Annotated in this window: 59 protein-coding genes and 1 pseudogene (1 of these 60 only partly in view); 33 read left to right on the top strand and 27 right to left on the bottom strand. The window is 58.8% G+C overall.

The window, feature by feature from the left end; genetic code table 11:
- Both betA and WNY39_RS03975 read left to right on the top strand, forming a co-directional pair.
- On the top strand, positions 1 to 736 hold the end of the coding sequence (betA, locus tag WNY39_RS03980; RefSeq protein WP_342844220.1) for a choline dehydrogenase. 923 nt of this gene lie to the left of the window's left edge; 736 of the gene's 1,659 nt are visible here — the last part of the coding sequence; the start codon falls outside the window, past its left edge; it ends in the stop codon at positions 734 to 736.
- A 79-nt stretch (positions 737 to 815) separates the two neighbouring features.
- A complete protein-coding gene (locus WNY39_RS03975; protein ID WP_342844218.1) occupies positions 816 to 1,514 on the top strand; it encodes a thermonuclease family protein in 699 nt (232 codons plus the stop codon).
- Here the strand turns inward: WNY39_RS03975 and WNY39_RS03970 are convergent, their stop codons facing one another.
- Positions 1,515 to 2,915 carry a short-chain fatty acyl-CoA regulator family protein gene (locus WNY39_RS03970; protein ID WP_341234908.1) on the bottom strand — a complete coding sequence of 467 codons (1,401 nt, stop codon included), beginning with the start codon at positions 2,913 to 2,915 and terminating at the stop codon, positions 1,515 to 1,517. It abuts the gene before it with no gap.
- 74 nt (positions 2,916 to 2,989) lie between these two features.
- Positions 2,990 to 4,207, bottom strand: a complete 1,218-nt coding sequence (locus WNY39_RS03965) for a multidrug effflux MFS transporter (protein ID WP_341234907.1) — start codon at positions 4,205 to 4,207, stop codon at positions 2,990 to 2,992.
- A gap of 167 nt (positions 4,208 to 4,374) precedes the next feature.
- Between WNY39_RS03965 and WNY39_RS03960 the strand changes: the two genes are divergently transcribed.
- From WNY39_RS03960 to WNY39_RS03935, 6 genes are all read left to right on the top strand, one after another.
- Positions 4,375 to 5,907 carry an acyl-CoA carboxylase subunit beta gene (locus tag WNY39_RS03960; protein WP_342844215.1) on the top strand — a complete coding sequence of 511 codons (1,533 nt, stop codon included), beginning with the start codon at positions 4,375 to 4,377 and terminating at the stop codon, positions 5,905 to 5,907.
- Between the two features lie 116 nt (positions 5,908 to 6,023).
- Positions 6,024 to 6,401, top strand: a complete 378-nt coding sequence (locus WNY39_RS03955; protein ID WP_342844213.1) for a DUF6497 family protein — start codon at positions 6,024 to 6,026, stop codon at positions 6,399 to 6,401.
- 214 nt (positions 6,402 to 6,615) lie between these two features.
- Positions 6,616 to 6,756: a hypothetical protein gene (locus WNY39_RS03950; protein ID WP_175498451.1), complete on the top strand. Its 141-nt coding sequence runs from the start codon at positions 6,616 to 6,618 to the stop codon at positions 6,754 to 6,756.
- 87 nt (positions 6,757 to 6,843) lie between these two features.
- Entirely contained in the window at positions 6,844 to 7,191 is a 348-nt protein-coding gene (locus tag WNY39_RS03945; RefSeq protein ID WP_341234904.1) for a hypothetical protein, read from the top strand.
- A gap of 174 nt (positions 7,192 to 7,365) precedes the next feature.
- Positions 7,366 to 7,572, top strand: coding sequence for a hypothetical protein (locus WNY39_RS03940; protein ID WP_219580814.1), 207 nt, complete (start codon positions 7,366 to 7,368; stop codon positions 7,570 to 7,572).
- A gap of 131 nt (positions 7,573 to 7,703) precedes the next feature.
- Entirely contained in the window at positions 7,704 to 9,749 is a 2,046-nt protein-coding gene (locus WNY39_RS03935; protein ID WP_342844209.1) for an acetyl/propionyl/methylcrotonyl-CoA carboxylase subunit alpha, read from the top strand.
- A 97-nt stretch (positions 9,750 to 9,846) separates the two neighbouring features.
- Here the strand turns inward: WNY39_RS03935 and WNY39_RS03930 are convergent, their stop codons facing one another.
- On the bottom strand, positions 9,847 to 10,308 hold the full coding sequence (locus WNY39_RS03930) for a DUF4174 domain-containing protein (protein ID WP_342844207.1): 462 nt from the start codon (positions 10,306 to 10,308) through the stop codon (positions 9,847 to 9,849).
- A 99-nt stretch (positions 10,309 to 10,407) separates the two neighbouring features.
- Between WNY39_RS03930 and WNY39_RS03925 the strand changes: the two genes are divergently transcribed.
- The 6 genes from WNY39_RS03925 (at position 10,408) to WNY39_RS03900 (ending at position 16,460) form a co-directional block, all read left to right on the top strand.
- Positions 10,408 to 11,412, top strand: coding sequence for a hypothetical protein (locus WNY39_RS03925; protein WP_342844206.1), 1,005 nt, complete (start codon positions 10,408 to 10,410; stop codon positions 11,410 to 11,412).
- On the top strand, positions 11,375 to 13,504 hold the full coding sequence (gene scpA, locus WNY39_RS03920) for a methylmalonyl-CoA mutase (protein ID WP_342844204.1): 2,130 nt from the start codon (positions 11,375 to 11,377) through the stop codon (positions 13,502 to 13,504). Before WNY39_RS03925 ends, scpA begins: the two co-directional genes overlap by 38 nt.
- Before the next feature lie 122 nt (positions 13,505 to 13,626).
- Positions 13,627 to 14,241 (top strand): VOC family protein, encoded by a 615-nt coding sequence (locus tag WNY39_RS03915; protein ID WP_342844366.1) that lies wholly within the window; start codon positions 13,627 to 13,629, stop codon positions 14,239 to 14,241.
- Entirely contained in the window at positions 14,238 to 14,723 is a 486-nt protein-coding gene (locus tag WNY39_RS03910; RefSeq protein WP_342844202.1) for an N-acetyltransferase family protein, read from the top strand. Before WNY39_RS03915 ends, WNY39_RS03910 begins: the two co-directional genes overlap by 4 nt.
- Positions 14,724 to 14,754: 31 nt before the next feature.
- Positions 14,755 to 15,435 carry a molecular chaperone DjiA gene (locus WNY39_RS03905; RefSeq protein ID WP_342844200.1) on the top strand — a complete coding sequence of 227 codons (681 nt, stop codon included), beginning with the start codon at positions 14,755 to 14,757 and terminating at the stop codon, positions 15,433 to 15,435.
- Complete coding sequence (locus tag WNY39_RS03900) at positions 15,435 to 16,460, top strand: endonuclease/exonuclease/phosphatase family protein (RefSeq protein WP_342844198.1); 1,026 nt, start codon at positions 15,435 to 15,437, stop codon at positions 16,458 to 16,460. The genes WNY39_RS03905 and WNY39_RS03900 overlap by 1 nt, the downstream gene beginning before the upstream one ends.
- 51 nt (positions 16,461 to 16,511) lie before the next feature.
- On the opposite strand, the gene ppx is transcribed toward WNY39_RS03900, so the two are convergent.
- The 4 genes from ppx to WNY39_RS03880 form a co-directional block, all read right to left on the bottom strand.
- Positions 16,512 to 18,086 carry an exopolyphosphatase gene (ppx, locus tag WNY39_RS03895; protein WP_342844196.1) on the bottom strand — a complete coding sequence of 525 codons (1,575 nt, stop codon included), beginning with the start codon at positions 18,084 to 18,086 and terminating at the stop codon, positions 16,512 to 16,514.
- Between the two features lie 221 nt (positions 18,087 to 18,307).
- On the bottom strand, positions 18,308 to 20,482 hold the full coding sequence (locus tag WNY39_RS03890) for an RNA degradosome polyphosphate kinase (protein WP_342844194.1): 2,175 nt from the start codon (positions 20,480 to 20,482) through the stop codon (positions 18,308 to 18,310).
- 66 nt (positions 20,483 to 20,548) lie between these two features.
- Positions 20,549 to 21,220 (bottom strand): chromosomal replication initiator DnaA, encoded by a 672-nt coding sequence (locus tag WNY39_RS03885; protein WP_342844192.1) that lies wholly within the window; start codon positions 21,218 to 21,220, stop codon positions 20,549 to 20,551.
- Position 21,221: 1 nt separating this feature from the next.
- The gene (locus WNY39_RS03880; protein WP_342844191.1) at positions 21,222 to 22,301 is read right to left on the bottom strand and encodes an AI-2E family transporter; all 1,080 of its coding nucleotides are present in this window, start codon (positions 22,299 to 22,301) and stop codon (positions 21,222 to 21,224) included.
- Between the two features lie 231 nt (positions 22,302 to 22,532).
- On the opposite strand from WNY39_RS03880, the gene pepT reads away from it, so the two are divergent.
- The 4 genes from pepT to WNY39_RS03860 all read left to right on the top strand — a co-directional run bounded on the left by pepT (position 22,533) and on the right by WNY39_RS03860 (position 27,362).
- Positions 22,533 to 23,774 carry a peptidase T gene (gene pepT, locus WNY39_RS03875; RefSeq protein ID WP_342844190.1) on the top strand — a complete coding sequence of 414 codons (1,242 nt, stop codon included), beginning with the start codon at positions 22,533 to 22,535 and terminating at the stop codon, positions 23,772 to 23,774.
- A gap of 155 nt (positions 23,775 to 23,929) precedes the next feature.
- Positions 23,930 to 25,270 (top strand): proline--tRNA ligase, encoded by a 1,341-nt coding sequence (gene proS / locus WNY39_RS03870; RefSeq protein ID WP_342844189.1) that lies wholly within the window; start codon positions 23,930 to 23,932, stop codon positions 25,268 to 25,270.
- A gap of 168 nt (positions 25,271 to 25,438) precedes the next feature.
- Complete coding sequence (locus tag WNY39_RS03865; RefSeq protein WP_342844365.1) at positions 25,439 to 26,686, top strand: lipoprotein-releasing ABC transporter permease subunit; 1,248 nt, start codon at positions 25,439 to 25,441, stop codon at positions 26,684 to 26,686.
- Positions 26,679 to 27,362 carry an ABC transporter ATP-binding protein gene (locus WNY39_RS03860; protein ID WP_342844187.1) on the top strand — a complete coding sequence of 228 codons (684 nt, stop codon included), beginning with the start codon at positions 26,679 to 26,681 and terminating at the stop codon, positions 27,360 to 27,362. Before WNY39_RS03865 ends, WNY39_RS03860 begins: the two co-directional genes overlap by 8 nt.
- Position 27,363: 1 nt before the next feature.
- On the opposite strand, the gene WNY39_RS03855 is transcribed toward WNY39_RS03860, so the two are convergent.
- A complete protein-coding gene (locus WNY39_RS03855) occupies positions 27,364 to 27,798 on the bottom strand; it encodes a DMT family transporter (RefSeq protein WP_342844185.1) in 435 nt (144 codons plus the stop codon).
- Positions 27,799 to 27,893: 95 nt separating this feature from the next.
- Between WNY39_RS03855 and WNY39_RS03850 the strand changes: the two genes are divergently transcribed.
- Complete coding sequence (locus WNY39_RS03850; RefSeq protein WP_245764144.1) at positions 27,894 to 28,298, top strand: cytochrome c; 405 nt, start codon at positions 27,894 to 27,896, stop codon at positions 28,296 to 28,298.
- On the opposite strand, the gene WNY39_RS03845 is transcribed toward WNY39_RS03850, so the two are convergent.
- The 6 genes from WNY39_RS03845 to WNY39_RS03820 all read right to left on the bottom strand — a co-directional run bounded on the left by WNY39_RS03845 (position 28,295) and on the right by WNY39_RS03820 (position 34,955).
- Entirely contained in the window at positions 28,295 to 28,975 is a 681-nt protein-coding gene (locus WNY39_RS03845) for a hypothetical protein (protein ID WP_342844183.1), read from the bottom strand. The genes WNY39_RS03850 and WNY39_RS03845 overlap by 4 nt on opposite strands.
- A gap of 273 nt (positions 28,976 to 29,248) precedes the next feature.
- Positions 29,249 to 29,881 (bottom strand): HEPN domain-containing protein, encoded by a 633-nt coding sequence (locus tag WNY39_RS03840; RefSeq protein WP_342844181.1) that lies wholly within the window; start codon positions 29,879 to 29,881, stop codon positions 29,249 to 29,251.
- Entirely contained in the window at positions 29,878 to 31,839 is a 1,962-nt protein-coding gene (locus WNY39_RS03835; RefSeq protein ID WP_341234886.1) for a DNA topoisomerase IV subunit B, read from the bottom strand. The genes WNY39_RS03840 and WNY39_RS03835 overlap by 4 nt, the downstream gene beginning before the upstream one ends.
- A gap of 156 nt (positions 31,840 to 31,995) precedes the next feature.
- Positions 31,996 to 32,868 carry an alpha/beta hydrolase gene (locus WNY39_RS03830; protein ID WP_342844180.1) on the bottom strand — a complete coding sequence of 291 codons (873 nt, stop codon included), beginning with the start codon at positions 32,866 to 32,868 and terminating at the stop codon, positions 31,996 to 31,998.
- Positions 32,865 to 34,013 (bottom strand): alpha/beta fold hydrolase, encoded by a 1,149-nt coding sequence (locus tag WNY39_RS03825; protein WP_342844179.1) that lies wholly within the window; start codon positions 34,011 to 34,013, stop codon positions 32,865 to 32,867. Before WNY39_RS03825 ends, WNY39_RS03830 begins: the two co-directional genes overlap by 4 nt.
- Before the next feature lie 81 nt (positions 34,014 to 34,094).
- Positions 34,095 to 34,955 carry a LysR family transcriptional regulator gene (locus tag WNY39_RS03820; protein WP_342844178.1) on the bottom strand — a complete coding sequence of 287 codons (861 nt, stop codon included), beginning with the start codon at positions 34,953 to 34,955 and terminating at the stop codon, positions 34,095 to 34,097.
- Between the two features lie 96 nt (positions 34,956 to 35,051).
- On the opposite strand from WNY39_RS03820, the gene WNY39_RS03815 reads away from it, so the two are divergent.
- Both WNY39_RS03815 and WNY39_RS03810 read left to right on the top strand, forming a co-directional pair.
- On the top strand, positions 35,052 to 35,426 hold the full coding sequence (locus WNY39_RS03815; protein ID WP_342844176.1) for a DUF4260 domain-containing protein: 375 nt from the start codon (positions 35,052 to 35,054) through the stop codon (positions 35,424 to 35,426).
- Positions 35,427 to 35,467: 41 nt separating this feature from the next.
- Entirely contained in the window at positions 35,468 to 36,844 is a 1,377-nt protein-coding gene (locus WNY39_RS03810) for an MATE family efflux transporter (RefSeq protein WP_342844174.1), read from the top strand.
- On the opposite strand, the gene WNY39_RS03805 is transcribed toward WNY39_RS03810, so the two are convergent.
- Both WNY39_RS03805 and WNY39_RS03800 read right to left on the bottom strand, forming a co-directional pair.
- The gene (locus tag WNY39_RS03805) at positions 36,841 to 37,236 is read right to left on the bottom strand and encodes a hypothetical protein (protein ID WP_342844173.1); all 396 of its coding nucleotides are present in this window, start codon (positions 37,234 to 37,236) and stop codon (positions 36,841 to 36,843) included. The two genes, WNY39_RS03810 and WNY39_RS03805, sit on opposite strands and share 4 nt — an antisense overlap.
- Before the next feature lie 91 nt (positions 37,237 to 37,327).
- The gene (locus WNY39_RS03800) at positions 37,328 to 38,530 is read right to left on the bottom strand and encodes a pyridoxal phosphate-dependent aminotransferase (RefSeq protein WP_342844363.1); all 1,203 of its coding nucleotides are present in this window, start codon (positions 38,528 to 38,530) and stop codon (positions 37,328 to 37,330) included.
- Positions 38,531 to 38,620: 90 nt separating this feature from the next.
- On the opposite strand from WNY39_RS03800, the gene WNY39_RS03795 reads away from it, so the two are divergent.
- From WNY39_RS03795 to WNY39_RS03780, 4 genes are all read left to right on the top strand, one after another.
- Positions 38,621 to 39,019: a helix-turn-helix domain-containing protein gene (locus WNY39_RS03795; RefSeq protein WP_341234879.1), complete on the top strand. Its 399-nt coding sequence runs from the start codon at positions 38,621 to 38,623 to the stop codon at positions 39,017 to 39,019.
- Positions 39,012 to 39,278 (top strand): succinate dehydrogenase assembly factor 2, encoded by a 267-nt coding sequence (locus WNY39_RS03790; protein WP_341234878.1) that lies wholly within the window; start codon positions 39,012 to 39,014, stop codon positions 39,276 to 39,278. The genes WNY39_RS03795 and WNY39_RS03790 overlap by 8 nt, the downstream gene beginning before the upstream one ends.
- 113 nt (positions 39,279 to 39,391) lie before the next feature.
- Positions 39,392 to 39,892: a winged helix DNA-binding protein gene (locus tag WNY39_RS03785; protein WP_341234877.1), complete on the top strand. Its 501-nt coding sequence runs from the start codon at positions 39,392 to 39,394 to the stop codon at positions 39,890 to 39,892.
- Between the two features lie 118 nt (positions 39,893 to 40,010).
- Positions 40,011 to 40,838 carry a PhzF family phenazine biosynthesis protein gene (locus WNY39_RS03780; RefSeq protein ID WP_342844170.1) on the top strand — a complete coding sequence of 276 codons (828 nt, stop codon included), beginning with the start codon at positions 40,011 to 40,013 and terminating at the stop codon, positions 40,836 to 40,838.
- Here the strand turns inward: WNY39_RS03780 and WNY39_RS03775 are convergent.
- From WNY39_RS03775 to WNY39_RS03765, 3 genes are read right to left on the bottom strand one after another with little or no spacing between them, the layout of a single operon-like run.
- Positions 40,835 to 41,530 carry a DUF1194 domain-containing protein gene (locus WNY39_RS03775; RefSeq protein WP_342844168.1) on the bottom strand — a complete coding sequence of 232 codons (696 nt, stop codon included), beginning with the start codon at positions 41,528 to 41,530 and terminating at the stop codon, positions 40,835 to 40,837. The genes WNY39_RS03780 and WNY39_RS03775 overlap by 4 nt on opposite strands.
- On the bottom strand, positions 41,527 to 42,240 hold the full coding sequence (locus tag WNY39_RS03770) for a DUF1194 domain-containing protein (RefSeq protein ID WP_342844166.1): 714 nt from the start codon (positions 42,238 to 42,240) through the stop codon (positions 41,527 to 41,529). Before WNY39_RS03770 ends, WNY39_RS03775 begins: the two co-directional genes overlap by 4 nt.
- Before the next feature lie 5 nt (positions 42,241 to 42,245).
- Positions 42,246 to 42,680 (bottom strand): VOC family protein, encoded by a 435-nt coding sequence (locus tag WNY39_RS03765; RefSeq protein WP_341234873.1) that lies wholly within the window; start codon positions 42,678 to 42,680, stop codon positions 42,246 to 42,248.
- Between the two features lie 316 nt (positions 42,681 to 42,996).
- Between WNY39_RS03765 and WNY39_RS03760 the strand changes: the two genes are divergently transcribed.
- The 3 genes from WNY39_RS03760 to WNY39_RS03750 all read left to right on the top strand — a co-directional run bounded on the left by WNY39_RS03760 (position 42,997) and on the right by WNY39_RS03750 (position 44,780).
- On the top strand, positions 42,997 to 43,830 hold the full coding sequence (locus WNY39_RS03760) for a thymidylate synthase (protein WP_342844361.1): 834 nt from the start codon (positions 42,997 to 42,999) through the stop codon (positions 43,828 to 43,830).
- A gap of 2 nt (positions 43,831 to 43,832) precedes the next feature.
- The gene (locus tag WNY39_RS03755) at positions 43,833 to 44,312 is read left to right on the top strand and encodes a dihydrofolate reductase (protein WP_342844165.1); all 480 of its coding nucleotides are present in this window, start codon (positions 43,833 to 43,835) and stop codon (positions 44,310 to 44,312) included.
- A 195-nt stretch (positions 44,313 to 44,507) separates the two neighbouring features.
- Positions 44,508 to 44,780, top strand: coding sequence for a hypothetical protein (locus WNY39_RS03750; RefSeq protein WP_342844163.1), 273 nt, complete (start codon positions 44,508 to 44,510; stop codon positions 44,778 to 44,780).
- Positions 44,781 to 44,835: 55 nt separating this feature from the next.
- On the opposite strand, the gene WNY39_RS03745 is transcribed toward WNY39_RS03750, so the two are convergent.
- On the bottom strand, positions 44,836 to 45,042 hold the full coding sequence (locus WNY39_RS03745) for a cold-shock protein (RefSeq protein WP_341234869.1): 207 nt from the start codon (positions 45,040 to 45,042) through the stop codon (positions 44,836 to 44,838).
- Positions 45,043 to 45,207: 165 nt separating this feature from the next.
- Here WNY39_RS03745 and WNY39_RS03740 point away from each other — a divergent pair, with 165 nt between their 5' ends.
- Complete coding sequence (locus tag WNY39_RS03740; protein ID WP_342844160.1) at positions 45,208 to 45,522, top strand: ArsC/Spx/MgsR family protein; 315 nt, start codon at positions 45,208 to 45,210, stop codon at positions 45,520 to 45,522.
- Here the strand turns inward: WNY39_RS03740 and WNY39_RS03735 are convergent.
- From WNY39_RS03735 to thrS, 5 genes are all read right to left on the bottom strand, one after another.
- On the bottom strand, positions 45,519 to 46,061 hold the full coding sequence (locus WNY39_RS03735; protein ID WP_342844158.1) for a DoxX family membrane protein: 543 nt from the start codon (positions 46,059 to 46,061) through the stop codon (positions 45,519 to 45,521). The genes WNY39_RS03740 and WNY39_RS03735 overlap by 4 nt on opposite strands.
- The gene (locus WNY39_RS03730; protein ID WP_342844157.1) at positions 46,045 to 46,812 is read right to left on the bottom strand and encodes a DNA-binding domain-containing protein; all 768 of its coding nucleotides are present in this window, start codon (positions 46,810 to 46,812) and stop codon (positions 46,045 to 46,047) included. Before WNY39_RS03730 ends, WNY39_RS03735 begins: the two co-directional genes overlap by 17 nt.
- Positions 46,809 to 47,657 carry a DUF692 domain-containing protein gene (locus WNY39_RS03725; protein ID WP_342844156.1) on the bottom strand — a complete coding sequence of 283 codons (849 nt, stop codon included), beginning with the start codon at positions 47,655 to 47,657 and terminating at the stop codon, positions 46,809 to 46,811. The genes WNY39_RS03730 and WNY39_RS03725 overlap by 4 nt, the downstream gene beginning before the upstream one ends.
- Before the next feature lie 71 nt (positions 47,658 to 47,728).
- Entirely contained in the window at positions 47,729 to 48,031 is a 303-nt protein-coding gene (locus tag WNY39_RS03720) for a DUF2282 domain-containing protein (protein WP_342844155.1), read from the bottom strand.
- Positions 48,032 to 48,262: 231 nt separating this feature from the next.
- Positions 48,263 to 50,209 (bottom strand): threonine--tRNA ligase, encoded by a 1,947-nt coding sequence (gene thrS, locus WNY39_RS03715; RefSeq protein ID WP_342844153.1) that lies wholly within the window; start codon positions 50,207 to 50,209, stop codon positions 48,263 to 48,265.
- Positions 50,210 to 50,388: 179 nt separating this feature from the next.
- Here thrS and WNY39_RS03710 point away from each other — a divergent pair, with 179 nt between their 5' ends.
- The 4 genes and pseudogenes from WNY39_RS03710 to WNY39_RS03695 all read left to right on the top strand — a co-directional run bounded on the left by WNY39_RS03710 (position 50,389) and on the right by WNY39_RS03695 (position 53,345).
- Positions 50,389 to 51,669: an MFS transporter gene (locus WNY39_RS03710; protein WP_342844151.1), complete on the top strand. Its 1,281-nt coding sequence runs from the start codon at positions 50,389 to 50,391 to the stop codon at positions 51,667 to 51,669.
- Between the two features lie 61 nt (positions 51,670 to 51,730).
- Positions 51,731 to 51,964, top strand: a complete 234-nt coding sequence (locus WNY39_RS03705) for a hypothetical protein (RefSeq protein ID WP_093915341.1) — start codon at positions 51,731 to 51,733, stop codon at positions 51,962 to 51,964.
- Between the two features lie 2 nt (positions 51,965 to 51,966).
- On the top strand, positions 51,967 to 52,719 hold the full coding sequence (locus WNY39_RS03700) for an alpha/beta hydrolase (protein ID WP_342844149.1): 753 nt from the start codon (positions 51,967 to 51,969) through the stop codon (positions 52,717 to 52,719).
- 10 nt (positions 52,720 to 52,729) lie between these two features.
- A pseudogene (locus tag WNY39_RS03695) lies at positions 52,730 to 53,345 on the top strand (hypothetical protein).
- Between the two features lie 24 nt (positions 53,346 to 53,369).
- Here WNY39_RS03695 and WNY39_RS03690 read toward each other — a convergent pair.
- Together WNY39_RS03690 and phaZ are read right to left on the bottom strand one after the other, a co-directional pair.
- Positions 53,370 to 53,954, bottom strand: a complete 585-nt coding sequence (locus tag WNY39_RS03690; protein WP_342844147.1) for a DUF6151 family protein — start codon at positions 53,952 to 53,954, stop codon at positions 53,370 to 53,372.
- Positions 53,954 to 55,243, bottom strand: a complete 1,290-nt coding sequence (phaZ, locus tag WNY39_RS03685) for a polyhydroxyalkanoate depolymerase (protein WP_342844146.1) — start codon at positions 55,241 to 55,243, stop codon at positions 53,954 to 53,956. Before phaZ ends, WNY39_RS03690 begins: the two co-directional genes overlap by 1 nt.
- Positions 55,244 to 55,258: the final 15 nt, after the last annotated feature.

Raw genomic sequence — 55,258 nt, 5'->3', positions numbered from 1 at the left:
CCTCTACAAACACTGGAACCTCGTTTCCAAAGCCGTCATCGGCGCGCAATGGCTGTTCACCAAAACCGGTCTGGGCGCGTCCAACCAGTTTGAATCGGCGGCGTTCATCCGGTCCAAGGCGGGGATCAAATACCCTGACATCCAGTATCACTTCCTCCCCATTGCCGTGCGCTATGATGGCAAGGCAGCGGCGGAAGGGCACGGGTTTCAGGCCCATGTCGGCCCGATGCGGTCGACCTCGCGTGGGTCCGTCTCGTTGCGTTCGGGCGACCCTGCCGATACGCCGAAAATCGTGTTCAACTATATGTCGCAGGACCGCGATTGGGAGGAGTTCCGCAATTGCATCCGCCTGACCCGCGAGATTTTCGCCCAAGACGCGTTCAAACCCTTCGTGAAAGGCGAGATTCAGCCCGGTGCCGATGTGCAAACGGATGACGAACTGGATGCCTTTATCCGTGAACACGCCGAAAGCGCCTATCACCCTTGTGGCACCTGTCGCATGGGGCGTGCGGATGATCCCGATGCGGTTGTCGATCCGCAAGGCCGGGTGATTGGTGTGGATGGCCTGCGCGTCGCGGACAGCTCAATCTTCCCGCGGATCACCAACGGCAATCTGAACGGGCCGTCGATCATGGTCGGTGAAAAGATGTCCGACCATATCTTGGGGATCGATCCATTGGCCGCTGCGAATGATGAACCTTGGATTAATCCGAATTGGGAAACATCGCAGCGCTAAGTCGCGCCGGGATATTAAAAGTTAACTCGAATTAACAAATGCCATTGATTGGGGCCGTCAAACGCTCCAGTCATGGCGCATGTTAAAGCTTTGTTCACTTTTGTGTATCGTGCTCAGCACGGCCATTGTCAGCGGACCCGCTCAGGCGGCGGGCAAACGCATCACTGGCACCATTCAGGTCATTGACGGCGACACATTTGATGTGGGCGGCACGCGTGTGCGCCTGTTCGGCATCGATGCGCCTGAGGGCGATCAAACCTGCACTGATGCGCGCGGCGATGAACTGCGCTGCGGCGCGTTCGTGACCACGCAGGTGCGCGATGCTTACCAAGGCAAGCAGACCGTGTGCCGACAGATTGATACAGATCGCTACGGGCGCAGTGTGGCGCGCTGCGTGGTGGGGAATGTCGATGTCGGGCAAAACCTTGTTGCTAGCGGGCTGGCCTTTGCCTTTGCCGAATACTCTCGCGATTATATCGCCGTGGAAAAATCCGCGATCCGGGCGGGGCGCGGCATTCACGCCTACACGATGATCCGCCCGTCAGCATTCCGCGCCCAAAAACGCGCGGCTCGGGTTGCGAGGGCCAAAACGCCGGCGCATGTCGGGCAAAATGGCTGCACGATCAAGGGCAATATCAGCACCAAAGGCGTGCGCATTTTCCATGTGGCGGGCCAACGCGACTATCAACGCACCGCGATCCGCACGGATAAGGGCGAACGTTGGTTCTGTTCCGCAAGTGAGGCGCGCGCGGCAGGCTGGCGTGCCGCACGGCGCTGATTATTCCACCTGATAGGGCAATACATCGCGCAAATCAGGATCGACAACCAACTGCCGTTCAAGCGGCGGAACAGACCGCTGGTGGCAGCCCTTACGCTCGCAAATTCGGCAGGAAATCCCGATAGGTTCAAAGGCGGATGCGCGGCTGGTGTCCATCCCGTCGGCATAGACCATGGCCGCCGCATGGCGCACCTCGCAGCCCAATGAAATCGCATAGCGCCGCACCGGCGCGCCGAACCGTCCGGCGGGTTTCGAGATGTCGCGCGCCAATGAAATATAGCGCACCCCATCGGGTGTTTCGGCAAGCTGTCGTAGGAACCGCCCCGGTGTTTCGAACGCGCTATGCACATTCCACAACGGGCACGCCCCGCCAAACCGGGCAAATTGCAACCGCGTGGCCGAATGGCGCTTGGTGATCGTACCCGCCTGATCGACGCGCACGAAAAAGAATGGAATACCCTTCGATCCGGGCCGTTGCAGCGTCGACAAGCGATGGGCGACCTGCTCAATCGACGCGCCAAATTGCCCTGCCAAGATCTCGAGGTCATGACGGCATTCTTGCGCCTTGGCCAAAAACGTCTGGTAGGGCATCAGCGCCGCGCCCGCGAAATAATTGGCCAGCCCGATTTTGGCGATGTCCCGCGCGGCACCGCTGTGAAACCGCGCCAGATCAAGCGTCGCCTCAAGCAGGCTGTTCTGCCGCGTCATGGCCGTCTGGAACAGCAGTTGAAACAGTTGCGTTTCTTGCGGGGCACGTGATGAGATGTGCAAAACCCCCGCGTTCGGATCATAGCGGCGCAAGGCCGCCATATCGTCAAAGCTGACCTTGATACCCACCGCCGTCAGCGCGGCTATCGCCGTGGCCTTCAGCGTTTTGCCATCGCTGTTGGCACGGGCGAAATGTTCGGCGGCGCGGTCAACCGCATCAATATAGTTATCACAGTAATGAAAGAAATCGCGCACTTCCTCCCATGGGCTGGGGGAGGCACGGGCATCTTCGCGGCCCAATGCCTCGTCCAGATAGGCAAGGCGTTCATGGGTCTGGCGATGGCTTTGGTGCAGCTTGATAAAGGCCCGCGCCAGCCCCGGCGCGTTTGATGCGGCAAGCTGAAGATCGGCCAGCGGCAGGGTGTCGCCTTCGAACAAGGGGTCTGCCAAAATCTCGCGCATATCGCTGACCAAGCGTTGGCTGTCACCGCTCGACAGTTCAGTCACGTCCATCCCAAACTCGGACGCAAGCGCCAGAACCACCGTCGTACTGACGGGACGGTTGTTATTCTCCATCTGGTTCAAATAGGGCAGGGACACGCCCAGCTTGGCGGCAAAATCCTTTTGCGTGCTGCCAATCTTGGTGCGCAATTCGCGCAGTTTCGCGCCAGCATAAAGCTTTTGTGTTGCCATCCGGATCAGGGCCTTTGCAAATTTGCAGATAGGCCCATGCTAGCTTTGCAAAGTAGCGCCGACAAGGTCTGTCGTCAGCGGATGCCCAGCATCTTTTCGCGGCGGATCACAACCAAGATCGACGCAACCCCGGCCACAGCCGTCCCCAGCATGATCCACAACAGCGGATAGGCTCCGGTTTCTTTGCTCAGCAATGATCCGGCCAGAATGCTAAGCCCGGCACCCCCGCCAATCATTACCGCGCCACCCAGACCCGATGCAGTCCCGGCCAGATGCGGACGCACGGACAGCAAGCCCGCCGTCGCATTGGGGATGCACAGCCCGTTACCAAGCCCGACCAGCGTCATCATGCCAAAGAAGGATATGGGGCTGCCGTAGCCCGCAAGAAAGATCAGCATCGACACGGCACCGCCCACAGCATTGGCCAGACAGCCACACAGCACCAGCGTGTTGACCCCCCATTTGGTGGCCGTGCGCGCGGTGATAAAGTTACCTATGAAATACCCGATGGCCGGTGCCCCGAAGTACAGGCCAAGCTCGGCGGGCTCCATCCCAAAGACTTCGCTGCCCACAAAGGGCGCGCCGCCCAGATAGGCAAAGAATGCGCCCGAACAGCAGGCCGCCGCCATCGAATATCCCCAAAACCGGGGCGATTTGAACAGCTCGGGGTATTCGCTGAATTGCTGGCGCATGGTTTTGCCCGACCGAACCGATGTTTCGCCCAAGTCGTACCATGTCTGTGCAAAGACGATCACGCCGACCAAGAACATGGCCCAAAAGGTCGCCTGCCAGCCGAATGCCTGATCCAACACGCCGCCGATTGCGGGCGTGATCATCGGCACCACGGCCATCCCCATGGTGACATATCCGATCATCGACGCGGCTTTGTCTTGGGTGAACATATCACGCACGACCGCGCGGCTTAGCACCATGCTGACGGCGATGATGGCCTGCGCACAGCGGCAAATCAGAAACACAAATGCCGTCGGTGCATAGATACAGCCAAGCGTGGCGATCATGTATATGACCAACCCCCACAGCAAGACGTTGCGCCGCCCCAGATTGTCGGACACGGGGCCAATGATCAGCTGCAAGCCTGCGCTGAACAGCAAATAGAGGGGCACAGACAGCTGCATAACGCTATAGTCTGTATCGAAATACACCGCCATTGATGGCAGGCTGGGCAGGAACATGTTCATCGCCAGCGCACCGATGCCTGACAATAGGATCAGCGTGGAAATATGCGGAGGGCTGGTCTTGTCCAAAAAGCGGACAGCGTTTTCACTCTTCATGCAAATCAGTTATGCCTGTGGTTTGTTATTGTCTATGACCTTCCTCACAGTTTGCGTATTTGCAGTTTGCACAAGTGTGGCTGAATATACTTTGCAAATTTGCTAAAAGACGCTTTGGTTGTTTAGCTGCACTGGCTAGTATGGCGAAAATCTAAAAGAGGTGCGTCATGAAAGATATCCTGGAACAGCTGGAAGACCGTCGCGAAGAGGCCCGCCTGGGTGGTGGGCAAAAACGCATTGATGCGCAGCACGCCCGTGGCAAGCTAACGGCTCGCGAACGGATTGATCTGCTGCTCGATGAGGGGTCTTTCGAGGAATTCGACATGTTCGTCACGCACCGCTGCACCGATTTCGGCATGCAGTCGCAAAAGCCTGCAGGCGACGGTGTTGTCACGGGGTGGGGCACCATCAATGGCCGTCTCGTCTATGTCTTCAGCCAAGACTTTACGGTTTTCGGTGGTTCCTTGTCCGAGGCCCACGCCCAGAAGATCTGCAAAATTCAGGACATGGCCATTCAAAATGGCGCGCCCGTGATCGGCATCAACGATTCCGGCGGTGCGCGTATTCAGGAAGGGGTGGCCAGCCTCGCGGGCTATGCCGAAGTGTTCCAGCGTAATATCGAAGCCTCAGGCGTGATCCCGCAGATCAGCGTGATTATGGGGCCATGTGCGGGCGGCGCGGTCTATTCCCCTGCGATGACCGACTTTATCTTTATGGTCAAAGACACGTCTTATATGTTCGTGACCGGCCCCGATGTGGTGAAAACCGTGACCAACGAACAGGTCACCGCCGAAGAGCTGGGCGGTGCCTCGACTCACACGCGCAAATCATCTGTCGCCGATGCGGCGTTTGAAAACGATGTTGAGGCTTTGGCCGAAGTGCGCCGCTTGGTGGATTTCCTGCCCGCTAACAACCGCGAAAAACCACCCGTCCGCCCGTTCTTTGATGATCCCAACCGGATTGAATCCTCACTCGACACGCTGGTGCCGGTGAACGCGAACACCCCCTACGATATGAAAGAGCTGATCCACAAGCTGGCAGACGAGGGCGATTTCTACGAGATTCAGGAAGATTTCGCCAAGAACATCCTGACCGGCTTTATCCGTATCGAAGGCCGAACTGTTGGCGTTGTGGCCAACCAGCCCATGGTGTTGGCCGGTTGTCTGGATATCGACAGCTCGCGCAAGGCGGCGCGCTTCGTGCGTTTCTGCGACGCGTTCGAAATCCCGATCCTGACCTTGGTCGACGTTCCCGGCTTTCTGCCCGGCACCAGCCAGGAATATGGCGGCGTGATCAAACACGGTGCCAAACTGCTCTTTGCTTATGGCGAGGCGACAGTGCCGATGGTGACCGTGATCACCCGCAAGGCTTACGGCGGTGCCTATGACGTGATGGCGTCCAAACACCTGCAATCCGACTTTAACTATGCATGGCCCACCGCTGAAATCGCGGTGATGGGGGCCAAGGGTGCGACGGAAATCATCCACCGCGCCGATCTGAATGACCCCGAAAAAATCGCCAGCCACACCGCCGACTACGAAGAGCGTTTCGCGAACCCGTTTGTGGCAGCCGAACGCGGTTTCATCGACGAGGTCATCCAGCCCAGCATGACACGCAAACGTATTGCCCGCGCCTTTGCGTCGCTACGCAACAAATCCAAAACGATGCCGTGGAAGAAACACGATAACATCCCGCTCTGACTTCTCTGGCTCTTAAATATCCTCGCCGAAGGCATAGAATCTTTGGCGGAACAGGAGAAACGCGTGAAACCGTTCGCTGATCATACATCAAACGCTCTGGCGGGGCAGGTGGCCAGATGAAACTGGTCGCTGCCCTTTTGCTCGCGGCGTCGCCGCTACAGGCGCTTGATGTCCCCTCGGGGCAGCAGGTCGACCTGCAAGAGGTTCTGGTCGATCAGATGGGCGATGAGACATGGCTGCGGTTTCGTTTCATAGCGCCTGCTATTGCCCGTGACGGGGGCACGATCACCTATAACGTGGCATCGCCTGATATGAAGGCGCTGTGCGACACGCTGGCCATCCCCTATGCCGCACAGTATGCGCTGACGGGCGACGTGATTGTGATTTCATTGGCGGACAGGGCGGTTGAATTTGGTGCCGTAGACCCAAGCGTAACACAGTTTTTCGAAGCATATCGCCCCGAAAAGGGCATCTGCATCTGGGAGGCATTATGATGCAACCACAATATCTTGCGCAGCCATCTGCACGTACTGGCAGAACTGCGGCTTTGGCGACACATTTTCGCCGATCGAAAACGGCCCCGTATGCAATGCGCGGCAACTGCGGTAATATCGCGCCAAGGAATACGCAGGTATCCCTTACCACAAAAGCGGGGTTTTATTGGCATGAGGCAGTGCCGGACCCTTTATGCAATCACAGGAGACTACGATGTCAAAGAGCATCACAATGTTGGCCGCATTCGGCCTTGTCGCAGCTGTTTCAGCATGCGCGCCCAAGCAGGAAGAATATGTTGTTGTCGCACCCGAGCCCATCTCGGTTGAGCCAGTATACACAGGCAAGTACAAGTAAAGCTTGCCGGGGGCAGGCCGCTGCGTCTGTCCCCACACCACCTGCTTTGATTTCACAGCGCATGGTCCCTGCAGTCTGGGGGGCATCATGCTGAAACATCGCGGTTTTCCGGGGCGTATGCCCGGTTCAGACTATCAATTCACCATTCGTCGCGCCAACCCCAAAGGGGTGACGCCGCTGACCCGTCGCGAACGGCGCTCGGATCGTAAGTCCGTGGACCGGCGTGCGGATACGGCGTTTATGGCGGCCCTGTGGGAGTCCTTTGGTACAGAGCCGTTCGAGCGTGGCAATCTGGATGCGGGCCGTTTGTCGTGGATGTTCGGCCGCGAAGTCGTCCCTGCCGAAGACCCCTTTGATCCCGCAGACTACGAGGCCTTGCTGGTGATCAATGAACCGCTTGCCCGTGCGGCTTTCCCCGACGCGTTCGAGGATTGAACAGATGCCCGCATGGATCACATCAGCGGATAACCGCCCCGTGGCCAGCGGGTTTTTGCCCTTTGCCGGGGCGGGGCTTGGTAAAGCTCTGGGTGCGACGGAACCATTGATCTATCATCGCGTTAAGCCACGTATTCAGAACGTTGCATTGAGCAGATCAAAAGGACGCCCCCTATGCCTATCAAGAACATCATTCTCGCCCTCACAGCCTGTGCAGGCCTTGCCGCTTGCGGCGACAACCTTGGCGAACAAGCCCTTGGCGGCGGTGTCGTCGGTGCCGGTGCTGCGGCGCTTACCGGCGGCGGTTTGCTGCAAGGTGCGGCCATCGGTGCAGGCGCAAACGTGCTTGCATGCCAATCCGGCGCGGTACGCTGCAACTGATCTAGACGATCACACTCAACTGGATGACGCGGCCCGCGTGGGCGGCGCATCCCTATACGATAATTCCGACCCCGCTCAGCCCATGCTGATGCGGGGTTTTTCCGTTTCCTCAAGACCCAAAGGGACAGCCCATGTTCAATAAGATCCTGATCGCCAACCGCGGCGAAATTGCCTGCCGTGTTATCAAGACCGCGAAAAAGATGGGCATCCAGACCGTCGCCATCTATTCCGACGCCGATGCCCAAGCGTTGCATGTGCAAATGGCGGACGAGGCGATCCACATCGGCCCACCCCCTGCGAACCAGTCCTATATCGTCATCGACAAAGTGATGGCCGCGATTAAGGAATCCGGCGCGCAGGCGGTGCACCCCGGCTATGGTTTTCTGTCCGAGAACTCGAAATTCGCCGAAGCGCTTGCCGCTGCGGGCGTGGCATTTGTAGGCCCCCCAGTTGGCGCGATCGAGAAAATGGGCGACAAGATCACCTCGAAAAAGATCGCGCAAGAAGCGGGGGTCTCCACCGTACCCGGCTACATGGGCCTGATCGCCGACGCGGACGAAGCCGTGAAAATCTCGAACGAAGTTGGCTATCCCGTCATGCTCAAGGCGTCTGCGGGCGGCGGCGGCAAGGGGATGCGCATTGCATGGAACGATGAAGAGGCCCGCGAAGGCTTCCAGTCCTCCAAGAACGAAGCTGCCAACAGCTTTGGCGACGACCGTATCTTTATCGAGAAATTCGTAACCCAGCCGCGCCACATCGAAATTCAGGTTCTGTGCGACAGCCACGGCAACGGCATTTACCTAGGCGAACGCGAATGTTCGATCCAGCGCCGCAACCAAAAAGTTGTCGAAGAAGCGCCTTCGCCGTTCCTCGACGAGGCCACGCGCAAAGCCATGGGTGAACAGTCCGTCGCACTGGCCCAAGCGGTTGGCTATGCCTCGGCCGGGACCGTCGAATTCATCGTGGATGGCGACAAGAATTTCTACTTCCTCGAGATGAACACACGTTTGCAGGTGGAACATCCCGTGACCGAACTGATCACCGGCGTCGATCTGGTTGAACAGATGATCCGCGTGGCCAATGGCGAAAAGCTGACCATCACCCAAGACGACGTGAAACTGACCGGTTGGGCCATCGAAAACCGCCTTTATGCCGAAGACCCGTACCGTGGCTTCTTGCCCTCCATCGGTCGTTTGACCCGTTACCGTCCGCCCATGGAAATCGCGGCTGGCCCGCTGCTGACCAATGACAAATGGCATGGCGATGCGCCAAGCGGCGACATGGCCGTGCGCAATGACACTGGCGTCTATGAGGGCGGCGAGATCAGCATGTATTACGATCCAATGATCGCCAAGCTGTGTACATGGGCCCCAACCCGTGCCGAAGCGATCGAGGCGATGCGTGTGGCCCTTGATAGTTTCGAGGTCGAAGGCATCGGTCACAATCTGCCGTTCTTGTCCGCCGTGATGGATCACCCGATCTTTACCGCAGGCGACATGACGACTGCCTTTATCGAAGAACAATACCCGGACGGCTTCCAAGGCGTTGAATTGCCAGAGGCTGAACTGCGCCGCATCGCTGCGGCAACATCGGCCATGCACCGGGTCAGCGAAATCCGCCGCACCCGCGTGTCGGGTCGGATGGACAATCACGAACGCAAGGTTGGTACCGCGTGGAATGTCGCCATTCAGGGGCAATCCTATGACGTGGATATTGCCGCTGACCATGAAGGCGCGACCGTCACATTCGAGGATGGGCATGAAATGCGCGTTGCGGGCGACTGGACGCCGGGCGATCATCTGGCGACGATGACGGTCGATAATGCACCGTTGATCTTTAAGGTCGGCAAAATCTCGGGCGGGTTCCGCATTCGTGCGCGTGGCGCTGACCTCAAGGTGCATGTGCGCAACCCGCGTCAGGCCGAACTGGCCCGCTTGATGCCCGAAAAACTGCCGCCGGATACGTCCAAGCTGCTGCTCTGTCCGATGCCCGGTTTGGTTGTTAAAATCGACGTCGAAGTCGGCGACGAAGTTCAAGAAGGCCAGAACCTATGCACCATCGAGGCGATGAAGATGGAAAACATCCTGCGCGCCGAGAAGAAGGGCACCGTGTCAAAAATCAACGCGAGCGCAGGCGACAGTCTGGCCGTTGACGACGTCATTATCGAGTTTGAATAAAGCCAATGATTGCCAGCCCATGCATCAGCCCCGCCATCGGATCGGTGTCTTGCACCGCCCCGATTGGCGTGGCGCTGCGTGGGTTCAGGCCCGGCGTTCAGTCAAACAATTGGCGCGGCTGTTCCTTGGCATCGCGGATTTCGCGCTGCCGGATCGTCATCTTGTCGATGCTGCGCGTAATCTCTCGGACATCCCACGGGCGCGGTTTACGCAGCTTGATGCCACCATCCTTGCCGACCAGCACCAACATAAACCCGCGCGGGCGCATCTTTAGCCGCATGGCACTGCGCGCGGCAGGGTCCGTATCGGTCAGCACGATGACATCGCGTGCCAGTAAATCCTCTTGCTGGGCCATCAGTAATTCCATCTGCGAGATGTACGCAGGGTCGTCCGGACTGTCGGCAAAGACCAAAACCGGCCTTTTTTTCCAGTGGAATTCACTCAAATCTGCCATATCTGCCGGTGCAAACAGCACTGGGGCGGGTGGTTCTGTGGCGGATTGTGCAACTGCAAAAGATGCAAACAATCCAACAAAAACAAGGGCTATCACTGATTTCATTTTCTCTCCTACTGCCTCTGATATAGGGGTTCTGCCCGAGATTGCGATGCGCAATTTATGGCAAACGGCTATTAAGCTTAACGAAACAGGTCATCGGACATGAATGGGGTGGTTTCCCTGAATGGATCGGTTGGGGCGGTTCCCTTGTTACGATTGGGCGAAAAGCTGATGGATATTATTTTGCATGTGGGCGCGCACAGAACGGCGACGACCAGCTTTCAACGGTATCTGCGGGACAATTCTGATGCGATTGCCGCATCCAAAACAGGTATTTGGGGGCCATTGCGCACCCGCAAGGGGCTGTTTTCAGGGATTTTTCCCGGCCCCAAGATGCAAGGCCGGTCACCTGAACGGGTAAAGGGCCGTGTCGCGTTGCAACTGGCCCGCGCCCGCGAAAACGGGGTCGCGCGTTTGCTGGTGTCCGAGGAAAACATGATCGGATCGTCGCGCCATTGCGTGCGCACAGGGGTGCTGTTCCCCGCTGCGGGTGACCGGATGGCGCGGTACTGCGCCGCTTTCGATGGCAACATTACGCGAATTATACTTAACATCCGGTCGCCTGAAACATGGTGGTCATCGGCGGCGGCTTACGCAATTTCGCGCGGTCACGGGGTGCCAAGCCCGTCAAAGCTGGACAAAATCGCGGCGTCACAGCGCAGTTGGCGTGATGTGATTACCGATCTGGCCTGCGCCGTACCTAACGCGGAAATCAAAGTCGCCACATTCGAGGAATACGCGGGCCGCCCGGATGCCTTGCTGGCCGAAGCGACGGGCGTCGCGGCCCCCGTTGACCGCGATCATCACTGGCTGAACCGCGCGCCTGATCTGCCCGCGCTGCGCGCCATGCTGGCCGAGCGCGGTCAAGACCCAGATCTGCTGCCCGACGAAACGGGCCGCTGGAACCCGTTTAACGATGCGCAAGCAGCCGCTTTGCGTGAAACCTATTCCGATGATCTGTTCTGGCTGACTGCCGGGGCGGATGGTCTGGCCCAACTGACAGAAAATAGCGTCCGAGAAAGAGCAGGCACAAGCCAGCCGTCGGGCAACCCTAAAAAAGGACATCCCCATGACAGCCGACAAAGATATCTGGCGCAATCTGGCTGAGGCCGAGTTGCGCGGACGCCCCGTTGACGATCTCACCTGGCACACGCTGGAAGGCATCGACGTCAAACCGCTGTACACCGCCGAGGATACCGCCGGTCTGGACCACATGGATGGCATCCCCGGGCAGGCCCCCTTTACCCGTGGTGTGAAGGCGACGATGTACGCAGGCCGCCCGTGGACGATCCGCCAATATGCGGGCTTTTCCACGGCCGAGGAATCCAACGCCTTTTATCGCCGCGCCTTGGCCGCCGGCCAGCAGGGCGTTTCCGTGGCCTTCGATCTGGCCACTCACCGTGGTTATGACAGCGACCACCCCCGTGTTGAGGGCGACGTTGGCAAGGCCGGCGTGGCCATCGACAGTGTCGAGGATATGAAAATCCTGTTCGATGGTATCCCGCTCGACAAGGTATCGGTGTCGATGACCATGAACGGCGCGGTGATCCCGATTTTGGCCAGTTTCATCGTCGCGGGCGAAGAGCAGGGGCACGATAAATCGGTCCTTTCCGGCACCATTCAGAATGATATTCTGAAAGAGTTTATGGTGCGCAACACCTATATCTATCCGCCAGAACCCTCGATGAAGATCATCGGCGACATCATCGAATATACCTCTGACCACATGCCGAAATTCAACTCGATCTCGATCTCGGGCTATCACATGCAAGAGGCCGGTGCGAACCTGGTGCAAGAACTGGCGTTCACCTTGGCCGATGGTCGGGAATACGTGCGCACCGCCATTGCCGCTGGTATGGACGTCGATAAATTCGCGCCGCGTCTCAGCTTTTTCTTTTGCATCGGTATGAACTTCTTCATGGAGGCCGCTAAGCTGCGCGCCGCCCGTCTGCTATGGTCGCGGATCATGGATGAATTCAAACCGCAAAACCCCAAATCCGCCATGCTGCGCACCCATTGCCAGACATCGGGCGTGTCGTTGCAGGAACAAGACCCCTATAACAACGTGATCCGCACCGCCTACGAGGCGATGTCGGCAGTGTTGGGCGGCACCCAATCGCTGCACACCAACGCGCTGGACGAAGCGATTGCCTTGCCGACCGAATTCTCGTCACGCATTGCACGCAACACCCAGTTGATCCTGCAAGAAGAAACTGGCGTGACCAATGTGGTCGATCCACTGGCTGGCAGCTATTACGTGGAAAAACTGACCAGCGATCTGGCCGAGGCAGCTTGGAAGCTGATCGAAGAGGTTGAAGAGCTGGGCGGGATGACCAAGGCCGTGGCATCGGGCATGCCGAAACTGCGCATCGAAGAAGCAGCCGCCACCCGGCAGGCCAAGATCGACCGGGGCACCGATGTGATCGTCGGCGTCAATAAATACCGCCGCGAGACTGAAGACGCGATTGATATCTTGGACGTCGATAACGTCGCGGTGCGCGACAGTCAGATCAAGCGCCTTGAAACGCTGCGCGCAAACCGGGACGAGGCCGCCTGCACAGCCGCGCTGACGGAATTGACCCGCCGCGCAAAAGAGGGCGGCAACCTGCTCGAGGGGGCCGTCGAAGCGGCCCGCGCCCGCGCCACAGTTGGAGAAATTAGCATGGCTATGGAAAGCGAATTCGGCCGCCACCGCGCCGAGGTGAAAACATTGGCTGGCGTCTATGGTGCCGCCTATGAGGGCGATAGCGGCTTTGCCGAAATTCAGAAATCCGTCGAAGACTTTGCCGAGGCCGAGGGCCGCCGCCCGCGCATGTTGGTCGTAAAAATGGGCCAAGACGGGCATGACCGTGGTGCCAAGGTTATCGCGACCGCCTTTGCCGATATCGGGTTTGACGTGGACGTAGGCCCCTTGTTCCAGACCCCTGCCGAGGCCGCCCAAGACGCCGTCGACAACGACGTGCATGTCATTGGCATCTCGTCGCAGGCGGCGGGCCACAAGACCCTAGCGCCGCAATTGATCAAGGCGCTGAAGGACGCGGGGGCCGAGGATATCTTGGTCATCTGCGGCGGCGTGATCCCGCAGCAGGATTATAAATTCTTGTATGACGCGGGCGTCAAAGCGATATTCGGGCCGGGCACAAACATCCCCAACGCGGCGCAGGATATTTTGAAGTTGATCCGCGAGGCGCGGTGTTAAGCCAACCTTTAAAGAATGAGGGGGCTGTCTGCCCCCTCAAACTCCATTACGTTAAAGAATGAGGGGGCTGTCTGCCCCCTCAAACTCCCCCGAGGATTTAGACCCATTTGGAAAATGAGAAGATGATGGAGTTGGATCACATTGCAATCGCGGGCGAGAGCCTCTCTGCGGCGGTTGCTTATGTTCAAGAAAGCTTGGGCGTCGCCATGCAGCCGGGTGGGGAGCACGCGGTGTTTCATACCCATAACCAGTTGTTGGGGCTGGAAGACGGGCTGTATCTTGAGGCGATTGCGGTGAACCCAGCGGCACCCGATCCGGACCGGGCGCGGTGGTTTGATCTGGACCGGTTCAGCGGGCTTGCGCGGCTGACCAACTGGATTTGCCGCTGCGATGATCTGGATGCGACCTTGCGGGCGCTGCCGGCGGGGTTCGGCGCGCCGGTTCAGTTGCAACGCGGTGATTTACGCTGGCGCATGGCGGTGCCGCAGTCTGGTATCCTACCCTTTGATAACTGCGCCCCTGCGTTGATTGAATGGCAGGGCGATGCGCATCCCGCGCCGCGGCTTGGATCGGGGGGCGGCCGTTTGGAGACGTTAGAGGTGCAGCATCCTGATGCCTTGGTATTGGCTGACCTGCTCGCGCCCTTGTTGCGCGACAATCGGGTTTTATTTGCAACGGGTGATCCAGGGCTGACGGCCGCATTCGATATCGCGGGTCGCAAGGCCGTGTTGACGTGATCATTCGGGCTGCAGGGACGCAAGACGCGGCCGAGATTGCCGCGATCTGGAACGACATGATCCGCGATACCTTGTTCACCTTTACCACTGAACAAAAGACCCAAGCCGGGATCGTTGCCATGATCGCTGACCGTCCCGGGGCCGTTTGGGTTGCGCAGACGGACCGGATCGTTGGTTTTGTCACCTACGCGCAGTTTCGAAGCGGGCCGGGGTACCGCACGAGTGTTGAGCATAGCATCGTGCTGGGCGATGGCGTGCGCGGGCAGGGTGTGGGCCGCGCCCTGATGGATCAGGCCTGTTTATCTGCAGCGCAGCAAGGCCGGCACATCATGGTTGCGGGCATCAGTTCGGCCAATACCGGCGGCGTGGCCTTTCATGCAGCCATGGGATTTCAACAGGTTGGCCGGATGCCGGAAATCGCGCGTAAAGACGGGCAATGGCTTGATTTGGTTTTGATGCAGAAAATGCTGACCGCCCCCTGACTTCCTTGCTGCGGCGCAGTAGGGTGGGGCCATGTCGATTTGGTCACGCATCACCGAAGCTTTGTCAGCGCTTACCGCAGGGGAGGGGCTGTCGACGGTTTTTGACCGTTTGCGCAGCCCGCCAGAGCGGTCGGTCGCCTTTACCATCGCGGTGATCGCCCTTGGTGCAAAGATGGCCAAGGCGGACGGGCAGGTCACCCGCGACGAGGTCACAGCATTTCGCGAAGTTTTCCAAATTGCCGAGGCCGATCAACAGGGTGCGGCGCGGGTATTCAACCTGGCGCGGCAGGATGTGACCGGGTTTGAGGATTACGCAAGCCGCATTGCCAGCATGTTTGCGGACCAGCCCGAGATGCTGCGCGACCTGATTGAAGGGTTGTTTCACATCGCAATGGCCGATGGCACATATCACCCGAACGAGGATGCGTTTCTGACCCGCGTTGCCGAGATTTTTGCTATGAACGAAAGCGATTTTGCGTCGCTGCGCGCACGGTTTGTGCCAGATACATCGCCGCTGCCCCATACGGTTTTGGGGATATCGCCCAATGCGTCGTTGGAAGAAGGCAAAGCTGCGTGGCGGCAGTTGGTGCGTGACAACCACCCTGATGCTTTGGTGGCACGGGGGCTTCCGCCAGAGGCGATTTCGATGGCGGAAAAACGGCTGATCGACATCAACCGCGCGTGGGAAACCTGGTCAGGCAAGGCGCGGTAATGCGTATTGCGACCTATAATGTCGAATGGTTCACCGGGCTGTTTGACGAGAAAGATCAACTGTTTGACGATGGCGCGTGGTCGGCACGGCATAATGTGACCCGCGCCGAGCAAACCCAGGCGTTGGGCCGCGTGTTTCGCGCGCTGGATGCGGATGCGGTGATGATCATCGAGGCGCCGGATAGCAGCCGCAATCACGCAACCGTCGCGGCATTGCAAAACTTTGCCGCGCATTTCGGTCTGCGTACAACAGACGCGATCATGGGGTTTTCCAATGACACGCAACAGGAAATTGCGCTGCTCTATGACCCAAGCAAGCTGACGGTCACCCATGCTCCGGGTGGCGAGGCGACAGGGCCGGAGGGCGCAACAGGCGCGCCGCGCTTTGACGGTGTCTTGCGGATTGATCTGGATATTGATGCCAAGGAAGATCAGGTCGTCTTCTCGAAGCCCCCGCTGGAGCTGAGCGTTCAGACCAATACAGGGTTCGCGTTCCGGATGATCGGTGCGCATCTGAAATCAAAAGCACCGCACGGCGCAAAGACACCCCAAGACGTGCTGCGTTTGGGGATCGCTAACCGCCGCAAACAATTGGCACAGGCGATATGGTTGCGCCGGCGGATCGAGACCCATCTTGAGACCGGCGATACGATGATGGTGCTGGGGGACTTAAACGATGGTCCGGGCCTCGATTCATTCGAGGATCTGTTCGGGCGTTCCTCGGTCGAGATCGTGATGGGGCATCGCGGCGCATATGCGTTGATTGAACCGCATGCGGAGCGCGCATTGGCCCAACGCATCGGTGCAACCCCCACGACATCGCGGTTTTGGATCGCGCCAGAGAAACGGTATTTGCAGGCGCTGCTGGATTACATCATGGTCAGCCCTTCGTTTATGCAGCGCAATGCAAGCTGGCGCATTTGGCATCCGCTGGATGACCCTGATTGCTGGGCAGACACGGCATTGCGTGACGCGCTGATCACCGCGTCTGACCATTTTCCGGTGACGATCGAGTTTGACGACTGAACCACGACCCAAGCACCATGCGTAGGGAGCACGGGGGCTGCAGCGCGAGGTTTAGGATTTAGCGGTCTTGAGCTGCACCTCGGCCCCGAGGGAGGCAGCAAGCGAGTTCAAGCGCGCTTCGGCGACCTCTCCAAACAGCGGCAGCATGTCATTGGTTAGCCACAGCTCAAGCTGTTTCTTCTTGGGATACCACCGCAATGTGCCGCGGTCTTCGTCCTTGTTCATCCACAACATCGCACCAAAGCGCATGGCCTTGCCCAGAATCTCGGCCTCGATCCGGGTCTTTTCATCGACCATTTCATAAAGGTCTTCAAAGCGGGTGTTTTCACGCTTGTTGGAATAGCGGTGCAGCAGGGCAAGGCCCAAGAATATCCGCTCGGAATGTTTGAGCCCACCCAGATTGGCGCGGGTGGCGTTGTCGAAACACACCTCGGCGCGGTAATCGGGATGCGCGCGCCAGCTGACGTCATGCAGCAGGCAAGCCGCCTTGATCAGGCGTTTGCGCTGTGGGGGTGCAGATTTGTAAAGCGGTGAAATGAAATCATAAAGCACCTTGCCAAAACCGGGCATGCGCGCGTCTTTGGCTTCGGCAAAACGGCAGGCCTCGATCAGCGGATCGCGGTCGCGCAGACGTTGCGGCATCTGTTCGTAAAGCATCCCCTCGCGGATGCCATAGCTGGAAATGGCGATGTCCTTGGGCTTGAAGGTCTTGACCAAGCGCGACAGAACCTCGGCGGCAAAGGGCACCAGAGCCATCCGGCTTGAGGACACGCCACTGATTTGGCGCAGCTCTTCTAGGTTGGCATTTTTGATGTGTTTCACGGTCTCACGCACGGATTTGGCCGTCATACGGTATTCGTGCAGCACATGCAGCGGATAGCCGCGCCGGACCATATCGATGCGGGCAATGGCGCGCCACGATCCACCGACCAGAAACAGACGGTCGCGCTGCGCGCCCATTTTGTCGGCCAAGCCTTGCATGACTTCTTTGATATGTTCCTGCCGTGCCTTGGCCCCGCCCTTGATATCACGCAGCTTGAGCGGCCCAAGCGCCGAGGTGACCCGCTTGCCCACGCGTCCGGCGGAAATCTCAGCAAGCTCCATCGACGAGCCGCCGATGTCGCAGACCAGACCATACGCCCCCGGCCAGCCCAACAGCACACCCTGCGCCGAAAGTCGGGCTTCTTCCTCGCCGTCGATGACCCAGATTTTCAGGCCGGTTTCACGCTCGACCTCGTCACAAAATGCGCGGCCGTCGGAGGCATCGCGCACCGCGGCCGTCGCCACCACCGTCAGTTCGGCCAGCTGCATGCCATCGGCGAGCTTTCTGAACCGCTTCATCGCGGATAAAGCGCGTGCGCGCCCTTGGGGCGATAGATGGCCGGTTTCAGCCATGCCAGCGCCCAAGGCGCACATGATTTTTTCGTTGTAGAAATAAGCGGGCGACCGGGCGGCCCCATCAAATACCACCAGCCGGACCGAGTTCGACCCGACATCGACAACGCCGACCTTGGCCAATGCGCGGGCCGAGGGGTCTAGAAACAGCGGTTTTCCGAAAAGCCCCAGATCGGCCACGCCGGTTTCAGGGACAGGGGTGGGCGGATTGGTGTCTAGCGTATCTGCCACAAATGCTCCTGCGGGGGCTTTGGTTCATGTCCAAATTGGCCCAGTTGTGGGGGGAAGGTCAATCGTTAACGGTCTGCGGACTGTTGTAAAAAGGAGAGGGCCAAGGGCCCTCGTGACATTTTGGGGCGTGGGGGAGGCGTGAGCCCCATGTGGCCGCAGGCGGGATCGGGGAGGAGACCTGCGCCTTCGGCGAGAGTTTATTTGGCAAAATGAAAATCAGGTCAGTCTTCGGTATGGGTTAGCTTGGGCACGTCCGAGGCACCGGCGCTGCCACGGCCCGAAAGCGACGGGTTTTCCATGAAGAAGCGGTGGCAGTTGAAGGCGAATACGCCTTCTTTCAAGGGGGGGCGGACAAAGCTGCCATCGGCCGACATCACCCAGCTTTGCGCCACGTCGGCGAGGTTTGCCGCCATGATCTGGCTGGTGATCTGTGCCTTGACGGTGGGGTTTTCGATTTCCACGAGGGTTTCGACGCGGCGGGTCAGGTTGCGGCCCATCCAGTCGGCGGAGGACATGAAAACCCGCGCCTTTTTATGAGGTAGGCCGTGGCCATTGCCAAAGCACACGATGCGCGAATGTTCCAAAAACCGCCCGACGATGGATTTGACGCGGATGTTTTCGGACAGACCTTTGATGCCGGGGCGCAGGCTGCAAATGCCGCGCACGACGAGGCTGATTTTAACGCCAGCCTGAGAGGCCGCGTAAAGCGCGTCGATCACATCGGCATCGACGATGGAGTTCATTTTGGCCCAAATCTCGGCCGGCTTGCCAGCGGCGGCGTGTTTCGCCTCGGCTGCGATCATGTCGAGCAGGCGGGTTTTTAGGGTGAGCGGCGAGATCGCGAGATTATCCAAGGTTTCGGGTTGGGCATAGCCGGACAGGTAGTTGAACACTTTGGTCGCGTCACGGCCCAGTTTCTGATCGCAGGTGAACAGCGACAGATCGGTATAGATGCGCGCGGTGATCGGGTGGTAATTGCCCGTGCCGTAGTGGGTGTAGGTGACCAGTTGATCGCCCTCGCGGCGTACCACTGTTGAAATTTTCGCATGTGTTTTCAGGTCGATAAAACCGTACACTACATGGGCACCGGCCCGTTCAAGCCTGCGGGACTGGCGGATGTTCGCGGCCTCGTCAAAGCGGGCCTTCAGCTCGACCAGTGCGGTAACGGATTTGCCATCCTCGGCGGCTTCGCACAGCGCTTCGACGATGGGGCTGTCGCGCGAGGTGCGGTAGAGTGTTTGTTTGATCGCCACCACATTGGGATCGCGCGCGGCTTGGGTCAGGAAACGCACCACCATATCGAACGTCTCGTAGGGGTGGTGCAGCAACATATCTTTGGACCGAATTGCGGCAAACATGTCGCCATCATGGTCGGTGACCCGTTCCGGAACGCGGGGTGTGAATTGCGGCCACAGCAGATCGGGGCGGCTGTCGATGACCAGTTCGGACAGATCACCGACCCCGATCATCCCGTCGATTTCAATAACGTCTTGGGGGCGCACGCCCAGTTCGGCCATGACCACGTTTTTCAGCTTTTCGGGCGCGCCGGCGGAATGGGTCAGGCGCACGACCTCGCCGCGGCGGCGGCGTTTCAGTGCAACCTCGAATTCGCGCACCAGATCTTCGGCTTCGTCTTCGACCTCGAGATCGCTGTCGCGCAGAACCCGAAATTCAAAGTGATCTTTCAGTTTGTAGCCGGGGAACAGGTCCGGAACCTTCAGCACCAACAAATCTTCGAGCGGTAGGAAGCGCTGACAGCCGTCGGGCGCGGGCAGCGGCACAAAGCGGTCGATCTTGGCCGGGATGGGCAGCAGCGCCTGTAGGGGGCGTTTATCTGCCGTGCGTTCCAGTTGCAGCGCCAGCGCGTAGCCGGTGTTGGGGATAAAGGGGAACGGGTGAGCGGGGTCGATGGCGAGGGGGGAGAGAACCGCAAACACCTGGTTTAAAAACACATCTTCAAGATGGATCAGATCGGCCTTGTCCAGATCAACGGCGCGTTCGAGCATGATGTTCTGCGCGTCCATCTCGGCCATGAGATCAACCAGCGTGCTTTGCTGGGTCAGCATCAGCTTGCGGGCGTTTTCGTTGATCAGCACCAGCTGTTCAGCAGGGGAAAGTCCATCGGCAGCCGGGGTCGTATTGCCCGCCTGTGCCAATTCGCGCAGACCCGCCACGCGGACCGTGTAAAATTCATCTAGATTGTTGGCGGATATCGACAGAAACCGCAGGCGTTCCAGCAGGGGAACACGGGGGTTCTGCGCCTCTTCCAGCACACGCCAATTGAAGCCCAGCCAACTGAGCTCGCGGTTAAAGAAGCGCCCCGGGCCAGACATGTCCAGATCGGGCAATGTCTCGGGTTCGGGGAAGGCGGCTTTTAGAAAATCAGCTTGGTTCATAGCGGCCTTATGGCGTTGGATTACAACAGAATTATGACAAGGGAAGTGGTGAGAGTATCGCGCGGGTCAGGCGCGATTGTCCAGTACTTGTGCAGCGAGCGCACGGGTCACCGGCTTTTTCTGCGCAAGGCTGGCCGCATCAAGGGCCGCGACCAGATCACCCGCCGCGGCAAAGGACCGGTCCATGCGCAGCAGCAGATAGGGGATTAAATCAGGCTTTGGCGTTAGTTGCCGATCCGCCAAAAGCTTGGCCAGCACGGCCGTCAGCAGCATGTCATCGGGGGCCTCAAGTGCGGCGGAGCCTGCAGCGCCCATACGGCTTGTCAGATCGGGCAAGTTAAGGTTCCAACCCGCAACGGGGGGCGTGCCTGTCATCAGCAGGCTGTGACCCTCGGCCAGAACCAGATTGTGAAGGTGGAACAGGGCCGTTTCCGCCGCAGCATTGCCCGCGATGGCAGGCACATCTTCGACAGCGACGCAGCCTTGGGCAAGTTGGGGGATATCGGCATCGGGCAGATCAATGGCGCTGATGATCCGCGCACCGGACATGGCGGCCCATACATGGGTTAGGTGGGTTTTGCCTGATCCGGCGGGGCCGGTCAGCGCCAGCTTGTTGCCCGCCCAGCCTTGCCAGCCGTCAATCATCGCCGCCGCAATCGCGTTCGACGGGGCAACAAAGAAATCGTCGCGCCCCAGTGCAGTGCGACTGGGAAGCGCAAGGCCAAGCTGTTTTGCCATATCAGTCGGCCCGTTCGTCCAAGGTGGTTTGATCAACGCCCTTATACAGTACACTTTCGCGGTACTGTTCGGTGGCAAACCGCGCGACGACCCCAAGGGCCGCAGCAATAGGTACCGCCGCCAACATGCCGACAAAGCCGAAGAGCGACCCAAATACGGATAGGGCAAGGATCAGCCACACAGGGTGCAGGCCGACCGAGTTTCCCACCAGTTTTGGCGTGAGGAAGTTCCCCTCCAGCATCTGACCAAGCACGAAGATCGCCGCGACCAAACCGATGGACACCCAATCGCCCCAGAACTGGAACAGGGCCAAACCGATGGCCAGCACGCCGCCCAGTACCGCGCCAAGATAAGGAATGAACGTCACAAGCCCGGCGATGAACCCGACGACAAGGCCGAATTGCAACCCGACCAGCATCAGCGCGATGGCGTAATATGCGCCCAAGATCAGGCAGACGGTGCCCATTCCGCGAATGAAACTGGCAAGGGTCTTGTCAATGTCGCGGGCAAGGCGGCGAATGACCGGTGCGTGGTCGCGGGGCAGCAAACTGTCGATCTGCGCGACCATGCGGTCCCAGTCCAGCAGCAGATAGACCGCCACGACAGGCACGATCACGAACAGCAGCAAAATGTTCAACAGCGACGCGGCAGAGGCCAACGCCGTATTCAGCAGCTCGCCACCGCGTTCCTGGATCGTGGCACCAATGCCGGTGATCGATGTACGCAGGGTGGAACCCTCGACCAGCAGGGTAGGGAAACGATCGGTCAGGAAGTCGATGAAATTGCGGGTCAACTCGGGTGCTATTTCGATCAGGTTAATCGCTTGGTTCACCAAGGTCGGCACCACCAACAGCGCCATCAGCACAAAGATCAACAGCGCAAGCAAGGTGATCACTGCGGTGGCCATAGCCCGGCTAAGGCCCAAAGTCTCTAGGCGGTCGGCAACAGGGTCCAGAAAATACGCAATCGCGGCCCCGATCAGGAAGGGCAGCAGGATATCCCCGGTGAACCAAAGGATCACAAGAGCGACTGCGCCTGCAATCCCCCAGTATTTCAATTGATCTCTGATAGGCAGGGCCATGGGCAACCTCCGATACGCGTTCCCGTGTTGACATTGCGCACTGGTACCGGATTTTCAAGGGCTGAGCGGTGTGCGACCCACAAAACATAGGCGCGTTTGGCGGATGTGGGGCCTCCGGCGGGGATTTAAGACCATTTGGAATTTAAGGGCGGGATCTATCGTCCCGCGGGGCGCGGCGACTTGACAATGGCGGGGCTGCCATTGCCACTGTCAGCAACAAGGAGAGCCGATATGCGTAGTGATTTTGACCGTGAACTTGAACAGCGTTTGGTGCGCTATGCCGCGATTGACAGCCAAAGCGACGAGACCAGCCCGACCAGCCCCAGCACGCAAAGACAGCTGGATATGTCGCGTTTGCTGGTAGCGGAGCTGGAGGCGATGGGGGCCGCGGATGTCGAGCTGACCGATTATGGCGTGGTTCTGGCCACGGTGCCCGCCACTGTGGATGGCGCGCCAGTGATGGGATGGTGCGCGCATGTGGACACCGCACCGCAATTTAATGCAACCGGGGTCAAACCGGTCGTGCACCGTGGGTATAACGGCGGCGATATCACCTTTGCCGACGCGCCAGAATTAAAGCTCTCGCCAGAAGTTTCGCCTTTTCTGTCAGAGAAACAGGGCGACGATATTATCACGGCAAGTGGTACGACCTTGCTGGGCGGCGACGATAAGGCGGGCGTGGCGATTATCATGACCGCCGCGCGGCATCTGTTGGAAAACCCCGAAGTGGCCCATGGCAAGATCAGGCTGGCCTTTACCCCCGACGAGGAAATCGGGCGCGGTGTAGACGCGCGTTTGCCCGCCGATATGGCCTGCGACTTTGCCTATACCTTTGACGGGTCAAAGCCCGGCGAGGTCGAGCATGAGACGTTTTCGGCCGACGCTGCTGTGGTGACCGTGACGGGTGTGTCGGCGCATCCGGGCTGGGCCAAGGACAAGATGGTGAACGCGCTGCATCTGGCAGCGAAGATTTTGATGACCCTGCCGCATGTCACGATGACGCCGGAAACAACCGACGGGGTTGAGGGGTTTATTCACGCCTCGACCATCAAGGGCGGGTCATCGGAGGCGGAGATCAAGTTTATCCTGCGCGATTTCGAGCGGGATGGGTTGGCCCAGAAGGGCGCGTTGTTGCAGCAGGTGTGTGAAACGGTACAGGCGACGGAGCCGCGCGCGCAGGTCACCTGCGAGATCACGCCGCAATACCGCAACATGCGCTATTGGCTGGAAAACGATATGACGCCGGTCACCTTGGCCCATGACGCGGTGCGCGCGGCAGGGATGGAGCCGGTATCGATCCCCATCCGGGGCGGGACTGACGGGTCGCGCTTGACCGAGATGGGTTTGCCATGCCCGAATATTTTTACCGGCATGCAGGAGATTCACGGACCGCTTGAGTGGATATCGGTTCAGGATATGGCCAAGGCATTGCGGGTGGCGCTGGAACTGGCCAAGCGGGCGGTGCCGGGCTGACGGTTTAGGGGCGGGGCGCGTGGATTGGATGTTCGATTGGGGCGCTGCCCCAAACCCCGGGATATTTAAGAGCCAGAGAAGCAGGGCAGTGTTGGTGATTGTTTCCCTGATTGCTTTGGCATAATCAGGGCCGAAGCCAGTTTGAGAGGATCATCATGCGTCTGTCCCGTTATTTTCTGCCCGTGCTCAAGGAAAACCCGTCCGAGGCGCAAATTGTCAGCCACCGGCTGATGTTGCGGGCGGGCATGATCAAGCAATCTGCGGCCGGGATTTATTCGTGGTTGCCGTTGGGCTTTAAGGTGCTGCGCAAGATTGAAAATATCGTGCATGAAGAGCAGCAGCGCGCTGGGCATATTCCGATGTTGATGCCGACCTTGCAGCCAGCCGATTTGTGGAAAGAATCCGGGCGCTATGACGCCTACGGCCCCGAGATGCTGCGCATCAAGGACCGTCAGGACCGCGATATGCTGTATGGCCCCACCAACGAAGAGATGATCACGGATATTTTCCGCAGCCATGTCGGGTCTTACAAGGATTTGCCGCTGACGCTGTACCACATCCAGTGGAAGTTCCGCGACGAGATCCGCCCGCGTTTCGGCGTGATGCGCGGCCGCGAGTTTCTGATGAAAGACGGCTATAACTTTGATCTGACCAAGGAAGACGCGCTGCATGCGTATAACCGGCATCTGGTCAGCTATCTGCGCAGCTACGAGCGGATGGGGTTGCAAGCCATTCCGATGCGTGCGGATTCCGGCCCCATTGGCGGCGATGATACCCATGAATTCCTCGTGCTGGCCGACACTGGCGAGTCGGAAGTGTTCTATGACAGCGAGATCACTGATCTGAAATTCGGCGACCGCGAGATCGACTTTGATTCGGTGGATCAGTGCCAAGCGGTGATGGAAGAGTTCACCTCGCGTTATGCACGCACGGACGAGACGCATGATGCCGATCTGTTTGCGCAAGTCCCCGCCGACCGCCAGCGCACGGCGCGCGGCATTGAAGTGGGCCAGATCTTCTATTTCGGCACCAAATATTCAGAGCCGTTGGGCGCGACCGTGCAAGGCCCCGATGGCAAGCCGACGCCCGTGCATATGGGCAGCCACGGCATTGGCGTCAGCCGTCTGCTGGGCGCGATCATCGAGGCCAGCCATGACGACAAGGGCATCATCTGGCCCGAAGGCGTGACGCCGTTCCATGTGGGGATTGTGAACCTCAAACAGGGCGACGAAGAAGCGGATGCGGCCTGTCAGGCGCTGTATGACAGCATTACCGCCTTGGGGCTTGAGCCACTGTACGACGACCGTAACGAGCGTGCGGGCGGCAAATTCGCGACGATGGATTTGATCGGTTTGCCATGGCGGATCACGGTTGGCCCACGCGGGTTGAAAAACGGCGTGGTCGAACTGACCTCGCGCAAGACCGGCGAAAGCGAAGAGATGACCCCGGAAGCGGCCGTTGAAAAAGTAGCAGCGATCTATCGCGCGATTGCCTAAGGCAACATTCCGGCTAAATGAATGGGGCGGCGGCGCAAAAATGCCGCTGCCCCTTCACCGCTTGACCCGTTGCGCGCAAACCAGCAGGTTGCCTGCGACCTATCTGACCGGAGCCCTTTGATGGCGAAACCTGCCCAGACCACCGCGCCCTTTGCCCCGTTTGAATGGATGATTGCATGGCGGTACCTGCGCGCCCGCCGGGCCGAAGGCGGCGTGAGCGTCATGACATGGATCAGCCTGATCGGCATTACCTTGGCGGTGTTCGCGCTGATTGCCACGCTTTCCGTGCGGTCCGGATTTCGGGCTGAATTCGTGGGCACCATTCTGGGCGCGAATGCCCATGTGACCGTGTATAATTTGGCCACGGTTGATGAAAACGGTGTCAGCCAGACCGGAATACCCGATTACACCGACATGGCGGCGCGGGTGGCACAGGTGCCCGGTGTGACCCATGTGGCACCACTGGTGCGCGGGCAGGTGATGGCCAACAAGGGGCAGGCCAACACCGGGATCGAGGTCTATGGCATTGACGGCGCAAATCTGGCGAACCGCCCGCGTATCGCCAACCCTGAAACCGCGCAGGGCGATCTGGCGAATTTCGATCAGGGCATCGCCATCGGGTCTGGCGTGGCGCAGGCGCTGCGGGTCGGGCTTGGCGACCGGATCAAGATTATCTCGCCCAACGGGGTGAAAACCGCCCTTGGGACCAGCCCGCGGATCAACGCCTATGACGTCGTCTATATCTTTAGCGCCGGGCGCTATGACATTGACCGCACCCGCGCCTATCTGCCCCTGACCGAGGCGCAGTCGTTCTTTAACCGCGAAGGGGTGGCGGACGAGTTGGAAGTTATGGTCGAGGACCCCGATAACGTCGACGCCCTAAGCCAGCCCTTGATGGCCGCCGCTGGCGAACGGGCCATGGTCTGGACATGGCGCGATGCGTCTGGGTCGTTTCTGGATGCGCTGGATATCGAAGACCGCGTGATGTTCGTGATCCTGAGCATCCTTGTGCTGATCGCCGCGATGAACATCGTATCAGGCCTGATCATGTTGGTGAAAAACAAGGGCCGCGACATTGGCATTTTGCGCACCATGGGCCTAAGCGAGGGGTCGATCCTGCGGGTATTTTTCATCTGTGGCGCGTTCACCGGCATCATCGGCACCGCCATGGGTGTGATCCTTGGTTGCTTGTTTGCACTGTACGTCGATCAAATCTTTGGCGTGGTGAACTGGCTGTCGGGCGGCACCGCTTGGGATGCATCGGTGCGCGGCATATACTTCCTGCCGGCCAAGCTGCAATTTGGCGATGTGATGTCTGCCGTGGCCCTGTCGCTGGGCCTGTCGTTCATCGTGACAATCTTTCCCGCACGCCGTGCCGCGCGGATGAACCCGGTCGAGGCGCTGCGCTATGAATGATCCCGTGTTGCGCCTGTCCGGCATTTCCAAGGCCTATAACGCGGGCCTTCCGTCCGAGGTATCGGTGCTGCGCGGCATCGACCTGACCGTCGCCCCGGGCGAGGTCGTAGCCTTGGTCGCGCCATCTGGTGCGGGTAAATCGACGTTGCTGCATATCGCGGGGCTGCTGGACACGCCGGACAGTGGCACGGTTGAAATCGCGGGCACAGATATGACGGGCCAGTCTGACCGCAAACGCACGGGCGTGCGGCGGCGCGATGTGGGGTTCATCTATCAGTTCCACCATCTGCTGCCCGAGTTTTCTGCCGTCGAGAACATCGTGCTGCCGCAGCTGGCCAACGGTGTCAGCAAGGTCGCCGCCCAAACCCGCGCGCTGCACTTGCTGGATCAGGTGGGCATCGCCCATCGCGCCAGTCACCGGCCTGCGGAATTGTCGGGCGGCGAACAACAGCGCGTCGCGTTTTGCCGTGCGCTGGCCAATGAACCGCGCCTTTTGCTGGCGGATGAACCCACGGGAAATCTGGACCCGGCCACATCGGATCAGGTGTTTGCGACGTTGATGGAACTGGTGCGCGGCACGGGGCTGTCTGCGGTGATCGCGACCCATAACCTTGATCTGGCCGCGCGGATGGACCGCCAAATACGGCTGGATGCAGGGCAATTGGTGCCGTTGTAAACTATGCCTGCTGGGTCAGCCAGACACCGGCACATATCAGCGCAATGCCCCCCATGCGCGCAGCCCCCAAGGGCGACACCTGCGCCCCGAACAGCCCGAAATGATCAATCGCCGCGGCGCTGATCAACTGGCCGAGCAAGACAAAGAACACCGCATTGCCGACGCCAAAATGCGGCGCGATAAATGTGATCGACATCACGTAAAACGCGACCAGCAGCCCGGCCAGAAACAAATGCCGGGGTGCTGCGGGCATCTTGGAAAAGCCTTGCGGATTATGCACCAGCGCCACGATCAGGCTGGCCGTGAAAGCCACGATAAACAGCACCGTCGCAGCCGCTGCGGGCGATCCGATACGCGCGCCCAAGGCCGCGTTCAACCCTGCAAGAATTGGAATGCCGACCCCGGCCAAAAGCATAATGATCGCATAGTGGGCCATGGGAGCTCTCAATTTATTCTATCCAATTGACACAGATCATGGCAAAGCATCAGGTGAACGGCAAGGTTTAGTCCCAGCAATAAAAGGAAACAAAAATGCGTCTGCCCCTGATCTCGTGTATGTTCGGCCCGCTCGCCCTTGCGGCCTGCGTTGAAACCGGCATGCCGGAACGGCCCGAGGGGGCTGCGTTTTTTGCCGATAACTGTACCGCCTGCCATGGCACATCCGCACGCGGCGATGGCCCCTTGGCCGGGAACCTGACGACCACGCCGCCCGACCTGACCCTGCTGTCGCGCAATAATGATGGCCGGTTCCCGCAAACCAAAACGCTGGCCTATATCTATGGCGATCCGCAGGAAAACCACCTGACCCGCGTCATGCCCGACTTTGGCAAGGAAATGGCGCTGGATCTGGTGCCGGTCGAACTGGACGGCGCATGGACCCCGACACCGCGCGTGCTGGCCGGGCTGCTGGTCTATCTCGAAAGCATCCAGCGCTAGTCGCAAATCCCGCGCAATTCGACCCCGTTCCACGGCATCCGCACCGCATAGGCGCGGCTTTGGGGCAGGGGGGCGACCGGCATCACCTGTGAAATAAGCGCATGTAACCGCTTGGTCCGCGACGCCTGCGGGGCGAGCGCACGGCAACATACGAATTCCTCGACGATGGCCCCTTGTTGTTCAAACCCAAAGTCGTGGAACTGCGGTTCTGCCGTGAGATCAAACAGATAGGGGTCTGCCATCCCGCCATGTTCAAACGCCGCGCGCAGCGGGGTATAGCCCGTCATCGCGCGGTTTTGCCATTGCCACACATGGGTCAGCTCGTGACTGAACACCATCGCCTCGATCAGGCTGATCTGGTCGGGGTAATCGGGCAGATAATCGTCCAGATACCAATCCTTGTCGAAAAGCACGGTGTTGAAGGCGGCCATCGCGGCGGGCTTGGTCGTGATGACTTCGCCCACTTTTTCAGGCGGCAGAATGCGTTCGCGGCAGGTGGTGCGCGGCCGGGCCTTGCGGGTCATGGTAACGGCCTTGGACGGGGCCCCGTCATGCAGCCGCACCCGCGCGACATTCAGCGTATCGCCCGTGATGGTCTGCGCAAATGCCCGTTCATTTACCGTCAACGGACGCCCGCAAGAGGCAAGGAGCAGGACAAGGATCAGCGCGTGTTTCATGCCCAAACCGTGGGTGAAAGCCGCGGGACGATCAAGGGGAATTTTCGCGGTGGTGAGGGAGGTGTGTGGGGTACGCGACGGGTGTGTGCGTGGAGGTTGGGGACGCGGTGGTCGGGTACGCGTGGGTCGGGTACGCGGGTCGTGTGCGGTGAGGTCGGGTACGCGTGGGTTATCACCCACCCTACGTAGGGTGGGTGCAACCCACCAAAGCCCCATCACCCCGCAAACCGGATAATTATTGGATGTAACGACAGGGCCGCGCCCGACCTCGGGCTAATCTGTAGCTGACGACACCGCACCCATCTTCTTGTCCTTTACCCACTGGTTGATGATTATTTCCGAGCTATCCACGAAGAGCTTCAACTCTTCGATGCGAGCGCCGACATCCTCCGCGTCAATTGCTTTAGGCTGGCCGTGGGAATTAATATGGGCGCAGTGACTTACTTCATTTCGAATTATGACAAGCTTTTCAATTCGTCTCCCCAAATTTTTTCGATTGCAATGTTTGTGAATTCTGCCTGACAAGCCATCTAAGTCTATAGCACTAAATAGATTTTCGATGGCTTTTGTCTGATTGGTAGTCACTCCTGACAAAGACTTCGACAATAATGACCTAATTCTTCGAAATGGTCGTTTCATAACAGCTAATTCTAATGCCATCTCGGTGTTTAAACCTGCTCGCTCAAGTCTTTCTATTAGTTTTTTGTTAGGTTTGTTGTTTTTTAAGTAGTTATTCAGAACGTCACAGAATTTCGAAGTGAAGTAGTGATCAAAAGCAGCAACCGACAATATGACTGACCCTCGGGCTAGGTCGTCGCTGAGGATGTCTTCGTGCTCATCAGCTGCCTGCAATAGATTTTCTGCGCGCTCGATAGTATTTAGGAAATAGTTGTATGGCTTACTCAAACATCCAACTCCTCCACAAACTGCGCGTTATCCTGAATATACTGATAGCGCAGTTCGGGCTTTTTCCCCATCAGACGTTCGACCAGATCACCGGTCTCTCCGGGGATGTCCTCTTGCACTGTGACGCGGATCAGTTTGCGGGTGGCGGGGTCCATGGTGGTTTCTTTCAAGTCCTTGGCGTCCATCTCGCCCAGGCCTTTGAACCGTTGCAGGTCGATCTTGCCTTTGCCGCCCAGACCTTTTTCCAGCCACATGTCCTTTTCCGCGTCGTCGGACACATAGACGCGTTTGGGCCCTTGGGTCAGACGGTACAGCGGCGGGCAGGCCAGATACAAATGCCCCGCGTCGATCATCGGGCGCATCTGGGTAAAGAAGAACGTCATCAGCAGTGCTGCGATATGCGCGCCGTCGACATCCGCATCGGTCATGATAATGATCTTGTCATAGCGCAGATCGTCCAGCACGAATTTGCTGCCCATCCCGACGCCAAGCGCCTCGCATAGATCGTTGATCTCGGCGTTGGTGTTCAGCTTGCCCGAGGCCGCGCCCAGCACGTTCAGGATCTTACCCTTCAGCGGCAGCAGCGCCTGGTTCACACGGTTGCGCGCGCCTTTGCCGGACCCGCCAGCCGAATCCCCCTCCACGATGAACAGTTCGGTGCCTTCGCGGGTTTTGGAGGTACAATCGGTCAGCTTGCCGGGCAGGCGCAGCTTTTTGGTCGCCGTCTTGCGGGCGGTTTCCTTTTCCTGACGGCGGCGCAGGCGTTCCTCGGCGCGCAGGACAAGGAAATCTAGGATCGCACCGGCGGATTTCGTGTCCGCCGCCAGCCAGTTGTCAAAGTGGTCGCGCACGGCGTTTTCGACCATGCGCTGCGCATCAACGGTGGCCAGCCGGTCTTTGGTCTGGCCCACGAATTCAGGCTCGCGGATAAAGCACGACACCAGCGCGCAGCCGCCGGTGATCAGGTCGTCGCGGGTGATGGTGCCGGCCTTTTTATTGCCGACCAATTCGCCGTAGGCTTTGACGCCTTTCAGGATCGCAGACCAGAACCCCGCCTCGTGGGTGCCGCCCTCGGGCGTGGGGATGGTGTTACAGTACGACTGGATGAACCCGTCGCGCGACGGTGTCCAGTTGATCGCCCATTCGACCTTGCCTGGGGTGTTGAATTTCTCGCGGAAATCGACGGTGCCGCCAAAGGGGGCTTCGGCATAGGTGGTTGATCCGCTTAGGGTTTCGTTCAGGTAATCGGACAGACCGCCGGGAAAGTGGAACGTCGCCTCGGCCGGGGTGTCGCCGTCTGCCTGCGCACATTTCCAGCGGATTTCGACGCCGGAAAACAGGTACGCCTTGGACCGGGCCATCGCGAACAGCCGTGCCGGTTTCAGTTTCAGCGCGCCAAAGATTTCCGGATCGGGGTGAAAGGTGACTGCCGTACCGCGTCGGTTGGGGGCGGCACCGATCTTGGCCAGTGGCCCTTGGGGCTTGCCGCGTGAAAACTCCATCGCAAACAATTCACGGTTACGCGCCACTTCGACCCGCAGATGGTCGGACAGGGCGTTCACAACCGATGACCCCACACCGTGCAAACCGCCCGATGTCTCGTACGAATCGCCCGAGAATTTGCCGCCCGCATTCAGGGTGCAAAAAATGATTTCGAGTGCGGATTTGCTGGGGTCCTTGGGGTGCGGGTCAATCGGGATACCACGCCCGTTGTCACGCACGGTGACGTGGCCGTTTTCATGCAATTCCAGCTCGATCCAGGTGGCGTGGCCCGCAACCGCTTCATCCATCGAGTTATCGATGATTTCGGCGACCATGTGGTGCAGCGCGCGGTCGTCCTTGCCCCCGATATACATACCGGGGCGCAGGCGGACGTGCTCCATATCCTCAAGCACCTCAATGGATGAAGCGTCATATTCCTTGGCCGTGGGCTGCGCACCAGAAAGAAGATCGGACATAAGGGGGGCCTGCCTGTCTATTGCTTTTGTTAGGGTCCTACTATGCCAGAGCCCGCAAGGCGGGGGAAGGGCGGATGACGTCGCGCAGGCGCGTTTTCCCGCCCTTTGGCGCAGGTTTTATGGGGGTCATCCGCCATGCGGCACTGCTGCGTTCTGCTAGAGCCAGTTCAAAATGGCATCCGCAACCGCGCGGGGCTTTTGATGGTGTAGCCAGTGATCTGCCCCTTGGATGCTCACGCGGGTCAGATCGGGCGCATAGTCCTCAAGCCCTTGGGTCGATGCGGGCATCAGCGCGGTGTCATCCTCGCCCCAGACCAACAGATGCGGGCAGCGCACTTGCAACCGCGCCGGATCAAAGGTCAGCGCATCATCGATAGCCTCTCCGGTCTGGCCGATTTTCAGCGGCGACGCGCGGTACCAGTTCACCATCCCGCGCAGGCCAGATGCATCGCGCCAAGCGGCTTTGTAGCCCGCCAAGGTCTCGCCCTGCAGCCAATCCATATCCATATGCGCGGAAAACAATCCCATCAGCTTGGCAAAATCATCGGCGGCCAGAATGTCTTCTGATCCTTCACGGCGCAGGAAATGGATGTATTGCGACGCGTCGGTTTGCGGCCCGCCCTTGGCCAGTTCGCGCTGGAACGGGGCTGGATGGACGCCGTTCATGATGATCAGTTTCGACACCAGCTCAGGCCGCCCGATGGTCAGTGCGTAAGCCACCGATGCACCCCAGTCATGGCCCAGCAAGATCACCGGCTCATCGCCAATTAACGCCGCCATATCCGACACCAATTGCGCCGTTTTATAGTGTTCAACCTCAGCCGGTCGCCAGCTTTGGCCATAGCCGCGCTGGTCGGGCGCGATGCAGTGAAACCGCGTGGCCAGCAGCGGGGCCAGATCGTTCCAAGCCCCTGAATATTCGGGAAACCCGTGCAGCATCAAAAGCTTGGGCGCGTCCTTGTCGCCCCAGTGGCGTACAAAAAACGGGTGCCCGTTCAACGTGACTGTCTCAGTCCAATCGGCTGTCATCTGCTGTTCCCTCCCCCCGAGGTGATGTCCCGTTGCGTGGCGGGCATATATTCCAGCACCAGCCCGACCGAGGTGCCGGGATCAAAGCCGCGCCATGTGGTGCCATCCAGATAATGCAGCGTATCCTCGCCGCGTAAATGTACCCCCAGAAAGGCGGCGGCGAAATGTTGGGCAACGTTGTTCATACGCAACGTATCCCAGACGGGGTCGGCATAGTGTGAAAATGGGTGCCAGCCCAAGGTATCCGACATGGGCCAGCTTTCGTCAGGGGCCGGAATGGGGGCGGCGGCATTATGGCCCGCGCCCTGAAAGCTCAGTAAATAGCGATCCGCGCTTGCCCCCTCAAAGATGCGGCGCATCGCGCGATAGTTCGACACCTCGTCAGACGTTCCGGCCATCATGAACATGGGTGTGTCCAACTGCGCCAGACATTCCGCATCCCACATGTTTTGCCCGTTGCCCCACGGACCGATGGGAATGATCGCTTTCAGCCGTGGATCGCGCAGGGCCGCATGGGTGCCAGACCCGGCCAGATGCCGTGACAACATATCATCCGTGCCCGCCCGCGTGTGGTTCAGCGCAGTTGGTGCCAGCCCGGCACCGCCCATAATCAACGCGCCATAACCGCCCATGGAATAGCCGATCAGCCCGACCTTTTCACAATTGACCAAAGCACCCAGATCACCGCCCAACTGCGCCATCCCATCGATCACGCCGCGCTGGTCCAGCGGGCGGTGCACCAATGTGACCTCAAAGGGCTGCTGATCCTCATAGGTGCTGCCCGCATGATCGGGGGCCGCCACTACATATCCCTTGGCGGCAAGGCTTTCGGCCAGATGCGCCAGCAGATACCGGTTGCCGGGATACCCGTGCGAGATCACGACCAGCGGCGCGAACCCTTCTTGGGTGGGGAGGGCATTGCGGCAGGCAGAGCCGCGCAAAACCGTCGGGGTGACGCCGTCGCGGGTCAATGTGGGGTATTCGGTGCCGGGCACCGTATCCGCATGGGCGGGATACCAGATTTCCGTCGTTAATGTCCGGCCTTCATAGATCGTAATCTCGTGGGTGGTGACCCCGACCGGATGGTGCCCGCGCGCCGCTAAACTGGGCGCATCTGGGCGCACGATATCAATACGGTTATGCACGGCGTTCCCTTTAGGTAAACCCACTACTACGGCGGGAATACTGTGGCAAGCGATGTCGCGAAGGGCAAGCAGGGATGCGGGTTAAATCAGATGGGGCAGATGTGTTTTCAGCGCGTCGAACACATAGGCAATACGGCGCAGTCGCGCCTGATCCTCGTGGACAATCAACCAACAGGGCATCATGTGCCGGATTTTCGGGGACACGCGCACCAGACCGAGGCGCGCGGCCAGTTTGACCTGACATATGCCAACGCCCAGCCCCGCGCGCAGATGCGCGATCTGCACCAAAGGATCATCGCTGCGTAAAATGATGTTCCGCGGCACAGGCATACCGGCGTTTGCCATGGCGGGCAGTATCCGGTTTTCTCGGTCATCGGCAATAAACGGCAGATCCTCGACCTCGCGGCCGGACAGGGGCAGGGATGGCACGGCGAACAGCCCCAATTCCACATCCGGCAGGCGCTTTGCAATCAGCGCCTTCTGCGTGGGCTGGACAAAGCGCACCCCGATATCTGCCGCCCGTCGCAGCAGATTTTCGGTGGTGTCGGTGCCCATGATTTCGAACCGAAGATCAGGTGCATCGCGGGTGATCTGGCCCAGAACCTCGGGCAGCACAAACCCCGCCAACACCCGGCTACAGGTGATCCGCACAGTCCCCGCAACCGCGTCTTTGTTGCCCGAGGCAATGCGGCGCAAGGATGCGGCTTCTTCCAGCACCGAAGCCGCGGCCGGCATCAGGCTATACGCCATCTGTGTCGGGGTCAGCCCATTGGCCGAGCGTGTGAACAGCTGCGTTCCTAACTCTTGCTCCAATGCTTCGATATGGCGGCGCACGGTGGGATGCGCCAAACCCAATTGGCGTGCTGCCGCAGACAGGCTGCCTTGGGTCATCACCGCATGAAAACTGGGGATAACGTCAAGAGAGGGGAACAGGTTGCTCATCAAATTATGATATCTGACTGTACGCTTTTGAACAATTTATTTCAGCTGGGGTATATGGGACTGCTTTGGCGGACAGCGCAACAAAGGATATGTGACATGCAAGGCGATCCCAAACCACATTTTGCCAATCGGTATATTCTGCAAGGCGAAGGGGCGCTGATTGCCATAGCCGGCATCGTTCTTTATGCGCAACACGGGTTCAGTTGGCTGCTTTTTGCAGTACTGATCCTCCTCCCGGATCTGGCAATGATTGGTTATGTGCGGGGGCCACGGGTGGGGGCGATTTTGTACAATTTTGGCCATAGTTATATCGCGCCGCTGATCCTGTTGGCCGTGGCGCTGTGGGTCGATAGCGAAACGACCGTGGCGATAGGTCTGATCTGGGGCGTCCACATCGGTGCGGACCGGGCTTTGGGGTATGGGCTGAAATATCCCGAGGGGTTTAAATCCACACATCTGGGTCGGGTTTAGAATCTCTTTCCCTTGTGCGGTTGCTGGCCTATGTCATCAGGATGACTTCAAAAATGACATATATCGGCCACGCCCGTGCGATTACGGTGATGGGGCTGCCGCTGGTTGGCGGCCATCTGGGACAAGTGGCCATCGGTGTGACCGACACGGTCATGATGGGCTGGTACAGCGTCGAGGCACTGGCCGCCGTCACCCTTGCCAGTACCTATTTCTTTGTTCTGCTGATTTTCGGCTCCGGCTTTGCTTGGGGCGTGATGCCCATGGTCGCCGCGTTCGAGGCCGAAGGCGATGAAACCAGCCTGCGCCGCGCCACGCGGATGGGGCTGTGGCTGTCGCTGGGCTTTGCCTGTCTATCACTGCCGTTGATGATCTGGTCGCGGCCGGTCATGGCATTGATGGGGCAGGAACCGGCGCTGGCCGAAATGGTCGGTCAATATCTGGCGATTGCCGGATGGGGTATTATCCCCGCGCTGTTGGTGATGGTTCTCAAAAGCTATCTGGCCGCGCTGGAACGGACCCAAGTGGTGTTCTGGATCACGATTGTGTCTGCCATCGCCAATGTTCTGGCGAATTACGCCTTTATCTTTGGCAATTGGGGCGCACCTGAATTGGGTATTCGCGGTGCCGCGATTGCGTCGCTTGCGTCTAACTCTGTCGCCTTGCTGGCGGTGATTATTTATGTCCTCAAGGCACTGCCAGAGCATCAGATTTTCGTACGTCTGTGGCGGCCTGACTGGGATATGCTGGCGCGGGTATTCCGTCTGGGCCTGCCCATCGGCTTTACCGGGTTAAGCGAGGTCGGATTATTCGCCGCCTCTGCGGTGATGATGGGTTGGCTTGGCACCGTGGCGCTGGCCGCACATGGGATCGCCCTGCAACTGGCATCAATGACCTTCATGGTGCATCTGGGCATCAGCAACGTCGCCACAATCCGCGCAGGTAATGCTTACGGTCGCCGCGATCCCGAACATCTGGCCAAGGGTGCGATCACCGGCACGGCAATGTCGATCTGTATTGCCGTCCTGACGATCGTCGCTTTTGTTACGTGGCCGGAACCGCTGATCAATCTGTTCATGCAGAAATCAGAACCCGCGCGGGCGCAGATCCTCGCGGTCGGCACCGGGCTATTGGCCATGGCCGCACTGTTCCAGCTTGTCGATGGTGCGCAGGCCGTGGCGCTTGGGCTGCTGCGCGGCGTGCAGGATACCAAGATACCGATGATCCTTGCCGGTATCAGCTATTGGGTGGTGGGCATCCCCGCATCCTATCTGCTGGGCTTTACCCTGGGGCTGGATGGTATCGGCGTCTGGCTGGGGCTGGTTGTTGGCTTGGGCGTGGCTGCGATCTTGCTGAACCTGCGGTTCTGGGGCCCGACGATGCGGGACCTGCGCAAGGGCAGCGCGCCGTTGCCCGCCTAGGGCAAGCGGGCTGATTTTTTGCGTACCAACGTGCTGCGCAGATCGTGCATGGCCAGCAATAGCGCGTCGGTGACCTCTTCCAGCTGTTCATCGCTGGCCTTTGATTGCACCCATTGCGTGGTCAGGTTCAGGTGATCAATCGCGCGGTGGATGTCATCCATATCGCGCCGTTCCAGCAACGCGGTGCGTTCCTTCATCCACGCCCGGATATGGGTGATATCTTCATCCGACAGCTCCCGATCACCCTGCGGTTTGATATCGCCGTTGCGGATGTTTGCGATGGCGATCTGATCCATTTCGATGCGGCGCTGACGGTTCGACGTGTCGATCCGAAACACCGCCGCCCCGTTGTCCCGGACGCGGAAATAATACTCTGGCAATTCGCTGGTCATCTCGGTGGTCCTTTCGTCTGGCGTTGGCGCAGCCATAGCCTCTGAATGGCTAATAAATGAATACCTTTAGGGCAGGGCAGACGGGCAGCGCTTATGTCAGCCCCGCGCAAAACCCTTGTATCCGGCTGCACGCTTCCTTCAGCGCCTCATCCGAGGTGGCATAGCTGATGCGAAAGTTCGGGCTAAGCCCAAATGCCGCGCCAAACACCACCGCCACACCGGTTTCTTCCAGCAGCGCCGTCGCGAACACCTCGTCATCGGTGATCTTGGTGCCCGCTGCTGATGTCTTGCCAATCAGCCCCTTGATCGACGGATAGACATAAAACGCGCCCTCGGGCTTGGGGCAGATCATGCCGTCAATCTCGTTCAGCATATCCACCACCAGATCGCGGCGACGGACAAACATCTTGTTGTTCTCGGGGATAAAATCCTGCGGACCATTCAACGCCTCGACCGCCGCCCATTGGCTGATCGAACAGGGGTTCGATGTCGATTGCGACTGAATTTTCCGCATTGCGGCGATCAGCTTTTCCGGACCCGCAGCATAGCCAATGCGCCAGCCGGTCATGGCATAGGCCTTGGACACCCCGTTCATGGTCAAGGTGCGGTCATACAAGGCCGGTTCAACCTGTGCAGGGGTGCAGAATTTGAAATCGTCATAGGCCAGATGCTCGTACATATCATCGGTCAGCACCCAGACATGCGGATGGCGCATCAACACTTCGGTCAGCGCCTTCAGCTCGTCCCAGCCATAGCCCGCACCGGTCGGGTTCGACGGCGAGTTAAAGATGAACCACTTGGTCTTGGGCGTGATCGCGGCCTCAAGCGCCTCGGGCGTCAGCTTGAAATCATTCTCAAGGGTGGCAGGCGCGATGACAGGCTCCCCGCCGGCCAGCAAAACCATATCGGGATAGCTGACCCAATAGGGTGCGGGAATCAAGACTTCTTCGCCCGGGTTCAACGTCGCCATCAGCGCGTTGTACAACACCTGCTTGCCGCCTGTGCCTACGCTGACCTGCGCCGGAACGTAATCCAACCCGTTGTCGCGTTTGAACTTTTCGCAAATCGCTTGCTTTAGCTCGGGGATACCATCGACTGCCGTATATTTCGTTTTGCCAGCCTTGATCGCGGCGATCCCTGCCTCTTGGATGTTGGTGGGCGTGTCAAAATCCGGCTCACCGGCACCCAGGCCGATGACATCACGCCCTGCGGCCTTCAGCTCGGCGGCTTTTTGGGTCACAGCAATGGTGGGGGACGGTTTTACGCGGGCAAGTGTCTTGGACAGCAGTTCCATTTCGGCCTCAGTTTGATATGTGTGCGTGACACTCATACGGCTGACCCCCGCACCGATCAAGCAACAACGGTGCCATACAGGAGAGAACCAATGAACGAGAACGCAGATTGGTATGGCCCGGATGTGGCCACCTTTGGGGATCGCGTCGCTGCGGCGCGTGAAAACGCCCAAATGACACAGGCCGCGCTGGCCAAACGTCTGGGCGTAAAACAATCGACCCTGCGCGGCTGGGAGGACGACCTGTCAGAACCCCGCGCCAACCGTCTTGCCACCTTGGCAGGGGTCTTGGGCGTGTCGATGATGTGGTTGATCAACGGGGAAGGCGAAGGCCTCGAGGCACCCGAAGAAGGGCCAAGCGTCGATGAAAGCGCCATGGATGTGTTGAACGAATTGCGCAGTCTGCGTGTGGATATGCTGAAAAGAGCCGAACAACTGGGCCGCCTTGAAAAGCGTCTGCGCAGCTCCTTGCGGGGCGCGGAAAATGGCTGAACTGCGCGAACACAAGGTCAAACGTCTGCACATGCGGTCCATGCGACGCGGGATAAAAGAGATGGATTTGATCCTGCCGTCCTATGCGTCGACACGGCTGGAAACCATGGATGACACCGCATTGGCGTTATATGACGACATGCTGGCCGAGAATGACCATGATTTATATCAGTGGGTTACGGGGCAAACAGCGCCCCCCGCAGAATTCGCGGCCCTGATCGCTGATATCAAAACTCATATCGCCGACAATCCGCTTTAGGGGGATGGGTTAAGCCATTAATTTGCATTCGAAATAAGGATGTAACGGGTTTAACGATATATTTCTCTTTTTTGTTGAGTTTCCGACAAAGCATTTTTTGTCGGAGAGAGATTATGAGTGTCCAAGATCAAATCGCCCTGCCGGGATCCCAAAAAGGGTTTATGGTGGGTTATCTCGAGGCGCTCAGCCTTGTGGAACGATTGCACAGGCTTTTGCTGGATGTGATCAAAGACGAATTTGAAAGGGTGGGCGCGCTGGAAATCAACGCGGTGCAGGCGTTGTTGCTGTTCAACATCGGCGACAACGAGGTGACCGCCGGTGAATTGAAAACGCGCGGATATTATCAGGGCAGCAACGTCAGCTATAACCTGAAAAAGCTGGTCGATATGGGCTATATGCACCACCAACGTTGCGAGATTGACCGCCGGTCGGTGCGCGTACGTCTTACTGAAAAAGGCCGCAATATCAGTACCATCGTGTCCGAGCTTTTTGCCCGTCACGCCATCGGTTTGGAAAGCAAAGGTGTGTTGGGCCCCGAAGGTATCGAAGACATCACCCATTCGTTGAAACGGGTTGAACGGTATTGGTCTGACCAGATCAGATATATCTACTGATCAATTATCGTGATGGCATGGCGGCCAAATCGTCATGGCCGTTTCGGGGCTATAGGTCTGGACCTGCCCAATGCATTAACGGCAACATGATCCCGGTATTCATTTTGGGGATCATATTATGCAACCGCTTCGTCTCGCCTCCTTTTCCACCGACAACAAAGGGGGCAACCCTGCCGGTGTGGTGATCGCGCCGCAGCATCCCTCGGACCAAGAGATGCGCCAGATTGCTGCCGATCTGGGATATTCCGAAACCGCCTTTGCCAGTCCACAAGATGATGCTTGGCGCGTCCGGTATTTCGCCCCCGAAAGCGAGGTCCCCTTTTGCGGCCATGCCACCGTGGCCTTGGGCGCGGCACTTGCGGCCCAGCATGGCAATGGCGTCTACACGCTGGTTCTGAACGACACGACCATCACCGTCGAAGGGCACAGCGAAAACGGCCAGATGCGCGCGGCGCTGCAATCCCCCGCCACGCATAGCAATCCCGCCGCCCCAGACCTAACCGCCGCAGCACTTGCCCTGCTGGGGCTCGACCCCGACGATCTTGACCCCCGCTTTACCCCCAGCTTTGCAGGGGCAGGGGCCACGCATCTTATCCTTGCGCTGAACAGCCGTGAAACGCTGGCCGCGATGTCCTATGATCTGGCCGCTGGCCGCGATCTGATGCGGGAGCATGGCCTTGTCACAATCATGTTGGTCTGGGTCGAAAACGATCAGCTGTTCCACGCGCGCAACGCCTTTGCCTCTGGCGGCGTTCTCGAAGACCCCGCAACCGGTGCCGCGGCTGCCGCGTTTTCCGGTTACCTGCGTGATGTCTCATGGCCCCATGGCGGTAAGATCACCATCATCCAGGGCGAGGACATGGGCGCGAAATCCATCATCACCGCTGAAATCCCCGATGAAAAAGGCGCATCCATCCGCGTGTCGGGCGAGGTGCGCCAGATTTAATCTGACACCAGTTCCGACACGGCCAGCACCTCAAGCTCGCGCAGTAATTTACGGGTCATCGCGGCCTCGTAGTCGTCAAAGCCCAACGCCGTTTCGACAAAGGCACGTGGCCCCGTGATCACCTCGGCCCTGAAATACGATGCCAGCGCGTTGCTTTCTGGCCGGGGCGTTGCCCCGATCACCAACGCATTCACCGTGATCCCCCGCGCGCCAATCGCCTCCTTAACATCACGGGGACGCGGGCCAAGGTTCGACATCCCGTCACCCGAGATATCCAACGTGCGTTTCCAACAGGCAGGCTGTTGATCCAGATATTGCGCGCCCAAGGTAATCGCAGTGCCCAAGGCCGTGCCCGGCGACACATCGCGCCGCGTGGTTTGCAGCAAGGTCTCGATAAATCCGTCCAACGTCGCCGCGTCCTCGATCACAGCCCAGGGAACGATCACCGCCTGATCGGACGGGCCGCTCCATTCATAAACCATGACCGACACCGGCGCGCCCGGTGACGACAGCAATGCATCCCGCACCGCGATATTGTCCAGCGCGGCGGCCAAGCCGTTGAGCTGCAAGCGGTATTCCCGCGCATCGACGGACCCTGACACATCCAGTCCAAGCGCCAGCGCCTGACGACAGGCCGCATCCGCCGCCCCGCCAAACCCAAGCGCCACAACACAGGCCAGCGCGCGTATCATCCCGCACCCAGCGGCGCGGACAGCATGCCAATCGCGGGCGGTGTCAGCTCGCGTTCCAGCTTGATCCGCAGGGCGCGCTCGTAATCCTCGAACCCGTTGGCCACGACCAAAAACGCACCGGGCCCGTGCAAAACCTCGGCACGGTAAAAGGCGATCAGCCCGACTTCGGCCTCGTAATCGGCGGCGTTCACCACCAACCCGTTCACCGTCACCCCGTCAAAGGGAAACGCGCCATAGGCATGCTGCGGCCCGAACCCTTCGTTGTTTTGCCCATCGCCCGCCATATCCAGCGTCTTGTACAAACAGCGCGGCGCGCGTTCCAACAGACCCGCGCCATAGCCCAGCCCGTATCCCATCGCCGTGGGAAAATCATTATGGCTGCGTGTGCTGCGGGCCACGGTTTCTGCGGCGCGCAGCAAATCGGCCTGCGTGTCAACCAGCGTCCAATCCAAAATCAGCTGTTGATTATAGCGCCCCGACCATTCGTAAACCGCCAGCGCCACGGGCAAATCGCTGGCAAAAAACGCCTGCGCCACGGCGTCTGACACCAGTGCCGATGCCATCCCGCCGCGCTGCAAACGGTCCTCTGCCGCATCGACAGAGCTGGACACATCCATGGCCAAAACCAAGGCCAGCCTGCATCCCGCCGCCGAAACAGCGACGGGCAATAGCAGCAACGCCGCAATCAGGGATGCAAGCCCGGCCCGCATCGGCCTTACCAGTGGCCGGTGTTTTCCATGCTTGTCCACGGCTCCGCCGGTTCCAGCGCATCGCCTTCTTGCAGCAGCTCGACCGAGATATTGTCGGGCGACCGGATAAACGCCATGCGCCCGTCACGCGGCGGGCGATTGATCACGATGCCGTTGTCCTGCAACATTTTGCAGGTGTCATAAATATTCTCGACCGTATAGGCGAGATGCCCGAAATGGCGGCTGTCATCGGGCAGCGCATCATCGCCGTCCCAGTTATAGGTCAGCTCAAGGTCCGCATGACCATCGTCCTGACCGGGCGCGCAGAGATAGACCAGCGTAAACCGCCCGCCTTCGTGGTCCATGCGGCGGCGCTCTTGCAGGCCAAGCAGTTCATAAAAGGCCATGGATTTTTCCAAATCCTTAACGCGCACCATCGTGTGAAGATATTTGATCGGCATGGGTGTCCTTCTTTCTGGTCTTTTTGCGGAGGGCGAAAGGGATCGTGCCCCATGTCGCAGTCCTAGATTTCCGGTCTCAAAACGGGGGCGGTTAATATGTCTGGCTCGCCTTAGCAGTGAATTTAGGCGCAAAGCCGCGCGTGTCAAAAACTACCATCATATTGGATGCACAAACGCCCGATTTTGCGTGGCTTCGGCGCATCTTTCCCACAAAGGACGGCCCAAGATCAACACTACATATGGCGGTCGCCGCATGAATTGCGCTATAGCTTGGGCGGTAAACAGCAGTGCGGCAATGAAAAAAGGCGGGGACACGATGCAGCAATACCATGATGCGTTGAAAATGATTTTGGAACAGGGCGACGAGTCGACCGACCGTACAGGTACTGGAACGCGGTCCTATTTCGGCATGCAATCGCGCTATCCCCTTGCCGATGGATTTCCATTGGTCACCACGAAAAAACTGCACCTAAGATCAATCATTCACGAGCTGCTGTGGTTTTTATCCGGCGATACCAACGTTAAATACCTTAAGGATAACGGTGTTTCGATTTGGGATGAATGGGCCGACGAAAATGGCGATCTTGGCCCGGTTTACGGATATCAATGGCGTAATTTTCCGACACTGAAAGCCACAGACCAGACCCAAGACGGCACGCCGCTTTATACCCGCGGCAGCATCGACCAGATTGCGCAACTGGTTGAGATGATTAAAACAACACCCGACAGCCGCCGTTTGATTGTGACCGCATGGAACCCCGCCGATGTGCCGCTGATGGCGCTGCCGCCCTGTCATACGATGTGGCAGGTCCGGATCGCCAATAACAAGCTGCATTTGCAGCTTTACCAACGCTCGGCCGACATGTTTTTGGGCGTGCCTTTTAACATCGCGTCCTACGCGTTGCTTCAGGTTATGTTGGCGCATGTGACCGGCTATACTCCGGGCGATTTTGTGCACACGCTGGGCGACGCGCATATCTATTCGAACCATATGGAGCAGGTGGAACTGCAACTGTCCCGCACGCCAAAGCCGCTGCCGACGGTGCGGATCAAACGCGATGTGACGTCGATTTTTGATTTTAAATACGAGGATTTTGAGATCGACGGCTATGACCCTGATCCGCTGATCCGCGCGCCCGTGGCGGTCTGATTATGATTACGTTGATCGTTGGCAAAGCTGTGAACGGTGCCATCGGCCGTGACGGCACAATCCCTTGGCATGTTCCCGAAGACCTCAAATCCTTTCAGCGCGAAACCCTTGGTGGCGCGCTGATCATGGGACGCAACACGTGGGATAGCCTGCCGGTCAAACCGCTGCCCAAGCGTTTGAATATCGTTGTGTCCTCCCGCCCCAATGCCGCCGAGATTGTTGTGCCGTCAGTGGCCAAGGCGATCAAAATGGCGTCGGCACAGGGGTATGATCGCGTCTATGGCATTGGCGGTGCTGGCATTTACCAAGAGATGCTAACGCTGGCCGACCGGTTGCTGATCTCCGAAGTCGATGTCGAGATTGCGGATGCTGATACGTTTTTCCCGACCTTCGCAGCCGAGGATTGGCGCGTCGTCAATGACCGCGTGCTGCGCGAAGTGGGGCCAAGATGCACCGTGCGCGAATATCTGCGGGCGCGGTAAAAACGACGCGTGGGATGGTAGCCCCGTAAGTTGGCACGGTGGGGTAAGGAAAAATAAATAAACAATAACAATACCTTAAGGTCACCCATGGGTAACCTTGGGGGCGGGCAATGCCTTATTGTGGCGAAAAAAGGGTAGACTTGATCGCATCCACTGGTCAAAATTAACCAACAGCGGACTGAAGGAGAGGGTAGAATGCGTGTTTCAACAGCAATGATCGCCGGGCTCGGTATGATGGGCGCGCTTTGCCTGCCTGCTCAGCTCTCCGCCGAGGTCAAGATTTACCCCTATCCGTCCAGCGCGAACTATTGCCCCGCCGGATTGCAGCCGGTCACCATTCAAGGCGTCATCTGTTGCGGCACGCCAAACCAGTCCATGACCTATCAACAGGTCATGGCGCATCCGGTACAAAAGAAACGCCGTTGGGATCGGTATTCGTGCATCCCGGGCGAAAAAGGCTGCAGCTAGTTCCCGCAGCCCGACCTGTGTAAAAGCCCGATGCTGGCGCGTCGGGAAACGCCCTCTACAAAAGGCTTAGGTTCGTTGCCATCTGACGTCCATCGCGCCCTTCCGCCAATTCAAATGAAACTTTTTGATTGTCGGCAAGACCGGTCAAACCCGATCCTTCAACGGCTGAAATGTGTACAAACACATCGCTGCCGCCATCCTCTGGTGCGATAAATCCATACCCTTTGGTCGTGTTAAACCATTTAACGGTTCCTGTTGGCATGTCCTTCGGTGCCTCCTGTTGAGTAGTACGTAGTGCCGTAGTAATTAAACCCGACCACGTTAATCGGTCGGGCTACACAAAACATCGTCTGGTTTGGGCAAAAATCAAGGAAATTCCCGGTCCAGTGGTGCTGCACGGGTGAAAATCTTAAGGAAACGACACGATATGATCATTTACGGGCTGAAAAACTGCGATACCTGCCGCAAGGCCGTCAAAGCGTTGCCAGACGCGCAACTGGTTGATGTGCGGGCAGATGGCGTGCCGGATGACGTGATGCAGCGGGCGTTTGCGCAGTTTGGGCCGGCATTGTTGAATACGCGGTCGACCACATGGCGGGGGCTGGACACGGGCGAACGGGATCACGATCCGCTGGTGTTAATCGCCCAGCATCCCGCGTTGATGAAACGGCCGTTGATCGATGACGCGGGCAGCTTGCATCTGGGCTGGACCAAAGAGGTGCAGAGCGCGCTTGGCGTTTAGCGGCGCAGCATCAGCAACAGTTTATCAAGGGACAGTGGGCCCGCACCTTTGATCAACAGCGTGACCAGCAACAGCAGCCAAAGCGCGCGTTGGTCCAGAATGGCGGCATCGGGGATGTGATCGAACCAGCGGCCCAAGGCATCATACTGGCCGTGGCCAAAGATATCGGTCGCGGACTGAAGCACGACAAAACCGATCATGCCCAATGCGGCCAACCGCGTGAAAAGCCCCAGCAAGATCAGCACCGGCAACAGAAATTCAGCGGCAATCCCCGCGATGACGACCGCGTGGTGATACAGCCCAAGCGCTGAACTGTCATAGCCGACATTGGCGAAAGCTTTGGGGAAAATCTGGATATAGGCACCTGCGCTTGGGTTCAGCACGCCGATCACACCGTCCCCCAATTTGGTCACGCCGGAGTTCAGGAAATAGACGGCCAACACGGCTGCAAACACCAGCCGGGCAAGGGTGCCCAGCAGCCAGTCTTGGCGTGATAATGCCATTGCGGCACTGTCATAGACGTTAAGAAGTTGTTGCATCTGCGGGCCCTTCATTTGCGCAAAAGGCGCTACTGGTAAAAGCGATGGTTAAGGCGGCAGCCAGATCAAATTCGGGCGTTGCAGCACTCGTTGCGTCTGTGGCCCCGCTTAGGGTTTTGCCCCGATCCAGATGCCCCAACCAATCAGCAGCACCAGGCGGCAACAACCTTGGTTCCGGATCGAAATCGGGCCGTGTGATCATCACGTCTTGGGGCTGCATCGCGGGTTTTGGGGCGTCTTTGACCATGTTGAAACGCCAGATATCAAACAGGGGCCAAGAAGAGGTTAAGATCCGTGTTGCGGGGGCGATCGTGAAGGTCTGCGCCATCATCGCGTCCTGCGGCAGTTGCTGAAATGCGCCCAGATCAAAGGCGGGTGCGTCCGCCGCGTGGTAGGAGGCGCGCATCGCCAGATCAAGCCGCGCGCAATCCGGCAGATAGCCGAATTTATCCAGCTGCGGCAGTTGCTTAATAAAGTCCGGAAACATGCTGCCGTAATGCATCATCAAGGGCGAAGTCGGCGGATGCGCACGGACATAAAGCGGGGCAAGACTGTCGAAACTTTGGCCGCCCAGAATTTTGCGGACCAAGGGAAAGGCGGTTTGCAGTGCTGCGATCAGCGAATGGGTGACGTTGTTGCGGTAGACATCATAACGCTTGCCCGCGGCGGTGCCATCGGCCCCTTCCAACCCATCCGGAACGGCGGCAGAGGGGGCAAGCAGACCGGCGCGAAAATCGGATTGGCGTGTCATACGGCCAGCGCAAGGGCGGCGCGCTGCGCCTCGGCCCGCAGGGTCGGCCAATCGGGCACATCATTGTCCCATTCGACCAAAACCGGTTTGGGGCCGGTCCGCGCGAGGGTGTAATCTAGCAGCGCCCAGACGGGGTCAACCACGGGTTTGCCATGGCTGTCGATCAGCAGGGGGGCACCGGCATCATCGGTGTCTTCGTCATGGCCGCCGACATGGATTTCGCCCACATGGGCCAGCGGATAGGCGTCGATATATTGCTGGGCCGACAGGCCCAGATTGGTGGCTGAGATAAAGACGTTATTGACGTCGAGCAGCAGCCCGCAGCCGGTTATGCGCACCAGTTCGGCCAGAAAATCAGTCTCGGACAGGGTGGATTCAGCAAAGGCGAGATAGCTGGACGGGTTTTCAAGCAGCATCTGGCGGCCAAGGGTGTCTTGGACCTGGCTGATGTGGCTGGCGACGCGGTTCAATGTTGCGTCGGTATAGGGCAGGGGTAGCAGATCGTTCAGGAACTCGACCCCATGGGTAGACCACGCAAGATGTTCGGAAAAGCTGGCAGGTTGGGCCCAATCACATAGCTTTTTCAAGCGGTTAAGGTGGTCGCGGTCCAGCGGGGTTTCACCCCCGATGCTAAGGCCCACGCCATGAACGGACAGGCCAAAACGCTGCGACAGCGCGCGAAGCTGGGCAAGGGGGCGACCGCCATCGCCCATATAGTTTTCGGCGTGAATCTCGACCCATTCAACAGGGCCGGGATCGCCAAGTATGTCACTGAAATGTTGGGGCTTATAGCCAACCCCCGGACTGGCGGGCAGTCGGTCAAAGCGGCGTTGACTGTCCAGCATGACGCGCTCCCTTTCGGGGTTCAGATGAAAATGCGCAGGCGGCGATTGCCACCGCCTGCGCTATTTTTGATTTATGCAGGCAGGTCGCGATCAAGTGGCTCAAGCGAGCCTTTGCGTGCGGAACCGTCTGCCATTTCGGGCAATTCCATGGCTTCACATGTGCCTGCGTCAACCAGTTTCCAAGAGTTGCCTTGGTAATCGGTGACAGAGGAACCAGCGCATGTGGTACCCGGACCTGCGGCGCAATCATTGGCACCGGCCAGCGCCACGCCATAGCATTTTTCTTTGGCGGCGGCGTCGGCAGGCGTGCTGTGCGCGGCCATGGCGGCAGCAACGGCACCGGCGACGGCGAATGTTTTCATTGTGTTGGACATTGTATGTTCCTCCTGGTGGTCTGGTTGGTAATTTTTATTCGTATCCTAGTTAAGCCCATGTTGATGTGACAAAGCTATTCACGTCAAAGTGTCTCACATCAACGTCAGGAAAACCGCTGTTTTTTTGTAATATTTGGCGGAAAAGCCCGGAAAACGGGTTTTTCGTTGAAACAAACTGTCACATCCGGGCGGGTTTGTTTTGCCGCCCGGATGGGTTTGTTACAGAAAGATTTAGCGCAGATCGGGGGGTGTTGCCTCGACCTTAAGGGCTGCTGCGACGTCGGCAAGGGTTTGGACAGAGGTCTGTTTTTCCCCAAGACGGCGCACCGATACGGTTTTTTCTTCGACCTCGCGGGCACCCACGGCAAGGATGATAGGCACCTTGCCGACCGAATGTTCGCGGACCTTATAGTTGATCTTTTCGTTGCGAATATCGGCCTCGGCGCGGACACCGGCGGCGGTCAGGGTCTCGATGACCTCGCGCACGTAATCATCCGCCTCGGAGGTGATGGAGGCCACAACGACCTGACGCGGGGCCAGCCAGAACGGCAGTTTGCCAGCGTGTTCTTCGATCAGGATGCCGATGAAACGTTCAAATGATCCCAAGGTCGCGCGGTGGAGCATGACGGGGCGGTGTTTCGCGCCATCCGACCCGACATAGGTCGCGTCGAGCCGTTCGGGCAGCACGAAGTCCACCTGATGGGTGCCACATTGCCAGTCGCGGCCAATTGCGTCGGTCAGCACGAATTCCAGTTTGGGGCCGTAAAACGCACCTTCACCGGGGTTGATCTCGGGCTCGATCCCCGCTTTGCGGGTCGCTGACAGCAGGGCTGCTTCGGCTTTGTCCCATACCTCGTCCGATCCGGCGCGGGTTTCGGGGCGATCCGAGAATTTGACCTTAAAGTTCTCGAAGCCGAGGTCCTTGTAGATGGCGGACAGGAATTCGATGTAGATCAGGGTCTCTTCCTCGATCTGGTCCTCGCGGCAGAAAATGTGACCGTCGTCTTGGGTAAAGCCGCGCACGCGCATGATACCGTGCAACGCGCCCGAGGGTTCATAGCGGTTGCACGAGCCGAACTCGGCCATGCGCAACGGCAGGTCGCGGTAGGATTTCATGCCCTGGTTAAAGATTTGCACGTGGCAGGGGCAGTTCATCGGTTTCAGCGCGTTAACTGATTTCTCGCGGGCATGTTCCTCGTCTACCTCAACGATGAACATGTGCTCTTGGTACTTCTCCCAGTGGCCCGATGCTTCCCACAATTTGCGGTCAACAACCTGCGGGGTGTTCACCTCGACATAGCCGCCGGCGCGTTGTTTGCGGCGCATATAGTCCTGAAGCTGGGTGTAGATCAGCCAGCCGTTGGGATGCCAGAACACCTGACCGGGGGCTTCTTCTTGCATGTGGAACAGGTCCATCTCGCGGCCCAGCTTGCGGTGGTCACGTTTGGCGGCTTCTTCGAGCATGTTCAGATGCGCGCGCAGCTTTTCCTTGCCGGTGAAGGCGACGCCATAGATGCGTTGCAACATGGCACGGTCGCTGTCACCGCGCCAATAGGCACCGGCGATGGACATCAATTTGAACGCGTCGCCGGGAACTTGGCCGGTGTGTTGCAAATGCGGGCCGCGGCACAGGTCTTGCCAGTCGCCATGCCAATACATGCGCAGCGGTTCATCGCCGGGGATGCTTTCGATCAGTTCGACCTTATAGGGCTCGTTCAGATCCTCGTAATGCTTGATCGCGCGGGGACGGTCCCAGACTTCGGTCCGGACGGGATCACGCTTGTTGATGATTTCCTTCATCTTCTTTTCGATCGCGCCAAGGTCTTCTGGGGTGAAAGGTTCGGCGCGGTCAAAATCGTAATACCAGCCGTCTTTGATCACCGGGCCGATGGTGACCTTGGTGTCGGGCCAGATTTCCTGAACGGCGCGGGCCATGATGTGGGCAAGGTCGTGACGGACCAATTCATTGGCCTGATCTTCGTCAGCCATGGTATGAATCGCGATGTCGGCATCGGCGTCAATTGGCCAGGCCAGATCGAAATGCGCACCGTTCACGGTGGCACTGATCGCCTTTTTGCCAAGGGATTTTGAGATGTCGCTGGCCACGTCGCCCGCAGTGATACCTGCGTCGTACTGCCGTGCATTGCCATCGGGAAGGGTGAGAGTGATCTGGGCCATTTGGGCCTCCTCGTCGGTTTGGCGCCTACGAGACGCCCGGTTGCGGGTTATGTGCCTGCGCTAGATGGCGGCGTGGGGCCGTCTTGTCAATAACTGCGGCGTTTTTCGAAACCTCTTTGGGTGGTTGTGCGTTGCGGTATGATGACGCCGCAAAAAATCAGCACGATGGGAACGACAGGATGCAGGACGGATGGACGCGCAAGGCTTTTGAAAAACTGTCAGGGGCCGAGGGCGACGCCGACGATCTGACCGAGGGCGCGCAAAAGGCCGAAGCGCCAAACGCCTTGCGCCATGTTGCCAGCCTGTCGATGACCAAGGTCGCGGATGGGTTGATTGATCCCAAACTGATGTTGTCGTGGCTGCTGACGTCGCTTGGTGCGCCTGCCGTGTTTGCGGGTGCATTGGTGCCGATCCGCGAAAGTGGTGCGTTGCTGCCGCAGATGTTGCTGGCGTCTTGGGTGCAGGCGATGCAGCGGCGAAAATGGGCATGGGTGCTGGGCAGCGCGGGGCAGGGCATATTCGCCGCGCTGATCGTGCTGGCGGCCCTGACGCTTGAAGGGGTCGCCGCAGGGTTTGCCATCTGTGGGGCCCTTGGCGGGCTGGCGCTGTGTCGCGCGGCCTGTTCGGTGTCTTACAAAGATATCTTGGGCAAAACCGTCGGTAAATCGCGGCGCGGGTCGATCACCGGGCTGGCAGGATCGGTGTCATCCGTGGGCGTGGTCATCTTGGCGCTGTTGCTGATGTCGGGCCTGTTTGAAAGCGCGGGCATTGTTATTGCCGCCATCGCATTAGCCGCCTGCCTATGGGGGGCCGCGGCGCTGCTGTTTTCCACATTGAACGAAATGAAAAGCGACCCGTCCAAGGCGGAAGGGGCCGATTTCAGTATCTTGAAACAAGACGCAAACCTGCGCCGCTTTATTCTGGTGCGGGGATTGCTGGCCTCGACTGCATTGGCCCCACCCTATTTTGTGGTGCTTGCGGGGGGAGAGGAACAATCAGCCCTTGGCCAATTGGGCGCGTTGGTGCTGGCATCGGCGCTGGCGTCTTTCCTAAGCTCGTATGTCTGGGGGCGCTTGTCGGATCAGTCCAGCCGCAAGGTGTTGATGCTGACCGGGATCGTTGGGGCCTGTGCGATGCTGGGGGCTGTGGCGCTTAGCCTGTTGGGTTTGGCCACGCAAATCTGGGCGATGCCGCTGGTGCTGTTCATCCTGATGATCGCCTATCACGGGGTGCGGCAGGGGCGGTCGACCTATCTGGTTGATATGTCCCCCAAAGATCAGCGATCAGCCTATGCCGCGGTTTCCAACACGGTGATCGGGGTGCTGCTGTTGATCGCCGGCTTTGCGGGGGGCGGTGCGGCGCTGTTCGGGCCAAATGCGACGCTGGTTCTGTTTGCGCTTATGGCCGTGGGCGCGGCGATTGTGGCATTTGGCCTAAGCGAGGTCGAAGCATTAGATTGAACGTCGGCGCGCATGGTTTTATGATATGGGGCATGGTCCATGCATTCAAAAGGATGGCGAGATGTCCAAACACAACCGCAACTTCGAGCTGACAGTCAGCGATATCGACCTGATCGAGGCAGCCCTGCATATCACCAAGCGTGATCTATCAGCGGACGTCTATAACGGCACCCAAGAGATGCTGCCCGCCGACAAAACCGTAGATTCGCTGCGCAAAATCGACGATCTGTTAGGGCGTCTGCACAATCAAAAGATTTTCTATCGTCCCGCCAAGGGCACGTATTTGGGCGGATGACCATGGCGCAAACCCTTACGACGCCGCAGGGCCGGACGCTGGCCTATCATTTGACAGCGGGCCATGGGCCATGCGTTGTGTTCCTGGGTGGGCTGAAATCCGACATGCAAGGCACCAAGGCGGTGTTTCTTGAGGAATGGGCCCGCCGCGAGGGGCGTGCGTTTTTGCGGTTTGATTATTCAGGCCATGGTGAATCCTCGGGTGATTTCACCGACGGCTGCATTGGCGATTGGGCGCAGGATACGCTGGCCGCTGTGACGGCGCTGACGACGGGCAAGATCGTGCCGGTTGGATCGTCCATGGGCGGGTGGCAATCGCTGCTGCTGTGCCGCGCGATGCCTGAACGGATCGCTGGGCTGGTTACCATCGCGGCAGCGCCGGATTTCACCGAAGACGGGTATTGGGCCAGCTTTACCGACGCGCAAAAGCAGCAGTTGGAGGCCGAGGGCCGCGTTGAACTGCCATCGGATTATATGGAGCCTTACATCATCACAAAGCGGATGATCGAGGACGGGCGCAAGCAGTTGGTGTTGCGGTCCGCGTTGGACCTGCCGTTTCCGGTGCGGTTTTTGCAAGGCACGGCGGATACAGCGGTAAGCGTCGCAACAGCGGTGAAACTGCTGGACCATGGCACGGGGCCGGACATGCAGTTGCAACTGGTCAAAGACGCGGATCACCGCTTTTCCGACGATCGCTGTTTGGGGTTGATGCAAGCGGCGCTGCAAGAGGTGTTGGACAAGGCCGCGGATGCGTAAACCCGCCAGCATGTGGAGCCTTGAAACCGTCGGGCGGGTGCGTTTGTCGAAACATTTCTACATGCGCGATTTTCTGTATTCCGAGATCAACGGCTTTCACGGCATCCCGAACATTCCTGACGACCCCGATCTGGCGATTGAAAACGGGCGGGCGTTTTGCACGGCGCTGCTGGACCCGCTTGAGGAAACATTTGGCCGGGTCGCGGTGCGGTCGGGCTATCGGTCGCGGGCGTTGAATGATTATGGCAATGCCAACAAGCTGAACTGCGCGTCCAGCGACAACCCCATCGAATGCCACATCTGGGATCGGGATGCGGGGGGTGCGGCCATTGCGGGGGCGTCGATTGTGATTCCGTGGTTTGCCGACCAGTATGATCAGGGCCGCGATTGGCGCGATCTGGCGTGGTGGGTGCACGACCATCTGCCTTATTCCGAGATGTGGTTTTTTCCGAAGCTGGCGGCGTTCAATCTGGTCTGGCGGCCCACGCCTTTGCGCACGATCTCAAGCTACATCGCGCCCAAGGGCATGTTGCTGCGGGCGGGGGACACCTGCCGAGGATGCAATGCAGCGCCGTGCGCGATATGCCGATTTCCCGCCCTTGCGCGGCATACCCTATCCTGAATGATCGGCGCAGAAGGCACCTGCGGGCCTAGCTAAGCTGAGCGTTGATTTCGCGGCGTGTGTCCTTGGGCACCACATATACATCGCGCACGGGCTTTAGGCTATCAGCGTCGAAAAATGGCGTGTCTTTCCAACGGCCCGTGATCCGTGCTGCCAGTCCGCGGCTTAGCACGCCCCAGACGAAACGGCCCATGCCCTTGTGCTGGGCCTTGTCGCCGGGCGTGTGCAAATTCGCCTTGGTGGCGACGCGGCCAATGGCATCGGTGTCTGTCAGGATCGTGGTGCGGATGCTGGAAAACGCGATCTTGGGATTGCGCAATGTGTTGCCGATCACGGTCCCGCAACATTTTGCATGCCACCGCAATATGTTCTTTTCGCCAAAGGAAAAGACCGCCATCTGGTCGAACCCTTGGTCAAATTTGATCCGGTCCGGCGTGGTCTGGAACAGGGCCACAGACGGTGTGTCGGGTTGACCTAAAAAAACCTCGGCCGCGCGGCAATCTTTGCAAAAGCATTCAAGATGCGTGCCTACGGCCGGGGATGCGCCAAGCAAGGTGCCGGTGACGGTGCCACAGCTGCAGCGAAAGGCGACATCTTTAGGCTTTTTGAACATCAGGCAGCTGCGTTGTCGTTGGCCGGTTTTTTTGTTTTCGCCTTTGGCTTTTCGGCGTTGCGTGGGTTTGCATCAATGAATTGCAGCACCAGCGGGCGGATATTATTGCGCCAGCTTTTGCCAGCAAAGATGCCGTAATGCCCTGCGCCGTCTTCTAGGTGGCTGGCCTTTTTGCTGTCGGGCAGACCGGTGCACAGATCAAGCGCCGCAACGCATTGGCCGGGGGCCGAAATGTCATCCTTGGTGCCTTCGACGGTTTTGACCGCAACGGTTGTGATCTTGCCGATGTCGACCTTTTTGCCAGCAACGGTAAAGTTGTTCTTGCCGATCTCGTTGTTTTTAAAGATCCGCTCGACCGTGGAGAGGTAGAATTCGGCGGGCATGTCCATGACGGCCAGATATTCGTCATAGAACTTGTTGTGTTTGTCGTGATCGCCAGCCTCGCCTTGGACGACGCGCATGATCTGATCCTGAAATGCTTTTGCGTGGGTTTCGCTGTTCATCGAGATGAACGAATTTAGCTGCAGCAGCCCCGGATATACCTTGCGGCCAACGCCGGGGTATTTAAAGCCGACCTGCTGGATCGACATTTCCTGAAGCTGTCCCATGTGCACGCGGTCGCCGAAATCGGTGACGTCGGTCGGGGCGGCGTCGGGGTCAATCGGGCCGCCGATCAGGGTCAGGGAACTGGGTTGCGCGCTTGGCTCTTCCTCGGCCAGATAGGCGGTGGCAGCGAGGGCCAGCGGCGCGGGTTGGCAGACGGCAATAACATGCACGTCAGGGCCAAGATGGCGCATGTATTCAACCAGATGCAGGGTGTAATCTTCGACGTCGAACTTGCCCGCGCTGACGGGAATTTCGCGGGCATTGTGCCAATCGGTGATGTACAAATCGGTGTCGGGGATCAGGCTAATCACGGTCGACCGCAGCAATGTGGCATAGTGGCCCGACATGGGGGCGACCAACAGAACCTTGCGCTTTGGCGCCGGACGGTTCTGGACCACGAAATGCAAAAGATCGCCAAACGCGCCTTCGATTTCTTTCTTGATGTCTACTTGGTGGTCTGCCTCGTCTTCGCCAACGACGGCGGGCAGGTTCCAATCGGGTTTGGCGACCATCCGCGCAAAGCTGCGTTCGGTGACCTCGCCCCAAGCGGCCATCCAATCCATCGCGGGATTGGGGAAGGCGGAAAATACAGGATATGATGCAAATGCCTGCGCTGTCGCACCAAGCCACTGATTGGTGTTACGCATTGTTTCCATTAAATCATAAGATGCCATATACTTCATGAGGGGTCTCCTGTT

Origin of the sequence: Sulfitobacter sp. AS59 (assembly GCF_038899995.1) — a bacterium.
Taxonomy (GTDB): Bacteria; Pseudomonadota; Alphaproteobacteria; order Rhodobacterales; family Rhodobacteraceae; genus Sulfitobacter.
Note: the sequence above shows the minus strand (reverse complement) of the source record. Positions and strands in the feature narration are given on the sequence as shown.

Coding starts and splice junctions, on each gene's coding strand:
- WNY39_RS03975 (WP_342844218.1), top strand. CDS start 816: ATGTTAAAGCTTTGTTCACTTTTGTGTATCGTGCTCAGCACGGCCATT.
- WNY39_RS03970 (WP_341234908.1), bottom strand. CDS start 2,915: ATGGCAACACAAAAGCTTTATGCTGGCGCGAAACTGCGCGAATTGCGC.
- WNY39_RS03965 (WP_341234907.1), bottom strand. CDS start 4,207: ATGAAGAGTGAAAACGCTGTCCGCTTTTTGGACAAGACCAGCCCTCCG.
- WNY39_RS03960 (WP_342844215.1), top strand. CDS start 4,375: ATGAAAGATATCCTGGAACAGCTGGAAGACCGTCGCGAAGAGGCCCGC.
- WNY39_RS03955 (WP_342844213.1), top strand. CDS start 6,024: ATGAAACTGGTCGCTGCCCTTTTGCTCGCGGCGTCGCCGCTACAGGCG.
- WNY39_RS03950 (WP_175498451.1), top strand. CDS start 6,616: ATGTCAAAGAGCATCACAATGTTGGCCGCATTCGGCCTTGTCGCAGCT.
- WNY39_RS03945 (WP_341234904.1), top strand. CDS start 6,844: ATGCTGAAACATCGCGGTTTTCCGGGGCGTATGCCCGGTTCAGACTAT.
- WNY39_RS03940 (WP_219580814.1), top strand. CDS start 7,366: ATGCCTATCAAGAACATCATTCTCGCCCTCACAGCCTGTGCAGGCCTT.
- WNY39_RS03935 (WP_342844209.1), top strand. CDS start 7,704: ATGTTCAATAAGATCCTGATCGCCAACCGCGGCGAAATTGCCTGCCGT.
- WNY39_RS03930 (WP_342844207.1), bottom strand. CDS start 10,308: ATGAAATCAGTGATAGCCCTTGTTTTTGTTGGATTGTTTGCATCTTTT.
- WNY39_RS03925 (WP_342844206.1), top strand. CDS start 10,408: ATGAATGGGGTGGTTTCCCTGAATGGATCGGTTGGGGCGGTTCCCTTG.
- scpA (WP_342844204.1), top strand. CDS start 11,375: ATGACAGCCGACAAAGATATCTGGCGCAATCTGGCTGAGGCCGAGTTG.
- WNY39_RS03915 (WP_342844366.1), top strand. CDS start 13,627: ATGATGGAGTTGGATCACATTGCAATCGCGGGCGAGAGCCTCTCTGCG.
- WNY39_RS03905 (WP_342844200.1), top strand. CDS start 14,755: ATGTCGATTTGGTCACGCATCACCGAAGCTTTGTCAGCGCTTACCGCA.
- WNY39_RS03900 (WP_342844198.1), top strand. CDS start 15,435: ATGCGTATTGCGACCTATAATGTCGAATGGTTCACCGGGCTGTTTGAC.
- WNY39_RS03890 (WP_342844194.1), bottom strand. CDS start 20,482: ATGAACCAAGCTGATTTTCTAAAAGCCGCCTTCCCCGAACCCGAGACA.
- WNY39_RS03885 (WP_342844192.1), bottom strand. CDS start 21,220: ATGGCAAAACAGCTTGGCCTTGCGCTTCCCAGTCGCACTGCACTGGGG.
- WNY39_RS03880 (WP_342844191.1), bottom strand. CDS start 22,301: ATGGCCCTGCCTATCAGAGATCAATTGAAATACTGGGGGATTGCAGGC.
- pepT (WP_342844190.1), top strand. CDS start 22,533: ATGCGTAGTGATTTTGACCGTGAACTTGAACAGCGTTTGGTGCGCTAT.
- proS (WP_342844189.1), top strand. CDS start 23,930: ATGCGTCTGTCCCGTTATTTTCTGCCCGTGCTCAAGGAAAACCCGTCC.
- WNY39_RS03865 (WP_342844365.1), top strand. CDS start 25,439: ATGATTGCATGGCGGTACCTGCGCGCCCGCCGGGCCGAAGGCGGCGTG.
- WNY39_RS03860 (WP_342844187.1), top strand. CDS start 26,679: ATGAATGATCCCGTGTTGCGCCTGTCCGGCATTTCCAAGGCCTATAAC.
- WNY39_RS03855 (WP_342844185.1), bottom strand. CDS start 27,798: ATGGCCCACTATGCGATCATTATGCTTTTGGCCGGGGTCGGCATTCCA.
- WNY39_RS03850 (WP_245764144.1), top strand. CDS start 27,894: ATGCGTCTGCCCCTGATCTCGTGTATGTTCGGCCCGCTCGCCCTTGCG.
- WNY39_RS03845 (WP_342844183.1), bottom strand. CDS start 28,975: ATGAAACACGCGCTGATCCTTGTCCTGCTCCTTGCCTCTTGCGGGCGT.
- WNY39_RS03835 (WP_341234886.1), bottom strand. CDS start 31,839: ATGTCCGATCTTCTTTCTGGTGCGCAGCCCACGGCCAAGGAATATGAC.
- WNY39_RS03830 (WP_342844180.1), bottom strand. CDS start 32,868: ATGACAGCCGATTGGACTGAGACAGTCACGTTGAACGGGCACCCGTTT.
- WNY39_RS03820 (WP_342844178.1), bottom strand. CDS start 34,955: ATGAGCAACCTGTTCCCCTCTCTTGACGTTATCCCCAGTTTTCATGCG.
- WNY39_RS03815 (WP_342844176.1), top strand. CDS start 35,052: ATGCAAGGCGATCCCAAACCACATTTTGCCAATCGGTATATTCTGCAA.
- WNY39_RS03810 (WP_342844174.1), top strand. CDS start 35,468: ATGACTTCAAAAATGACATATATCGGCCACGCCCGTGCGATTACGGTG.
- WNY39_RS03805 (WP_342844173.1), bottom strand. CDS start 37,236: ATGACCAGCGAATTGCCAGAGTATTATTTCCGCGTCCGGGACAACGGG.
- WNY39_RS03800 (WP_342844363.1), bottom strand. CDS start 38,530: ATGGAACTGCTGTCCAAGACACTTGCCCGCGTAAAACCGTCCCCCACC.
- WNY39_RS03795 (WP_341234879.1), top strand. CDS start 38,621: ATGAACGAGAACGCAGATTGGTATGGCCCGGATGTGGCCACCTTTGGG.
- WNY39_RS03790 (WP_341234878.1), top strand. CDS start 39,012: ATGGCTGAACTGCGCGAACACAAGGTCAAACGTCTGCACATGCGGTCC.
- WNY39_RS03785 (WP_341234877.1), top strand. CDS start 39,392: ATGAGTGTCCAAGATCAAATCGCCCTGCCGGGATCCCAAAAAGGGTTT.
- WNY39_RS03780 (WP_342844170.1), top strand. CDS start 40,011: ATGCAACCGCTTCGTCTCGCCTCCTTTTCCACCGACAACAAAGGGGGC.
- WNY39_RS03775 (WP_342844168.1), bottom strand. CDS start 41,530: ATGATACGCGCGCTGGCCTGTGTTGTGGCGCTTGGGTTTGGCGGGGCG.
- WNY39_RS03770 (WP_342844166.1), bottom strand. CDS start 42,240: ATGCGGGCCGGGCTTGCATCCCTGATTGCGGCGTTGCTGCTATTGCCC.
- WNY39_RS03765 (WP_341234873.1), bottom strand. CDS start 42,680: ATGCCGATCAAATATCTTCACACGATGGTGCGCGTTAAGGATTTGGAA.
- WNY39_RS03760 (WP_342844361.1), top strand. CDS start 42,997: ATGCAGCAATACCATGATGCGTTGAAAATGATTTTGGAACAGGGCGAC.
- WNY39_RS03755 (WP_342844165.1), top strand. CDS start 43,833: ATGATTACGTTGATCGTTGGCAAAGCTGTGAACGGTGCCATCGGCCGT.
- WNY39_RS03750 (WP_342844163.1), top strand. CDS start 44,508: ATGCGTGTTTCAACAGCAATGATCGCCGGGCTCGGTATGATGGGCGCG.
- WNY39_RS03745 (WP_341234869.1), bottom strand. CDS start 45,042: ATGCCAACAGGAACCGTTAAATGGTTTAACACGACCAAAGGGTATGGA.
- WNY39_RS03740 (WP_342844160.1), top strand. CDS start 45,208: ATGATCATTTACGGGCTGAAAAACTGCGATACCTGCCGCAAGGCCGTC.
- WNY39_RS03735 (WP_342844158.1), bottom strand. CDS start 46,061: ATGCAACAACTTCTTAACGTCTATGACAGTGCCGCAATGGCATTATCA.
- WNY39_RS03730 (WP_342844157.1), bottom strand. CDS start 46,812: ATGACACGCCAATCCGATTTTCGCGCCGGTCTGCTTGCCCCCTCTGCC.
- WNY39_RS03725 (WP_342844156.1), bottom strand. CDS start 47,657: ATGCTGGACAGTCAACGCCGCTTTGACCGACTGCCCGCCAGTCCGGGG.
- WNY39_RS03720 (WP_342844155.1), bottom strand. CDS start 48,031: ATGTCCAACACAATGAAAACATTCGCCGTCGCCGGTGCCGTTGCTGCC.
- thrS (WP_342844153.1), bottom strand. CDS start 50,209: ATGGCCCAGATCACTCTCACCCTTCCCGATGGCAATGCACGGCAGTAC.
- WNY39_RS03710 (WP_342844151.1), top strand. CDS start 50,389: ATGCAGGACGGATGGACGCGCAAGGCTTTTGAAAAACTGTCAGGGGCC.
- WNY39_RS03705 (WP_093915341.1), top strand. CDS start 51,731: ATGTCCAAACACAACCGCAACTTCGAGCTGACAGTCAGCGATATCGAC.
- WNY39_RS03700 (WP_342844149.1), top strand. CDS start 51,967: ATGGCGCAAACCCTTACGACGCCGCAGGGCCGGACGCTGGCCTATCAT.
- WNY39_RS03690 (WP_342844147.1), bottom strand. CDS start 53,954: ATGTTCAAAAAGCCTAAAGATGTCGCCTTTCGCTGCAGCTGTGGCACC.
- phaZ (WP_342844146.1), bottom strand. CDS start 55,243: ATGAAGTATATGGCATCTTATGATTTAATGGAAACAATGCGTAACACC.